The 57,671-nt window shown below is 59.6% G+C and carries 54 protein-coding genes, 1 tRNA gene and 1 pseudogene (2 of these 56 cut by a window edge); 27 read left to right on the top strand and 29 right to left on the bottom strand.

From position 1 onward, the window contains the following. The 8 genes from phnD to L901_RS17345 form a co-directional block, all read left to right on the top strand. Positions 1-454: the 3' portion of a phosphonate ABC transporter substrate-binding protein gene (gene phnD / locus L901_RS17380; RefSeq protein ID WP_035264407.1), read on the top strand. Its footprint begins 452 nt before the window's first position; 454 of the gene's 906 nt are visible here — the last part of the coding sequence; the start codon falls outside the window, past its left edge; its stop codon occupies positions 452-454. A 70-nt stretch (positions 455-524) separates the two neighbouring features. Then, complete coding sequence (gene phnE, locus L901_RS17375; RefSeq protein ID WP_059759104.1) at positions 525-1,511, top strand: phosphonate ABC transporter, permease protein PhnE; 987 nt, start codon at positions 525-527, stop codon at positions 1,509-1,511. Next, a complete protein-coding gene (phnE, locus tag L901_RS17370) occupies positions 1,511-2,860 on the top strand; it encodes a phosphonate ABC transporter, permease protein PhnE (protein ID WP_059759102.1) in 1,350 nt (449 codons plus the stop codon). The genes phnE (L901_RS17375) and phnE (L901_RS17370) overlap by 1 nt, the downstream gene beginning before the upstream one ends. 271 nt (positions 2,861-3,131) lie before the next feature. Further along, entirely contained in the window at positions 3,132-3,830 is a 699-nt protein-coding gene (locus L901_RS17365; protein ID WP_183044111.1) for a DUF1045 domain-containing protein, read from the top strand. After that, positions 3,827-4,963: an alpha-D-ribose 1-methylphosphonate 5-triphosphate diphosphatase gene (locus L901_RS17360; RefSeq protein WP_059759100.1), complete on the top strand. Its 1,137-nt coding sequence runs from the start codon at positions 3,827-3,829 to the stop codon at positions 4,961-4,963. Before L901_RS17365 ends, L901_RS17360 begins: the two co-directional genes overlap by 4 nt. After that, positions 4,960-5,559: a phosphonate metabolism protein/1,5-bisphosphokinase (PRPP-forming) PhnN gene (gene phnN, locus L901_RS17355; protein ID WP_059759099.1), complete on the top strand. Its 600-nt coding sequence runs from the start codon at positions 4,960-4,962 to the stop codon at positions 5,557-5,559. Before L901_RS17360 ends, phnN begins: the two co-directional genes overlap by 4 nt. A gap of 87 nt (positions 5,560-5,646) precedes the next feature. Then, positions 5,647-6,687: an AraC family transcriptional regulator gene (locus tag L901_RS17350; protein ID WP_059759038.1), complete on the top strand. Its 1,041-nt coding sequence runs from the start codon at positions 5,647-5,649 to the stop codon at positions 6,685-6,687. 463 nt (positions 6,688-7,150) lie between these two features. After that, on the top strand, positions 7,151-7,396 hold the full coding sequence (locus L901_RS17345) for a LuxR C-terminal-related transcriptional regulator (RefSeq protein ID WP_059759034.1): 246 nt from the start codon (positions 7,151-7,153) through the stop codon (positions 7,394-7,396). Between the two features lie 213 nt (positions 7,397-7,609). Here the strand turns inward: L901_RS17345 and L901_RS17340 are convergent, their stop codons facing one another. The 8 genes from L901_RS17340 to L901_RS17305 form a co-directional block, all read right to left on the bottom strand. Further along, positions 7,610-8,599 (bottom strand): Ldh family oxidoreductase, encoded by a 990-nt coding sequence (locus L901_RS17340; RefSeq protein ID WP_059759032.1) that lies wholly within the window; start codon positions 8,597-8,599, stop codon positions 7,610-7,612. A gap of 150 nt (positions 8,600-8,749) precedes the next feature. Then, on the bottom strand, positions 8,750-9,676 hold the full coding sequence (locus L901_RS17335) for an energy transducer TonB (protein ID WP_059759029.1): 927 nt from the start codon (positions 9,674-9,676) through the stop codon (positions 8,750-8,752). After that, a complete protein-coding gene (exbD, locus tag L901_RS17330) occupies positions 9,673-10,149 on the bottom strand; it encodes a TonB system transport protein ExbD (RefSeq protein ID WP_059759025.1) in 477 nt (158 codons plus the stop codon). Before exbD ends, L901_RS17335 begins: the two co-directional genes overlap by 4 nt. A 6-nt stretch (positions 10,150-10,155) precedes the next feature. After that, positions 10,156-11,352: a tonB-system energizer ExbB gene (exbB, locus tag L901_RS17325; RefSeq protein WP_059759022.1), complete on the bottom strand. Its 1,197-nt coding sequence runs from the start codon at positions 11,350-11,352 to the stop codon at positions 10,156-10,158. 193 nt (positions 11,353-11,545) lie between these two features. Further along, on the bottom strand, positions 11,546-12,283 hold the full coding sequence (gene hutC / locus L901_RS17320) for a histidine utilization repressor (protein WP_059759019.1): 738 nt from the start codon (positions 12,281-12,283) through the stop codon (positions 11,546-11,548). A gap of 34 nt (positions 12,284-12,317) precedes the next feature. Further along, positions 12,318-13,103, bottom strand: coding sequence for an ABC transporter ATP-binding protein (locus L901_RS17315; protein WP_059759016.1), 786 nt, complete (start codon positions 13,101-13,103; stop codon positions 12,318-12,320). Beyond that, positions 13,103-13,876, bottom strand: a complete 774-nt coding sequence (locus tag L901_RS17310) for an ABC transporter permease (RefSeq protein WP_059759013.1) — start codon at positions 13,874-13,876, stop codon at positions 13,103-13,105. Before L901_RS17310 ends, L901_RS17315 begins: the two co-directional genes overlap by 1 nt. A gap of 138 nt (positions 13,877-14,014) precedes the next feature. Next, positions 14,015-14,956: an ABC transporter substrate-binding protein gene (locus L901_RS17305; RefSeq protein WP_020809180.1), complete on the bottom strand. Its 942-nt coding sequence runs from the start codon at positions 14,954-14,956 to the stop codon at positions 14,015-14,017. Between the two features lie 206 nt (positions 14,957-15,162). On the opposite strand from L901_RS17305, the gene L901_RS17300 reads away from it, so the two are divergent. Next, entirely contained in the window at positions 15,163-15,873 is a 711-nt protein-coding gene (locus L901_RS17300) for a YoaK family protein (RefSeq protein ID WP_003524382.1), read from the top strand. A gap of 12 nt (positions 15,874-15,885) precedes the next feature. Here the strand turns inward: L901_RS17300 and L901_RS17295 are convergent, their stop codons facing one another. Continuing rightward, the gene (locus tag L901_RS17295) at positions 15,886-16,404 is read right to left on the bottom strand and encodes a hypothetical protein (RefSeq protein ID WP_003524381.1); all 519 of its coding nucleotides are present in this window, start codon (positions 16,402-16,404) and stop codon (positions 15,886-15,888) included. Positions 16,405-16,482: 78 nt separating this feature from the next. Between L901_RS17295 and L901_RS17290 the strand changes: the two are divergent. Continuing rightward, positions 16,483-17,120 (top strand): annotated as a pseudogene (locus tag L901_RS17290) (trimeric intracellular cation channel family protein). A 75-nt stretch (positions 17,121-17,195) separates the two neighbouring features. On the opposite strand, the gene irrA reads toward L901_RS17290, so the two are convergent. Further along, the gene (gene irrA / locus L901_RS17285) at positions 17,196-17,615 is read right to left on the bottom strand and encodes an iron response transcriptional regulator IrrA (RefSeq protein ID WP_003507276.1); all 420 of its coding nucleotides are present in this window, start codon (positions 17,613-17,615) and stop codon (positions 17,196-17,198) included. Positions 17,616-17,932: 317 nt separating this feature from the next. Here irrA and fabA point away from each other — a divergent pair, with 317 nt between their 5' ends. From fabA to L901_RS17260, 5 genes are all read left to right on the top strand, one after another. After that, a complete protein-coding gene (fabA, locus tag L901_RS17280; protein ID WP_059759009.1) occupies positions 17,933-18,448 on the top strand; it encodes a 3-hydroxyacyl-[acyl-carrier-protein] dehydratase FabA in 516 nt (171 codons plus the stop codon). Between the two features lie 75 nt (positions 18,449-18,523). Further along, a complete protein-coding gene (gene fabB / locus L901_RS17275; RefSeq protein WP_003524377.1) occupies positions 18,524-19,747 on the top strand; it encodes a beta-ketoacyl-ACP synthase I in 1,224 nt (407 codons plus the stop codon). Between the two features lie 6 nt (positions 19,748-19,753). Next, positions 19,754-20,560, top strand: coding sequence for an enoyl-ACP reductase FabI (fabI, locus tag L901_RS17270; RefSeq protein ID WP_020812529.1), 807 nt, complete (start codon positions 19,754-19,756; stop codon positions 20,558-20,560). Positions 20,561-20,750: 190 nt separating this feature from the next. Beyond that, entirely contained in the window at positions 20,751-21,347 is a 597-nt protein-coding gene (locus L901_RS17265) for a TadE/TadG family type IV pilus assembly protein (protein ID WP_003524373.1), read from the top strand. Beyond that, positions 21,344-21,937 (top strand): TadE/TadG family type IV pilus assembly protein, encoded by a 594-nt coding sequence (locus L901_RS17260; protein ID WP_059759006.1) that lies wholly within the window; start codon positions 21,344-21,346, stop codon positions 21,935-21,937. Before L901_RS17265 ends, L901_RS17260 begins: the two co-directional genes overlap by 4 nt. Before the next feature lie 39 nt (positions 21,938-21,976). Here the strand turns inward: L901_RS17260 and L901_RS17255 are convergent, their stop codons facing one another. The 3 genes from L901_RS17255 to L901_RS17245 form a co-directional block, all read right to left on the bottom strand. Then, positions 21,977-23,746: a sulfite reductase subunit alpha gene (locus tag L901_RS17255; protein WP_082710691.1), complete on the bottom strand. Its 1,770-nt coding sequence runs from the start codon at positions 23,744-23,746 to the stop codon at positions 21,977-21,979. Then, positions 23,743-29,244 carry a glutamate synthase-related protein gene (locus tag L901_RS17250; RefSeq protein ID WP_059759000.1) on the bottom strand — a complete coding sequence of 1,834 codons (5,502 nt, stop codon included), beginning with the start codon at positions 29,242-29,244 and terminating at the stop codon, positions 23,743-23,745. Before L901_RS17250 ends, L901_RS17255 begins: the two co-directional genes overlap by 4 nt. A gap of 406 nt (positions 29,245-29,650) precedes the next feature. Next, positions 29,651-30,979, bottom strand: coding sequence for an MFS transporter (locus L901_RS17245; protein ID WP_059758997.1), 1,329 nt, complete (start codon positions 30,977-30,979; stop codon positions 29,651-29,653). A 306-nt stretch (positions 30,980-31,285) separates the two neighbouring features. On the opposite strand from L901_RS17245, the gene cyoA reads away from it, so the two are divergent. From cyoA to L901_RS17200, 9 genes are all read left to right on the top strand, one after another. Then, a complete protein-coding gene (cyoA, locus tag L901_RS17240; RefSeq protein ID WP_031234366.1) occupies positions 31,286-32,359 on the top strand; it encodes a ubiquinol oxidase subunit II in 1,074 nt (357 codons plus the stop codon). A 76-nt stretch (positions 32,360-32,435) separates the two neighbouring features. After that, on the top strand, positions 32,436-34,439 hold the full coding sequence (gene cyoB / locus L901_RS17235) for a cytochrome o ubiquinol oxidase subunit I (protein ID WP_003524365.1): 2,004 nt from the start codon (positions 32,436-32,438) through the stop codon (positions 34,437-34,439). A 6-nt stretch (positions 34,440-34,445) separates the two neighbouring features. Continuing rightward, positions 34,446-35,072 (top strand): cytochrome o ubiquinol oxidase subunit III, encoded by a 627-nt coding sequence (gene cyoC, locus L901_RS17230; RefSeq protein WP_003524364.1) that lies wholly within the window; start codon positions 34,446-34,448, stop codon positions 35,070-35,072. After that, positions 35,072-35,467 (top strand): cytochrome o ubiquinol oxidase subunit IV, encoded by a 396-nt coding sequence (gene cyoD / locus L901_RS17225; protein WP_003514416.1) that lies wholly within the window; start codon positions 35,072-35,074, stop codon positions 35,465-35,467. The genes cyoC and cyoD overlap by 1 nt, the downstream gene beginning before the upstream one ends. 278 nt (positions 35,468-35,745) lie before the next feature. Beyond that, on the top strand, positions 35,746-36,507 hold the full coding sequence (locus L901_RS17220; RefSeq protein WP_059758994.1) for an SURF1 family protein: 762 nt from the start codon (positions 35,746-35,748) through the stop codon (positions 36,505-36,507). A gap of 113 nt (positions 36,508-36,620) precedes the next feature. Continuing rightward, complete coding sequence (locus tag L901_RS17215; RefSeq protein ID WP_059758991.1) at positions 36,621-37,841, top strand: phosphopentomutase; 1,221 nt, start codon at positions 36,621-36,623, stop codon at positions 37,839-37,841. Next, positions 37,838-38,815 carry an adenosine deaminase gene (locus L901_RS17210; protein ID WP_059758988.1) on the top strand — a complete coding sequence of 326 codons (978 nt, stop codon included), beginning with the start codon at positions 37,838-37,840 and terminating at the stop codon, positions 38,813-38,815. Before L901_RS17215 ends, L901_RS17210 begins: the two co-directional genes overlap by 4 nt. Positions 38,816-38,910: 95 nt before the next feature. Beyond that, the gene (gene upp, locus L901_RS17205; RefSeq protein WP_003524359.1) at positions 38,911-39,540 is read left to right on the top strand and encodes a uracil phosphoribosyltransferase; all 630 of its coding nucleotides are present in this window, start codon (positions 38,911-38,913) and stop codon (positions 39,538-39,540) included. A gap of 134 nt (positions 39,541-39,674) precedes the next feature. After that, the gene (locus L901_RS17200) at positions 39,675-40,196 is read left to right on the top strand and encodes a TIGR02281 family clan AA aspartic protease (RefSeq protein WP_059758985.1); all 522 of its coding nucleotides are present in this window, start codon (positions 39,675-39,677) and stop codon (positions 40,194-40,196) included. On the opposite strand, the gene deoA is transcribed toward L901_RS17200, so the two are convergent. The 10 genes from deoA to L901_RS17150 form a co-directional block, all read right to left on the bottom strand. Continuing rightward, positions 40,189-41,505 carry a thymidine phosphorylase gene (deoA, locus tag L901_RS17195; protein WP_082710689.1) on the bottom strand — a complete coding sequence of 439 codons (1,317 nt, stop codon included), beginning with the start codon at positions 41,503-41,505 and terminating at the stop codon, positions 40,189-40,191. The two genes, L901_RS17200 and deoA, sit on opposite strands and share 8 nt — an antisense overlap. Continuing rightward, positions 41,502-42,275 (bottom strand): deoxyribose-phosphate aldolase, encoded by a 774-nt coding sequence (deoC, locus tag L901_RS17190; protein WP_059758980.1) that lies wholly within the window; start codon positions 42,273-42,275, stop codon positions 41,502-41,504. The genes deoA and deoC overlap by 4 nt, the downstream gene beginning before the upstream one ends. A 2-nt stretch (positions 42,276-42,277) precedes the next feature. Further along, positions 42,278-43,078: a purine-nucleoside phosphorylase gene (locus L901_RS17185; RefSeq protein ID WP_003524354.1), complete on the bottom strand. Its 801-nt coding sequence runs from the start codon at positions 43,076-43,078 to the stop codon at positions 42,278-42,280. Next, on the bottom strand, positions 43,078-43,467 hold the full coding sequence (locus L901_RS17180; protein WP_003524353.1) for a cytidine deaminase: 390 nt from the start codon (positions 43,465-43,467) through the stop codon (positions 43,078-43,080). Before L901_RS17180 ends, L901_RS17185 begins: the two co-directional genes overlap by 1 nt. 19 nt (positions 43,468-43,486) lie before the next feature. Continuing rightward, entirely contained in the window at positions 43,487-44,458 is a 972-nt protein-coding gene (locus tag L901_RS17175) for an ABC transporter permease (RefSeq protein ID WP_059758977.1), read from the bottom strand. Between the two features lie 6 nt (positions 44,459-44,464). Next, positions 44,465-45,568 carry an ABC transporter permease gene (locus tag L901_RS17170; RefSeq protein WP_003524352.1) on the bottom strand — a complete coding sequence of 368 codons (1,104 nt, stop codon included), beginning with the start codon at positions 45,566-45,568 and terminating at the stop codon, positions 44,465-44,467. A 7-nt stretch (positions 45,569-45,575) separates the two neighbouring features. Next, positions 45,576-47,081, bottom strand: a complete 1,506-nt coding sequence (locus tag L901_RS17165) for an ABC transporter ATP-binding protein (RefSeq protein ID WP_082710688.1) — start codon at positions 47,079-47,081, stop codon at positions 45,576-45,578. 82 nt (positions 47,082-47,163) lie between these two features. Continuing rightward, positions 47,164-48,156, bottom strand: a complete 993-nt coding sequence (locus L901_RS17160; RefSeq protein ID WP_003524348.1) for a BMP family protein — start codon at positions 48,154-48,156, stop codon at positions 47,164-47,166. A 214-nt stretch (positions 48,157-48,370) separates the two neighbouring features. After that, the gene (gene msrA, locus L901_RS17155) at positions 48,371-49,021 is read right to left on the bottom strand and encodes a peptide-methionine (S)-S-oxide reductase MsrA (RefSeq protein WP_059758972.1); all 651 of its coding nucleotides are present in this window, start codon (positions 49,019-49,021) and stop codon (positions 48,371-48,373) included. A gap of 74 nt (positions 49,022-49,095) precedes the next feature. Continuing rightward, the gene (locus L901_RS17150) at positions 49,096-49,413 is read right to left on the bottom strand and encodes a hypothetical protein (RefSeq protein ID WP_059758969.1); all 318 of its coding nucleotides are present in this window, start codon (positions 49,411-49,413) and stop codon (positions 49,096-49,098) included. A 220-nt stretch (positions 49,414-49,633) separates the two neighbouring features. On the opposite strand from L901_RS17150, the gene L901_RS17145 reads away from it, so the two are divergent. From L901_RS17145 to dnaJ, 3 genes are all read left to right on the top strand, one after another. Next, positions 49,634-49,722 (top strand) — tRNA-Ser (locus tag L901_RS17145). 309 nt (positions 49,723-50,031) lie between these two features. Further along, the gene (dnaK, locus tag L901_RS17135) at positions 50,032-51,933 is read left to right on the top strand and encodes a molecular chaperone DnaK (RefSeq protein ID WP_003524342.1); all 1,902 of its coding nucleotides are present in this window, start codon (positions 50,032-50,034) and stop codon (positions 51,931-51,933) included. Between the two features lie 90 nt (positions 51,934-52,023). Continuing rightward, on the top strand, positions 52,024-53,160 hold the full coding sequence (dnaJ, locus tag L901_RS17130) for a molecular chaperone DnaJ (protein ID WP_004439156.1): 1,137 nt from the start codon (positions 52,024-52,026) through the stop codon (positions 53,158-53,160). Positions 53,161-53,227: 67 nt separating this feature from the next. On the opposite strand, the gene L901_RS17125 is transcribed toward dnaJ, so the two are convergent. From L901_RS17125 to L901_RS17100, 6 genes are all read right to left on the bottom strand, one after another. Beyond that, complete coding sequence (locus L901_RS17125) at positions 53,228-53,779, bottom strand: DUF924 family protein (protein ID WP_059758964.1); 552 nt, start codon at positions 53,777-53,779, stop codon at positions 53,228-53,230. Between the two features lie 13 nt (positions 53,780-53,792). Beyond that, positions 53,793-54,005, bottom strand: coding sequence for a SlyX family protein (locus L901_RS17120; RefSeq protein ID WP_059759493.1), 213 nt, complete (start codon positions 54,003-54,005; stop codon positions 53,793-53,795). Between the two features lie 148 nt (positions 54,006-54,153). Continuing rightward, positions 54,154-55,659 carry a tripartite tricarboxylate transporter permease gene (locus L901_RS17115; RefSeq protein ID WP_059758961.1) on the bottom strand — a complete coding sequence of 502 codons (1,506 nt, stop codon included), beginning with the start codon at positions 55,657-55,659 and terminating at the stop codon, positions 54,154-54,156. A 9-nt stretch (positions 55,660-55,668) separates the two neighbouring features. After that, positions 55,669-56,130 (bottom strand): tripartite tricarboxylate transporter TctB family protein, encoded by a 462-nt coding sequence (locus L901_RS17110; RefSeq protein ID WP_035240376.1) that lies wholly within the window; start codon positions 56,128-56,130, stop codon positions 55,669-55,671. A gap of 99 nt (positions 56,131-56,229) precedes the next feature. Continuing rightward, positions 56,230-57,213, bottom strand: a complete 984-nt coding sequence (locus tag L901_RS17105) for a tripartite tricarboxylate transporter substrate-binding protein (RefSeq protein WP_003524332.1) — start codon at positions 57,211-57,213, stop codon at positions 56,230-56,232. 197 nt (positions 57,214-57,410) lie between these two features. Continuing rightward, positions 57,411-57,671 carry the 3' end of a sigma-54 dependent transcriptional regulator gene (locus L901_RS17100; RefSeq protein WP_059758958.1) on the bottom strand. The gene runs 1,086 nt beyond the window's last position, so only the last 261 of its 1,347 coding nucleotides appear in the window; the start codon falls outside the window, past its right edge; its stop codon occupies positions 57,411-57,413.

The raw sequence follows: 57,671 nt of genomic DNA, 5'->3' as shown, positions 1-57,671 counted from the left end.
CGTTCCGAACGTGGCGATCCCGAAGGAAACCGGCACGCCGATCAAGGAATATTTCTCTGAAACCGGCTTCGGCGGCGGCCATGAGAACCTCGTTCTCGCCGTTCTCGACAAGAAGTTCGACGTTGGCACCACCTTCGGTTCGGGCGTCGGCAAGTGGGAAGAAGGCTACTCGGGCGGCAACCTTCACCAGATGGTCAAGAAGGGCAACCTCGATATGGACGATATCGTCGAAGTCTGGAAGTCGCCGCTGATCCCGAACGGCCCGCTGATGGTCACCAACAAGCTCGGCGACAGCATGAAGCAGAAGGTTGAAGACTACTTCATGGAACTGCCCAAGAAGGACCTCGCCTGCTTCCAGGCCTACACGCAGGGCAAGAACACCGCCTACATCAAGGTCGATCCGTCCTTCTACCAGACGATCATCGACGCCCGTAAGTCCGTTATCGGCGGCTGATCCTCAGATCATATCCGGAAGCGGCGGTGCCTTGCGGCACCGCCGCTTTTGCCAATAAAGGAAAAGCGGCATGGCGACCACACTGCACCATGGTACCCTCTCGCCCGAGGGATTGAGCGCATCGTCCCAGACGGTCATGCGTCACTATCAACAGCAGCTTGCGACACGGCGAATCTATACCGTCATTTCGCTCGTGATCTTTCTCGTCATCCTCGCCGCCTCGCTGAATTTCGCCAATGCGGCCAATTCGGGCAAGTTCTTCGAGCGTCTGCCCTACTTTTTCGACTTCATGAAAACCTTCGTGCCCGATAGTCCGCTGGAAATCTTCCGCGCGATGTTCGACCTGCCGTCGCCCTATGCGGATGGCTCGCTGAAATACAATTATGTCGCGGACCGCGTTTACATCACCGACGGTTTCTACATACCGCACTTCATCTATCAGCTGATTATCACGCTCAATATTGCGCTGGTCTCGACAATCATCGGCACGGGTTTTGCTTTCGTGCTCTGCTTCTTCGCCTCTACCAACCTTGTCGGCGCCGGCCTCGTGCGCTGGGTGGTGCGCCGGGTGATGGAAGTGCTGCGCGCTTTTCCGGAAATCGTCGTCGCCGGGTTGCTCACCGCCATCCTGTCGATCGGCCCGATCGCCGCGATCATCGCGATTTCGGTCCACACGATCGGCGCTCTGGGCAAGCTGTTCTTCGAAGTGGTGGAAAATGCCGATATGAAGCCCGATGAAGGCCTGCGCGCCGCCGGCGCCAACTGGCTGGAGCGGGTGCGTTTCGCCATCGTGCCGCAGGTTCTGCCCAATTTCGTGTCCTATGCGCTGCTGCGCGCCGAAATCAACGTGCGCGCCTCCACCATCATCGGTGCCGTGGGCGGCGGCGGCATCGGCGAGGTCTTCCGGCTTTCGATCGGTAACGACCACGCCTCCAAGACCTATGCTATCATCATCCTTCTGCTGATCACCATCATCGCCGTCGACCAGTTTTCCAGCTGGCTGCGTCGCAGGCTGATCGGCCATCAATCCTTCGAATTCGGACGGGGAGCGGCCTGATGTCGACCAGCTTCATTCTCAACACCGCCGACCGCGAGAGGCTGACGGCCGCGCATCCGCAAGTGTTCAATCGCAGTTTCATGCAGCGATATGGCCTGCTGGCCGGCATCCTCATCGTCTTCGCCTATCTCGTCGCCTGCTTTTTCTTCTTCAATGTCGGGCCGGCTTTCATGCAGGGCCGGTGGGATCGCGCCTCGAGCTATATTCAGGACTGGTATTCCTGGCGCGCCCAGCCGCGCCTGCGTTTCGAAGACGGAAAGGTGGAGCCGCAATGGTCCAGCCGCGGGCAATATCCGGTTGATGCAAAGATCGACTGGCTGCAGCCCCTGCCGGGTGGCGGCTACAGCGTCGTTTATGCGGGCATGGAAAACCGCCTCGACGTGACCCCGACCCGGGTGGATGTCTATGTCGACGGCAAGAATTATCCCGTCATCATCAATGGAGAACAGGCCCGGGTATCCGACGAGGTGCCGCAGGAAATCCAGCAGGACGGCAACAAGGTTCTCGTGCATTTTGGTTTTGCCGGTCAGGCGGAAATCCGCACCAGCCAGGTCTATGTCCAGCGTCGGTTCCTCGGATGGGCGAATTTCCTGTTCGACACCAAATCGGAATTCTGGGGCAAGGGTTATGGTGAACTCGCCGCTCTCGCGCTGTGGGGAGAAAGGCTCGATCCCGAGCGCTCCAATATCGGCCATATGGTGGATGATTTCCTCGACAACAGCGTCTGGCAGCATGCCGATATTCTTTCCAAGCTGATGCAGACGCTTGTCATGGCCTTTGTGGGCACGCTGTTCGGCACGCTCGTTGCCCTGCCGCTCGCCTTCATCGCCGCGCGCAACATCACCGCCAACAGGGCCGCAAATTGGGGCATGAAGCGGCTGTTCGACTTCCTGCGTTCCATCGACATGCTGATCTGGGCGCTGTTCTTCACCCGCAGCTTCGGCCCCGGACCGATCCCCGGCATTGCCGCGATCTTCTTCACCGACACCGGAGCGCTCGGCAAGGTCTATGCCGAGGCGCTGGAAAATGTCGATGACAAGCAGCGCGAAGGCGTCAAATCGGTCGGCGCTTCCCCGATTGCCGTCAACCGCTTCGGTGTGCTGCCGCAGGTCCTGCCGGTCTTCATTTCACAGTCACTCTATTTCTGGGAAAGCAACACCCGCTCCGCCACCATCATCGGCGCGGTGGGCGCGGGCGGCATCGGTCTGAAACTGCTGGAGGCGATGGGCACCAATGCCGACTGGGACAAGGTCGCCTATATGGTCCTGCTTATCCTCTTCGTCGTTTTCCTGTTCGACCACATCTCCAATTCGCTGCGTTCACGCCTGATCGGCAAAACACAACACTAGGTCTGAAGGGATGAAATGGCGAACGTCGTAATGATGTTCGTCATCTCCGCCGGACACTCGCGCAGTCCCGATTTATGCCGGCCGTATCCCGTCATCATCTCTGCCTGTGTCTTCAGCACATTCGGAAGCTTGCCGCATTTCCAATGCGCTTTTTTCCCTCGGCATCATCATTCTGTCACGGAAACCAATTACCTCGCACTCCTGACCTTGCGGGAAGCCGGCGAGTCACGCCAAATAGCTTCTCATCCTTGGTCTCCCATGACACTGAAGAGTGCTTGCCGTGCGCTATGCTATCTATTTTTCTCCGGCTAAAGATCACCCGCTGACTGAGGCGGCGTCACGCTGGCTGGGCCGCGACGCATTTTCCGGCACGCTGCATGACGACCACGACGACTATGCCGACATGACGGAGGAGCCACGCCGCTATGGTTTCCACGCGACCCTGAAGGCTCCTTTCGAGCTTGCCGAAAAATACAGCGAGGCGGAGCTGCTCACGGCCTTCGAAGATTTCGCGGCCAGCCAGTCCACCTTCGAAATTCCGCGTGTCGTCGTCGGTGCACTCGGGCCGTTTTTCGCACTGATCCCGGACCGCACTTATCAGCCGCTGCAGGATTTTGCCGCCGAGATCGTCGATCATTTCGACCGGTTTCGCGCGCCCCTGTCAGAGACCGATATTGCCCGTCGGCGGCCACAGATGCTGACGGAGAGCCAACGGCAAAATCTGTCTCTCTGGGGCTATCCGCATGTCATGGATGATTTCCGTTTTCACATGACGCTGACCGGCCGCATCGATGAGAGCGAGCAGCCCGCCATGCACGAGGTGCTTTCGGCGCGGTTTTCCGAATTCACCGATCGACCTCTCAGCATTTCCGGCCTCGCCTTGTTCATTGAAGAAACGCGCGGCGCGCCCTTTACCGTTCATAGCTGGCACCCCCTTGGCCAGCCACCAAAGAAAGATGCGACCCCATGACCGAGCACGCCCTTTCCAATGCCCGTATCGTTCTGGAAGACGATATTATTCTGGGCTCCGTCCTGATCCGTGACGGCAAGATCGCCGATATCAGCGAAGGTGCCTCCAAAACCGGCGAAGACCTCGAAGGTGATTATTTGATCCCGGGTCTGGTGGAACTGCATACCGACCATCTTGAGCAGCATTATTCGCCGCGCCCCGGCGTGATCTGGGACAAGATCGCCGCCGTTCAGGCCCATGACGCCCAGGTGGCCGCCTCCGGCATCACCACCGTATTCGACTGCCTGCGGCTCGGTTCGGATGAAGACGGTGGCTTCAAGAAGGGTGAAATGCGCGAAATGGCTGACGCCATCGAGGCCGCGGCGGATCAGAACCGCCTTCGTTCGGATCACCTGCTGCATCTGCGCTGTGAAGTCGCCTCCTCGGATGTGCTGGAACATTTCGAAGACTTCGAAACCGATCCGCGCGTGCGGCTGATTTCCCTGATGGACCACTCCCCGGGGCAGCGCCAGTTCCAGTCGATGGATCAGTATATCTTTTACTACCAGAAGAAGCGTGGGCTGAGCGACGAGGCTTTCGCCGAGTTCGTGCGGCGTCGGCAGGCGGCGTCGGCGGAATATTCCGCCAAGCACCGCGATTATCTGGCCGCCCGCTGCGCCGAGCGCGGCATTACGGTCGCGAGCCATGACGACGCCACCGAAGCGCATGTCGGCGAGGCTATCGGCCACGGCGTGAAACTGGCGGAATTCCCCACCAGCGTCGAAGCCGCAAAAGCCTCGCATAGCGCCGGCATGAGCGTGCTGATGGGCGCGCCGAACATCGTTCGCGGCAAGTCCCATTCCGGCAACATCGCCGCCCGCGACCTCGCGGAGATCGGCGTGCTGGATGTTCTTTCTTCCGATTACGTGCCCTTCAGCCTGCTCTTCGCGCCATTCCTGCTTGCCGATCAGGTAGAAGCCATCAGCCTGCCGGAGGCGCTGCGCATGGTCACCACCACGCCGGCGCGCACCGTCGGCCTTCTCGATCGCGGTCGTATCGCGACGGGATTACGGGCCGATCTGGTCCGGGTTCACCGCGAGGATGGTGTGCCGGTCGCCCGTTCCGTCTGGCGTCAGGGCAAGCGCGTGGCATGACCGATGATGGGCAGGATAGCCGGCGCGCGGCATCGCCCGGCACGATGATCGTGATTGTCGGCCCGAGCGGGGCCGGCAAGGACACGCTGATGGACTACGCCGCAGCGCGACTGTGCGGACGGCCGGGCTTTCACTTCACCCGCCGCGTCATTACCCGCAGCGGCGATGCGGGGGGTGAAAACCACGATGCCGTTTCGATGCACGAGTTCAACCGGCTGGAAGATGAGGGCGCCTTCGCGGTGTCCTGGCAGGCGCATGGGTTAAAATATGGCATCCCGGCCGCTGTCTATCGTCACCTCAATGCGGGAGATGTGGTCATCGCCAACGGTTCGCGTTCCGCCCTGCCGCATTTCGGCACCGCCTTTTCCCGTCTTAAGGTCGTGAACATCGTTGCGCGGCCGGATGTGCTGGCAAGGCGGCTGGAGCAGCGCGGGCGGGAAAGCCGGGACGATATTCTCCGGCGGCTGGAACGCAGCTCGTTGACGGTCGTTGGAGATTTCGACGTTACGACCGTCGATAATAGCGGCGCTATCGAAGATGCCGGCCACGCCATCATGCAGGTGCTGGAGCAAAGCGCAGACACCGACCGCACTTAAAATCCCGGAGCCGGGCTGCTCGACAAACGCCCTCTCAAGGCTTACCATCAGGCGACAATTTCCAAACATGGTACGCCAAGGCGAGGGATGCCCGAGAAGAGGGTCAGTGACGAGATAAGTGTGGTGGCCGGTCTGGCTGCCGGCGTCAGCAATTATGCCCGGTCACGGGGCATCGATATCGCACCGATCTGCAAGGCTCTGGACATTGATCCAGCCATATTCAGCAGCCTGACGGAACGCATCAGCCTCGATAGATTTTCACGCCTGCTCGAAACCTGCGCACTGATTTCCGGCGACGACGCCTTCGGTTTGCAATGCGCCTCCACCTTTCCAGCGGGTGCATCCGGCGCGTTCGGATATGGGCTGATCAGCGCACCGACGGTAAGGGCGTTCCTGCGTTTTCTTCAGGACCATGTCTATTACGCGACCAACAACAGCAATTTCACCATGGTAACGGATGCCACGCAGGTAACCCTGTCATGGTCCTTCGCGCCGGTTATCGCCAAACGCGATCAATATGTGGATTTGTCGCTCGCCGTCCTGGTACAACGTCTCCGTGATATTCTCGGAGATCGTATCAACCAGATCGAGATCGGTCTGGAGCGGCCGAAACCGAATAATATTCAGCTATTTAAAGAAAGAATGACCAGGCGCGTCAGTTTTTCCCAGCCCATCCATACCATGCGTCTGCCGATATCGCTTCTCGATGTGGTCAATCCGAATGCGGATGAGCGGCTGTTCGAGCTGATGAACCTGCAGTGCCGCATGTTGCGACCGGAAACATCGGCGGACGCGACCCATTTCATTGACCAGGTGAAGCGGTACATGCAGATGCGGCTCTCGGATGCCGAGCTTTCGCTCGGCGAGATCGCTCCCTATTTCAACCTGTCGGAGCGGAGTTTTCAACGGCGGCTCGCAGAGCTCGGCACCAATCTCAACGAGATAAAGGACGCCATTCGCAAAAATGCCGGTTTCAAACTCCTCGTGGAAAGCGATCTTCCGGTATCCGACATCAGTTACAGGCTTGGCTATTCGACACCCGGTGCGTTTTCGCGTTCCGTCTCCCGCTGGTTCGGGGCAACACCGACCGACATTCGCAAGAAACACGCGCATCATTCCGCCGGATGATACATGTTGACGGCATCAATATTTCGAAATGACGCATTAAATTTGAGAAATATGTCGGCGCTCATCGCGTTGTGTGCCGAAACATAACAATAAAACGAAAAACTTGGCGCGAGATGTTATTCTATCGGCGTGGCACATCGCCTATTAGAGCGCCGCATATCCTTCGGGTGTGACGAAAATATTCCAGAGCTTTGAAGCTGCATTTCGCGCCAGACCAATTGTGGTCCTTGGCGATATCGGTGTCGCAGTTCCTTTCAATGCCCAGAATAGTGCGTCCGCACCGGGATCGGCTGGCTGCGAAAGCAGCCCTTATTGCATAATTACCGATGCCCGATGAAACCTATTGGCGAAATTAGCGTTTCTGTTCGCGTATAGACAGAGCGGTAAATGAGCTGGTTTCGGGAAATGAATCATTGACTGATCGTGCCCCGGGAAGGCCAATCTCTTTTAAGGCTGAAAGAAAATGTCTTCAAATACGCCGCATGAACATCGCCAGACGCGTGAAATCATCCTTTCGGAGCGTGAGCGGCATTATCTGGGGCTGGTCGCGCGAGGCAAGCATCCGTCCCACATCGCCTTGATAACCGGCGCGGACGAAGCGGACGTGAAGGACACTCTTGAAAGGGTGCGCCACAGACTGGGTGCGGCCAATCTGCTGAATGCCGTCAGCATCGCCCTGCTGCGCGGCCTGATCGAACAGGACGCATAGTCGCCACCTGATCATCCAAGCTTACGCGAAACGTCCCCTCCCGTAAGCTGAAAACCGAATGAGCGGCTTTCTGCGTCAAAATCCTTCCATATCAATGGCGGGATGGCGGACCAAAAGCGGGCTGGACATGATGTCCGGCCCTATCGACGCAAAGCAGCCATTTACGGTTTGCCCGGCGGGTCATAGTCGACCCGCCGGGTTTTTATTATCAGGTCAGAGCGATTGAATTTCGGCCAGAATATCGCTTTCGATCACGATGCCGCTTTCCAGCGCCTGCTTGCGAATCCCCTGGCTGCGGCGGCCGGGCAGACGCACATTTTCCTGCTTTTCTATCTCGCCGGCGATGAGCCCCAGCCGCTCGGTAAAGGCCGCACCACCTGACGATACCGGGTCTATGGCGATGATCGTGTGGCCGAGAGAGGGCGGCGCTCCCTTGTCGTCGAGAAGGGAAGAAGCCTCGAATGCGAAGTTTCCGCCGGTAATCGCAGCGGCCATGATCTCTACCATCAATGCCAGCGCAGCGCCTTTGGCCTCGCCTGCGGGCACCATGGTTCCCTCTATGGCCTCTTCGGGATCGGTCGTCGGCCGGCCGTTTCGGTCGAGCGCCCAGTCGCCGGGGATGGTTTCACCCTTCTGGCGAGCCGCCATGATCTTTCCGCGCGCGACCTTGGAGAGCGCGAGATCGATGACCAGCGGATCGGCGCCGCTGACGGGGGTGGCGAAGGCGATTGGATTGGTTCCATAAAGCGGTTTGCTGCCGCCCCAGGGCGCCATGGATGCCGGGGCGTTGGCGAACATGAGCGCGACAAAACCCATTTCGGCGAGGCGTTCGACGGTCAGCGCCATGACACCCGCATGATGAGAGCGGTGGATTGCAGCAAGCGCAATGCCCTGCTGCCGGACCATGTCCGGCAATTCCTCAAGGGCGCAATCGATCGCCGGATAGGCATAGCCGTGATTGGCATCGACCGAGAGCACGCCCGGCTTCACGCGGGTCGCCACCGGACGCGCCTTGCCGTCGACCTTTCCAACCCGCGCCTGCCGGACATAAACGGGGATGCGGCGAAAACCGTGACCGCCTTGGCCGGCCGCCTCGGAGGCGACGAGCGCCTTTGCCACCGAACGGGCGTTTTGCGGCAGAACGCCGTTGCGCTCAAAGATAGAGGATACGAGATCCTCCGCCTCTGCGATTGAGAATTTCATGATTTTCGTGATTCCTGTTGGCTTGCATGCGATGGGACGGATTGGTCCTACTTTGCGGTATACGGCCGCTGCAAATCAACATGGAAAATAAACCGGGCATCCCATCCTCTCCAGAGTCGGGATGCCCTTATGCGGTCGGGCTGCCTCACCCTACTTGAAAAGAATCGGCAGGGTAAAACTCGTATTTGCGCCTGGCGGCGGCGGCGAGACGGACGCTCTTTGTATGACGGCCAGAAGCTTCTGATCCATCGCCGAGTCACCGGTGGATGAAATAATCCTCGCACCGCCGACGGAACCACCGCTGTCTATCTTGAATGAAACCGTAATGGTCATCCCCGATTTTCCAGCCGAACGCACCAGTCGCCGCTGCATCGCCGAGCGCACTTTCGCACCCCAATCGGCATTTGACATGGACGAGGACGAGAAGGAGCCGGCATTGCTGCGCGATGCCGCCGTCCGGTCGGACTGCTGAGCTTCAGCCTTCGCCGTTTCACGCAGTTCCGATGCCTGCTGCGGTTTGGGACGCTGGCGCTCGACCTTCTTTTTCTCTTCCGGCTCTTTCTTTTCCACCTTCTTTTCGACGGGCGGCGGCGGAGGACGCATGACGGGCAGAGGAACCTCGACATTTTCGAGTTCCGCCATCATCTGCTCCTGAACGGGGTCGACCGGCTCCACGGGTTCGGGAATTTCCTGCGGCTCGACGATCTCCTCGACCGGCGGTTCGGGCGGCTGCACCGGCTCTGGCGGCGGCGGCGTTTCCGCAACCGGCTCCGGTGGCGGCGGCTCTTCCGGGGCAGCTTCCTCCACCGGTTCGCTGCTGTCGCTCTTCACCTCTTCGGCGTCTTCGACATCCTGCTCGGGTGTCGTTTCTTCGGTCTTGACGGCCTCCGGTATCGCCGCCATTTCGATCATGATAGCGGCAGGCGGCGGCCCGCCGGCATCCAGCTCCTCGGGCTCCTGCATCAGATAATAGGCAAAACCGGCGTGAACGCCCAGCATGAGCAGCGCCGCGGCCGACCACAGCGTCACTTCCCCGATACGGGAATGCCGGGCCTGCGGGTAGCCGTTTTCAGTCATGGCGCGGTTCCCGGCGCTGCAGGTTGGCCAGCGGCAGCGGGCTGCGCTACGGCAGCCGCGTTTTCCAGCCCTACGAGGGCGATCTTCAGATAACCGGCATCTCTCAGCAGGTTCATGATTTCCATGAAGTGGCCGTAGTCGACGGCCTTGTCGGCGCGCAGGAAAATGCGCGTATCCTTCTTGCCGCCCGTCTGCCGGTCGATGGCAGCCGCCAGTGCTTCGCGGGCAACCGCATCATTGCCGAGATTGAGCGAGAGGTCGTCCTTGACCGTCAGATAAAGCGGCTCCTCCGGGCGTTCTGCCGGCTTTGCGGTGGATGCGGGCAGATCGACATTCACATCGACGGTGGCGAGCGGTGCCGCCACCATGAAGATGATGAGCAGAACCAGCATCACGTCGATGAAGGGCGTTACATTGATCTCGTGGTTTTCGGAGAGGTCGTCTCCGCTATTTTCGCGAATACCGCCAGCCATGGCCGATCACCGTCCAACCAGCGATACTGCCGGCTTGCTGGTGCTGCCCGGCGGAATACGGCGGAAATCGAGGTCGCGGCTGACGAGGCGTTCCACACCGGCTGCGGCATCCGCCAGCAGATGGCGGTAACCGGTGATGGAGCGGGCGAAGACGTTGTAGATCACCACAGCCGGAATAGCGGCGACAAGGCCGATGGCGGTGGCGAGCAGCGCCTCGGCAATGCCCGGCGCGACGACGGCAAGATTGGTCGTCTGTGATTCCGAAATGCTGATGAAGGAGTTCATGATGCCCCAGACGGTGCCGAACAGGCCGACGAAGGGAGCAGTGGAACCGATGGTCGCCAGAACACCCGTTCCGCGCGACATGCGGCGACCCGCATGGGTTTCGATACGCGACAGCGCCGAAGAGACACGCTCCTTGATACCGCCGCCATCCGTGTGTTCGACCACCGCATCGGAAAGCTGCATTTCGTGGGTTGCCATGCGCAACATCAGTGCTGCCGGCCCGCCCTTCTTTTCGACGGCCTCGGTGGCCTCGGTCAGGGTTTTTGCCCTGCGAATGACCTTGAGCGTCGAGCCGGCGCGCACCCGCGCACCTGCAAGCTCGATAGACTTCGCGACCCAGACCGTCCACGTGACCAGAGATGCGAAGGCAAGGCCGATCATGACACCCTTCACGACCCAGTCGGCCGCCATGAACATGCCCCAGGGAGAAAGGTTGTGCGGGATATCCGCACGATGTTCGGCGCTCGCGGGCTCGGTGCTGACAGGCTCTATCGGGGTCGCGGCTTCATTCGGCGCGGTCGTCTGGCCCGTCTGTGCGGGTTGCTCGGTCTGCGTCGGCTGCGGCGCCAGGCTTTCGGTGCCCGGTGCGGTATTCGTCGCGGGCTGAGCGGGTGCAGGCTGGACCGGTGCGGGCTGAGTTGACTGAGGCTGCGAGGGTGCGGTGGCAGCAGGCTGTTCCGGTGCAGTCGCGGAAGGCTGGACGGGCGCGGCGGCCGGAGCGCTCGGCGTTGCAGGAGTTGCCGGCTGAACCGCTTCCGTTTGCGGTGCGGGCTGTATCTGGGTTTCCGGTGCCGTCTGAGCGAAAACCGCGCCGGCACTCAAGCCGGCCAGCAAGGTGACAGTCATGGCAAGGGAGAGATGCCTTGTCGTGTTTGCCTTGTTGAAGGATGCGGAAGAAGTTGAGGTCTCAGCTGACATAATTTTTATCCCGGATTTCCGTCGATGAACTCATCCGCAGATTGACCGGTTCCTGAAAACCGGGGTCATGAACGGATACCGTCGTGAAAGCTTGACGTTCCGATAATAAACCTGAGTTCTTTTGACAACTATTATATTGTCAAAAGACGACCCGTAAACTCTTCTTTACAAAAAATTGACCGATCGAAGGCCTTCAGCTGTTCTGCGAGGGCGAAAACTGCGCAATGAGAGCATGACGGTCACCGGGATAGGTGACACGGACACGGGTAATATAATCCGCCCCATGCCAGGTCCGCCGATCAATGACCAGACAGGCAGCACCGGAATCAATACCGAGCGCCGCCGCATTTTTACGGTCGGCGGAAACGGCGCTGATACGATGTTCGGCCGCACTCCAGGGCACCATTTTCAGCAGCCATGTCCCCGGCCCGATCTGTGAAAAATCCGCGGCTTCCGCCTCCGGAACGGCGGTGACATTGATGATGCGTTCCTCAAGGCAAAAGGGAACGCCACCGGCGAAGTGCGTGCAGGTGAGTTCCAGGACCGGGGCCTCGGCGGCAAGCGCCATGGCCGCGCCGTCTTCTTCCCCCGCAGGGCGCAGCCGTCGTTTGTCGAGACGGTAACCGTAGACCAGACCCAGCGCCTGCACCTCCCGCTCGATATCGTGGATTTCCAGAACGGCGGATTGCGCATGGGGCTGGCGAACGAAGGTGCCGAGACGGCGGCGTCTTTCGATGAGTCCGCGCTGCACCAGCTCGCCGAGAGCCTTGTTCACCGTCATGCGCGAACAGGCATATTGCCGGGTCATCTCGTGTTCGAAGGGAATACGATAACCCGGCGGCCATTCGCCCGACATGATGTGGCGCTCGACATCATTGCGAATGCGCTCGTGCAGCGATTTTTCCTGAAGATCGGCGCCTGTGCTCCTCATCCCTATGCTTTTATCCTCCCCTTTGCCGGATCAACTATCCATGGGCAGCGGCGGCAATCGCCTCGCTGCGGATTTCCTCCGTAAGCTTGGCGCGCAGCTCAGAAAATTCCGGGCTGGCCTTGACGGTGTAGTGACGCGGATGCGGCAGGTCGACCGGCGTGATCGACTTGATGCGACCCGGCCTTGCAGACATGGTCACCACACGCGACGCCATGAAGACCGCCTCTTCGATATCGTGTGTGACGAAAATGACCGTCTTCTGCTCCCGCTCCCATATACCGAGCAGCAGTTCCTGCATCAGCCCGCGCGTCTGGTTATCGAGAGCGCCGAAAGGCTCATCGAGCAGCAGGATTTTCGGGCCGTTGGCCAGGGCGCGGGCAATGGCCGTTCTTTGCTGCATGCCGCCGGAGAGTTGTTTCGGCCAATGGTTCTCGAAACCGCGCAGGCCGACCTTGTCGATATAGCTGTCGACGATCTCCCATTTTTCCTTCTCGGCGACCCCGCGTTCACGCAGGCCGAAGGCGACGTTTTCGCGGATCGTCAGCCAGGGAAACAGCGTATAGGACTGGAACACCATGCCGCGATCCGCCCCCGGCCCCGTTACCGCCCTGCCGGACAGCAGCACTTCGCCCGTCGTTGGGCGGTCGAGACCGGCGATGATGCGCAGCAAGGTCGATTTTCCGCATCCCGATGGGCCGAGTATGGTGACGAAATCATTGCGGGGGATTTCCAGATCGGTGGGCTGGAGGGCCACCGTCGGCTGCCCGCCCTGCACACCCGGAAAGGTGCGACTGACGCCCTTGATAACGAGTTCGCTCATCAGGCAAGCCTCCAGGCGAAAAGCTTCCGGTTCAGTGACTTGAACGCGAAGTCCGAAATAAGACCGATAATGCCGATGACGATGATGCCGAAGATGATCTGCCCGGTCGCCATCAGCGCCTGGCTGTTGATGATCATATAGCCGATGCCCGAGGAGGCGCCGATCAGTTCAGCGACAATGACATAGGTCCAGGCCCAGCCGAGAACGAGACGGAGGATTTCCGCAATATCGGGCGCATTGGCGGGAATGAGAACACGCCGCACAACGCCCCGGTCCTTCGCACCAAGCGTATAGGCGGCCTCCACCAGATCACGCCGCGTGCCGGCGACAGCCACGGCCACCATCAGGATGATCTGGAACACCGCGCCGATGAAGATCACCAGCAGCTTCTGCATCTCGCCGATGCCGGCCCAGAGAATGAGGAGCGGCACGAAGGCGGAAGCCGGCAGATAGCGCGCGAAGGAGACGAAGGGCTCAAGCAGCGCCTCGATGGGCTTATAGGCCCCCATGGCGATGCCGACCGGCACGGCAATGAGCGATGCCAACACGAAACCGCCGACCACGCGCCAGATCGTCATGCCGATATCGCTGGCAAAACCCTGATCGGTGAGCAGGTAGATGCCATCCTTCAGCATGGTGATGGGGTCGGCCAGAAAGGTCGGCGATACGAAACCGCCCAGCGTGGCAAAGCCCCAGGCGGAAAAAAACAGCACGAAGAACAGGATGCCGAGAGCAATTCTCGTGCTGTTCCTTATGGGTTGAAGAGGTTGCATCTGTCGCCTGTCCGGAAAACCGGCGCGGCACCTTCGCCGCGCCATCAGAACGCCGTGCGCGTTTCGTGACGCACAATCGACGCACTCACTTGTCTTTGGCTGCAATATTCCCTGCAGGGAATGCGGCCGCCTTTTCTGTTACTTGATGAAGGACGTATCCGCGAGGGTCGAAAGATCGGGTTTCGACTTTATCACGCCGATTTCCAGCAGCAGGTCCGCCGATTTTTCCGAGAATGCCTTGAATTCACCCTCGAAAAACTTCTGGTTGGCGGCCTTATCCTGCCATTCGAGGAACTTTGCCGAAGCGGCAAAGGCCTCGCCGGTCTGCTTCACATCCGCCCCCATCGTCGCATAGGACTTTTCGGGATCGGCCTTGATGAGCTCGAGGGCCTGGAAATAGCTGTCCGCCAGGGCTTTCGCCGCCTGCGGATTGGCCTTCAGGAAATCCGGGGTGCAACCGAACGTATCCATGACGGCGGGATAATCCAGCGTCGTGGCGAGGATTTTGCCCTTGTCGGGGGCGGCGCGGACAGTGGACAGATAGGGCTCATAGGTCATGGCCGCATCATTTTGACCGGCAACGAATGCCTGCGCGGCCGGTCCCGGCTCAAGGTTGACGACCTTGACATCCTTCAGGGTGAGGCCGTTTTCCTTGAGGATCCAGGCAAGGAAGAAATAAGGGGAAGTGCCCGGCGCGGAAGCGGCAACCGTCTTGCCTTTCAGGTCCGCGACCTTGGCAACATCACTGCGCACCGCAATGCCATCCGCGCCATGCGACTTGTCCATCTGGAAAATCTGGGTGGATTTCACGCCATTGGCATTCCACGCGATCCATGTTTCCACCGTGGTGGCGGCGCACTGAATGTCACCGGAAGCAAGGGCCAGATGGCGGCTCGCCTGCGGGATTTTCTTGATATCGACTTTCAGACCGTTCTTTTCGAAAATGCCGGCCTGTTTGGCGAGCGTCAGCGGCGCAAAACCGGTCCAGCCGGACATGCCAATCGTCACCGACGTCTCGGCATAGGCGGAAGCGGATGAAAAGAGCGCGGCGACTGTGGCGAGAACCCATGTTTTCTTCATGATCTGAACCCCTTTTGATTTATTTTTGTGCGATGCAGTTTATCGCTTTATTTGAGGCATGGTAGGCAGGGATTTTATATTTGTCTAGACAAAATAGAAGCTTCCGAAGGCCTCCAGAAAGATTGCAAATACACCATCCGGCATTCTAGACATAGGATAACACGGCCCCGCGCACAGGCCCGCCGTTTTTCCATATCGAGCTTTCCATGACCAGACAAAGACGTCGCAGTATCATCAGGGCAAGGCGAACCGGAACCGGAATTGCGCTGGTTGCCGCCATTTCCTTCATCGCGGGCATGACGGATGCGGTGGGCCTGCATATTTCAGGTGACTTCGTGTCCTTCATGACCGGCAACACCACGCGCGCCGCAGTCTCGATGGAGGCTGGCCTCTATTCCCATGCCGCGAAACTGCTTTTCGCAATCGTTGCCTTCGTGGCGGGCAATGCCGGCGGCATCGTGGTGGCGCATAAGTTCGACCGGCGCATCTTCGCCGTTCTGATGGCGGTGGGATTGCTGGTAACAATTGCCGCGCTGCTCGGCGGCGAGACTTCCGCTCTTGCGCAATTTTATCTCGTCGTTTTCGCCATGGGCATGGTCAACGCCGCCGTTGAGCACATTGAGGGACTGCCAATCGGGCTTACCTATGTGACCGGCGCGCTTTCCCGCTTCGGCCGCGGCATCGGCCGTTTTCTTCTCGGCGAACGAAGCCTCGACTGGGGCATTCAGATCGTACCATGGCTTGGCATGATATGCGGCGCGATCTGCGGCGCCGTTCTCGCCGCCACCTTGCAATCGAATGCCCTTTGGGTGGTTGCGGCCACGGTTTTCGCCGTCGCCATCGCCACCTTCATCATCCCGCGCTCGCTTCGCCAGCGCTACAATCAAAGGGTCAAAATCCGGCGGATTACACCCTGAAAATCGTCGCCGTCACTTTCGCGAGATGGTGACGAATTTCGTGCCGCGCACCCGCACCGTCATCAGGCAGGGTTCCTTGTCTGTACGCTCGCAATAACGCGGATGCATCTTCAGCACAAAAACCATGTTGCCGAAGCGCTTGATGAAATCATAGTCGTAAATCCGGGCCGTCGCGATCATCAGATAACCGCCCTCTTTCACCTGGACATAGAAATTATAGGGGCATCCCTCGTCGTCGCAGCTGCGGCCCTTTTCGCCATCACAATCGAGAACGCCGTGATTGACGACGGCGTCCATCAGCCCGTCATTGTTGATATCCAGCCGCGTGACGAAATCGTCGCCGAAGGCCGCCACCTTGCACTCGTTGCGGAAATGGTCCTTCTCGTAGATCTCGGGATCGTTCACCAGTTGCTGCTGCGCCGAGAGCGCCACCGGAAACATCAAGAGAACCAGCGCCTGAAGAGCGGCAACGAGAGCGATTCGCACGGCATTTTCCTTTGCATCCGTTTCGGTTATGGATGTTGCGATCATCCGGGCGGCCAGCCTAGAGTTTAGTGCTTGCGCGACACTGACGTGTTCGCAGCCTGTGTTTCCGGGGGGAACCTTTTCATGACGCTTCTGGGTTTTCTCGACTATGCCGGCGTCGCCATCTTTGCCGCAACCGGCGCGCTCGCCGCCTCGCGCAAGCAGCTCGACCTGATCGGCTTCCTGTTTTTCGCCGCCGCAACCGGCATCGGCGGCGGCACGGTGCGCGATCTGGTGCTTGGCAGGACGCCGGTATTCTGGGTGGTGAACCCGACCTATATCCTCGTCTGCGTCTCGGTCGCGGTGCTGCTGTTCTTCACCGCGCATCTGTTCGAATCCCGTTACCGCGTACTGATCTGGCTCGATGCACTCGGCCTCTCCGCTTATTGCGTCATGGGAGCAGCCAAGGGGCTTGCCGCCAGCGGCTCCGCAACCGTCGCCATCGTCACCGGCGTTCTGACGGCCACGTTCGGTGGTGTGTTGCGCGATATTCTTGCCGGCGAACGTCCGTGCTGTTGCGGCCGGAAATCTACATCACCTGCGCTCTCCTGGGCTCCTCCACCTTCATTGTCGTCTATTTCCTCGGCGCACCGCTTTATGCCGCATCAGCCGCAGGCGTCCTTACGGCCTTCGCCGTCCGATCCGGCGCTCTGGTCTTCGGCTGGACTTTTCCGCCCTATAAGGCAAAGCCCGGCAGGCGGCCGGAAGATGTCATGAAGTGACATATAGAAATGACCGCCGAAAACAGAAATGGCGCCCGTGAGCGCCATTTTCATGTCTGTTGTCGGACTGAAGCCTCATCCGCGCTTGCGGCGAAGGCGGATGACCACGTCCACATGGGCGATTTCCATGCCCTCGGGCGCTTCCGGCAAATTGTCGATCTGGAGGTTATTGACGGGAATATCGAGAACCTCGTTCTCGCCCTCCACGAAGAAGTGGTGGTGATCCGAGACGTTGGTGTCGAAATAGGTGCGGGCGCCTTCCACGGCGAGAACACGGATGAGGCCGGCTTCGGTGAACTGGTGCAGCGTATTGTAGACCGTGGCGAGAGAAACGGGCACGCCGGCGGTGACCGCCTCATCGTGCAGTTCCTCGACCGTCAGATGGCGATCGCCCTTTGCGAAAAGCAGATCGCCCAAAGCCACACGCTGCCGCGTGGGGCGCAGCCCCGAGCGCCGCAACCTCGTTCCGATATCCAATGTGGCGTCAAATGCCATGCAATCCCATTCCAAACAGAGGTATGAAACTTACCAATTGCATTAGCATATATCTTTTGCGGCGAGTGCTTTCAATAGTTTCGGCGTGGCTTAGGCGCGGCAAATGGCGGCAAACCGGCCATTCCTGCAAATTTCCTCTGGTTCCAGCCGTACGGTTCCTGTATGCGGACGGCATATTGAGGTAATGACTTCTGCGAAGAAGGTTCGAAGACAAAGAATGTGGGCAGAGCGGCCTCTGCCCTTGCAGCGCTTCATTTTGAACCTAACTTGCTCTAGTGAAGTCGATCAACACCAGTAATTGGGGAAGTGAAAGCGGTATGGCAACGAGGCAATCAAGTTACAATTACGAGGAGATCCTGTCCTGCGGTCGCGGCGAATTGTTCGGCCCGGGAAATGCGCAGCTCCCATTGCCCCCCATGCTCATGGTCCATCGCGTTACCGAAATTTCCGAAACCGGCGGCGCCTTCGACAAGGGTTTCATCCGCGCCGAATACGATGTCAGCCCCGACGACTGGTATTTCCCCTGCCACTTCCAGGGCAACCCGATCATGCCGGGGTGCCTCGGCCTTGACGGCATGTGGCAGCTGACCGGCTTCTTCCTCGGCTGGCTGGGCGAAGAAGGCCGCGGCATGGCGCTTTCCACCGGCGAAGTGAAGTTCAAGGGCATGGTTCGCCCTCACACCAAGCTCCTTCAATATGGTATTGATTTCAAGCGCGTGATGCGCGGCCGTCTGGTGCTCGGAACCGCCGACGGCTGGCTCAAGGCGGATGGCGAAACCATTTATCAGGCGACGGACCTGCGCGTAGGCCTGTCGAAGGAAAAGGCTGCCTGAGGCAGACGGAATAGTCCTGACAAACGCCGGGCGGCTTCGGTCGTCCAGCCGAAATCTTAAGAAAAGGTCCCTTTCATGAGACGAGTTGTTGTCACCGGCCTCGGTATTGTTTCTTCCATCGGCGGTGATGCCGCTGAAGTCACCGCATCGCTGCGCAATGCCAAATCCGGCATTTCATTTTCGCCGGATTTTGCCGAACACGGTTTCAAATGCCAGGTCTGGGGTAAGCCGTCTCTCGACCCGACCGATCTGGTCGACCGCCGCGCCATGCGCTTCCTGTCGCAGGGCGGCGCGTGGAACCATGTCGCGATGAAGCAGGCAATCGCAGATTCCGGTCTCGAAGAGAGCGACATCAGCGGCAATGAGCGCACCGGCATCATCATGGGTTCGGGCGGTCCTTCCACCCGCACCATCGTCGAGGCAGCCGATATTACGCTGAAGAACAACAGCCCGAAGCGCATCGGCCCCTTTGCCGTGCCGAAGGCCATGTCCTCCACCGCCTCCGCGACGCTTGCCACCTGGTTCAAGATCCATGGCGTCAACTATTCCATCTCGTCGGCCTGCTCCACCTCGGCGCACTGCATCGGCAACGCCGCCGAAATGATCCAGTGGGGCAAGCAGGACGTGATGTTTGCGGGCGGCCATGAGGATCTCGACTGGTCCATGTCCAACCTCTTCGACGCCATGGGCGCCATGTCGTCCAAATACAACGAGACGCCGAGCGTCGCCTCGCGCGCCTATGACGTCAACCGCGACGGTTTCGTGATTGCCGGCGGTGCGGGCGTGCTGGTTCTCGAAGAGCTGGAACATGCAAAGGCGCGCGGCGCCAAGATTTACGCCGAGATCGTCGGTTACGGCGCGACCTCGGACGGTTACGACATGGTGGCTCCTTCCGGTGAGGGCGCAATCCGCTGCATGCGTCAGGCCCTTTCCACCGTGAAGGGCGACATCGACTACATCAATACCCACGGCACCTCGACGCCGGTTGGCGACAGCAAGGAAATCGGCGCGATCCGGGAAGTCTTTGGCGACAAAATCCCGCATATCCAGTCGACCAAGTCGCTCACCGGCCATTCGCTGGGTGCGGCCGGCGTGCAGGAATCGATCTACGGCCTGTTGATGATGCAGGAACGCTTCATCGGCGAAAGCGCGCATATTTCCGAACTCGATCCCGAATTTGCGGGCGTTCCGATCGTTCGCAGCCGCATCGACAACGCCAAGATCGACACTATCCTTTCCAACTCCTTCGGCTTCGGCGGCACCAACGCCACGCTCGTCTTCCAGCGTCATAACGGATAATTGCCCATGAACGGCATCATGCAGGGTAAACGCGGCCTCATCATGGGCGTCGCAAACAATCATTCCATCGCCTGGGGTATCTCCAAGGCGCTTGCGGCACAGGGCGCGGAACTGGCCTTCACCTATCAGGGTGAAGCGCTCGGCAAGCGTGTGAAACCGCTCGCCGCCGAACTCGGATCCGATTTCATCGTGCCTTGCGATGTCGAGGATATCGCGTCGGTCGACGCCTTGTTCGCGACGATCCGCGAAAAATGGGGCTCGCTGGATTTCATCGTCCACGCTATCGGCTTTTCCGACAAGAACGAGCTGAAGGGCCTCTACGCGGATACGACGCGCGAGAATTTCAGCCGCACCATGGTCATTTCCTGTTTCTCCTTCACGGAAATCGCCAAGCGCGCCGCCGAACTGATGACCAATGGCGGCTCCATGCTGACGCTGACCTATAATGGTTCGCAGCGCGTCATTCCGAACTACAACGTCATGGGCGTCGCCAAGGCGGCTCTTGAAGCGTCTGTGCGCTATCTCGCCGCCGATTACGGCCCGCGCGATATTCGCGTCAACGCCATTTCGGCCGGCCCGGTCCGCACGCTGGCAGGCGCCGGCATCTCGGATGCGCGGGCGATCTACGCATGGAACCAGAAAAACGCACCGCTTCGGCGGACGGCGGATATCGACGATATCGGCGGATCGGCGCTTTACCTGCTGTCCAATCTGTCGCGCGGCGTAACCGGCGAATGCCATTATGTGGACTGTGGTTATAACATCACCTCCACACCCACGCTGGAGGTTCTCTCCAAGGCGGATGCGGAATAAGCGCCCCGTTTTCAACTTCGACAAAAGCCCGGCCATGTGCCGGGCTTTTTATATTGTGGGTCGTATCAATTTCGGAAATCACTAAAGTATAATTTATTGGAGTAACTGAATTTAAACATCGGGTGGTTATGGTCCGCAACAAATTCAACGGTTGCGCTTGCCGCATATTCTTAGAGATCGATATCGCCTCATGCGACTGGCCAGACTGAAGCCATTGCTGGAAAAATTCGGAGTCTCGCGCGACGGGACAGCGGCTATAGAATTCGCGATACTCGCGATCCCCTATTTCCTCGTCGTCTTTGCGATCATCGAGACCTTCATCGCCCTGATGGCGGAACAGGTCGTCGCCAATGCCACCGAGAATATGGCGCGGCGTCTGCGCACCGGGCAGATCAGCAGCTCGATTTCGAAAGAGGATTTCCGCAAGAGCTTCTGCAATGAAGTTTCGGTGATGATCACCTGCTCAGCGGATGAAATCCAGAAAGAACAGAAGCTCTATATCGACCTTCGCTCCTTTACCGCCTTCAAGGATATTCCGACCACGATACCGCTGAAGGCCTACGGCGAATATTACGATCTCGACACCGCCCAATTCGGCTTCAAGCCGGGCGGGCCGGAAACCATCAACATGTTGCGTGTTTATTATCGCTGGCGTGTGGTTGCCGATATCATCCGGCCATACCTGACAAAAATACGTCCGGCCGATGGATCGATGCCCTCACATTTCCTCATCGTCGCGACAAATGCGTTCATGAACGAGAAATACATCACAGGCGGGGGCTCATGATGGCAGGGCTGGTGTCCGTTGCGGCAAACGGCAAACGACGCCTGATGGCGCTCGTTTCACGCTTTGCCAAAGATCGCCGAGGCGTGGGCGCGGTGGAGTTCGCGATCCTCTTTCCGATATTGCTTGCGCTTTATCTGACCTCTTTCGAATTGACGATCGGATACAACACCTACAAGCGGGCAAGCAGCGCCGCAGCCTCCATCAACGATCTGATATCGAAAACAGGGTCCGTCGATAAAACCTATCTCGCGGGCATGCAGGACGTCGCAGCCGCCGTGTTTGCGCCCTACAGCACCAAGGGTCTGCAGCTGAAGATCAGCGGCATCAAGATCGACGCGCAAAAACAGGCGAAAATCACCTGGTCCTGGGATGAGAAAAATCTGAGACCCTATGCGGTGGGTTCACCGGTCGCCGTTCCGACACGCCTGCTCGTGGAAAACAGCTTTCTCATCCACGTCGAACTTTCCATCCCGCATGAATTGCTGATGTTCATGCCTGACGTTGCCTCGTCCGGGGTGAAGTCGATCACGATCGGCCGGGAGTATTTCTTCAAACAGCGCGACGCCGAGACCGTCTGCACCAATTGCTGAACCAATCGGTGCATCAGGACGGTCTCGTCATGGCAATCGTTAGTAGACGTCGCGCAGATAACGTTTTTCGCGCTTCAGCCGGTTCACGTACTCGCTTGCCGCCTCGGCGGAGATGCCGGCCTCATCGCTGATGATGTTGTGCAGGGCATCATCGACATCCTTCGCCATACGGGTCGCGTCGCCGCAGACGTAAAAGTAACCGCCCTCTTCAAGCCATTGATAGAGCGCCTTGCCGTTCTGCCGCATGCGGGTCTGGACATAGATCTTCTCCGCCTGATCCCGCGAGAAAGCGAGGTCGAGGCGCGTCAACACGCCATCGCGGCTCATGTCGCCAAGCTCGTTTTCATAGATGAAATCCGACTGCCGGTGCTGGTCGCCGAAAAACAGCCAGTTTTTGCCGTTTGCGCCTCGGGCTTGCCGTTCCTGCAAAAAAGCCCGGAAGGGCGCGATGCCCGTGCCCGGTCCCACCATGATCATAGGCGCGTCATTGTCCTGCGGTACACGAAACGCCTTGTTCGGCGAGACGAAAATCCCGGCACTCTGCCCGGCCTCCACGCGGTCGGCGAGATAGGTGGAGCATACGCCGCCACGCTCACGGCCCTCGGCGCGATAACGCACGCTGGCGATGGTCAGATGCACGCTGTTTTTTGCAACCAGCGGGCTGGAGGAGATGGAATAGGCGCGATGTTGCAGCGGCTTCAGGAATGTCACGAATTCAGCAACATCGAATAGCGGCTTTCCGCCGAGATTGATGAGGTCGAGAATATCCTTGCTCCAGAGAAAGGCGGCCAGCTGCTCCCTGTCTCCGTTTGCGAGAATGTGGCTGAGTTCGTCATGCCCCGCCCGCTTGCCGATTTCGGCGACGAGTTCGCGCGAGGGCGTCGATATCTCGAACATGTTGTAAAGCGCATCGCCGACCGGCCGGTCCAGCCCGGCGATTTGACTGTCCGCAGCCGCTCCGAAGTGTTCCAGCAGCGCGCCGGCCAGTTTCGGATCGTTCAGGGGCACGACGCCAAGAGCGTCACCCGCCTCATAGTCCAGGCCGCTTTCGCCGAGATCGAATTCGTAGTGACGAATTTCCTTGGACGAGCCGGGGCCGGACAGGCGACGATTGACGCTTACCTCAGCCGAATAGGGATTTTTGCGGCTCCATCCCTGTTTTGCCCGCACGGGTGGCTCGGCGATGTCGGGCATGGTGACAGATGCCGTGCTGCCGCCATCGACAGCAAGCGCGAGCGGCAGAGCCTCGCCGATCCATGCGGCGGCGGCATCTTCGAAGTCGATATCGCAATCGATACGCGTCTTCATGCGCTTGCCGCCGAGTTGTTCGAACCGCGTATCGATAAGCTTGCCCGCCTGGCAGAAGCCGTCATAGCCGGTATCGCCGAGCGCGAGCACGGCAAAATTCACCTCGTCCAGACGCGGCGCGCTGTCAGCAGCGAGTGCTTCCCAGAAAAGCTGGGCATTATCAGGCATTTCACCTTCGCCATAGGTCGAGGTGACGACGATGACCCGTTTCATGGCGCCGAGACTGTCCATCGAGACATCATCGAGTGCCGTCACCACCGGCTGCATGCCCTGCGAGCGGGCGGCGGCGGCAATATCCATCGCCAGCGCCTCCGCATTGCCGGTCTGGGTGCCGAAGAGAATATTCAGCACACTGGCCGCCGCCCTGGGAGCAGCGGCGGCAACCGATGTCTCCAGGCCGATGGCGGCACGGGAATGGAGCCCCGCCAGAAAACCGGAAAGCCATGCGCGCTGATCACCGTTAAAGGGCGCGTCTTCGGGAATATAAGGTATCTTCATCATGCTGCCCTGTGGCTGGATGCGGTGGCGAGGTCAGGGATGGCGCGGGCTGCGAAAAGCTCCTCAAAGCCCGGCAGACGGCCGATCTTCTCGATGTTTTTCCGGTTCTGCTGAATGATCCAGCCATAGGTGCCGGGGCTGTCCACCGACCAGATGTTCCTGCGCGCCAGCGCCTGCTTGTAATCGTCGAGACGCTTGGCGGCGATCATCACCGCAAGCTGTTCATCGCTATGGTCTGAAAGCGCCTCGCGCGCATATTTCAGCAGCCGCTGCATCAGCGCATAATCTTCCGTGAGGATGAGATTGCGCACGGCTTTTTCAATGGCCGGGTCGGAAGGACCTGACGCCATCGGCACCCGCTGCATGGCGATGGCCTGCGCCATGCTCAACACGGTATAATTGTTGAGCAGCGCATACATTTCCTCGGTATCCGTCTCGCCATAACCCGGCACCGTTCCGTTCAGGACGGCCTTGCGGTCGCGATAGGCGAGCTTGAACTTGCGCAGTTGATGAGCGGCAAGCGCGGATGCCAGTTCCTCCAGCAATTCCTTGCGGGGCTTCGCCTTCAAAATCTCATCGCTATCCTGATAAAGCAGCAGGGCGCGTGGCATACCATAGACGAAATTATGCTGTTCGCTTTCCCAGTTTTCCAGAAGCCATGCCGCCTTGGCCGAACCGGTCTCCGCGACATGCCAGGTCAGAAGCTGGTGGATGGCCTGATTATGAATTGTAGCCTGTTCATCCTCACCGGTGATCGCCCCGAGTAGGATGGAATCATGGCTGACCTTCTTCGGCAGATCGCCATAGGGATCGTACTGATAAACGAAACCGCCACTCATGCCGTTGCCGAAACCCTTGCCGAAGCTGCCGAGATTCAGCACCGCGCCGTTGGTCATGTATTCGCAGGCGAAATCACCCACGCCTTCGACGACGGCAGTAGCGCCGGAATTACGCACCGCGAAACGGTCACCCGCCTGCCCCTCCACGAAGGTCCGACCGCCGGTGGCGCCGAACAGCGCGAAATTGCCGACCAGCACATTGCCGCCCGCCTCTTCCGATCCACCGCCGGGGGAGCGCAAGACGATGGTGCCGCCGCAGGCGCTTTTGCCGACGCCGTCATTGCAGGTGCCGGTATGGACCATGACCATGCCGTCATTGCAGAAGGCGCCGAAAGACTGCCCGGCGGAACCGGACGTATCGATGCGCACCGAACCCGCCTCCAGGAACCGACGACCACGGCTGTCCCGCTTCACGGCCGGCAGCGCATCCGCCTCTTCGTCGGAAAGCTCATGGTTCAGCATACGCTCGATATCGACGGCAAGCTGGCCACCGACGCTCTTGTTGCAATTGTTGAGAAAACGATTGCCGCCAAGCTCGATGTTCTCGCGCCTGCTGTCGACCAGGGCCGAGCGCACGAGTTCGATGAAGGCATCGTCCAGTGCAAAGTCCTTTTCCATATAGACGGGGCTGTCGATCTTCACCTCTTCGACCACGGCAAGCATTGCCCGGAGGTCAAGCTGGCCGACGCTCGCCGGATGATCGAGGAGATGAAGAAGATCGGAACGGCCGCGTGCCTCCCGCAGCGAGGCAACCCCAAGCCCGGCCAAAATCTCGCGCGTTTCATGGGCAATGTTCATGAGATATTGTGCCAGCGCCCGCGGATCGCCGTTGAAGGCTTCCTGATTGGTGGTGAGACCGGCCGGGCACTTGATGTTGCAGTTCTTGGCCATGACACATTTCAGCATCATCAGCGCCGTCGTGCCGAATTCGAAACTGTCGCCGCCGAGGAGTGCTGACTTCACCACGTCGCTTGCCGTCTGGTGCGCGCCGGAGCAACGCAGCAGCACCTTGGCGCGCAGGCCGGTGGCGCAAAGCGCCTGATGCACCTCGGCAATGCCGATCTCCGCCGCGCGGCCGGTATATTTGAGGCTGGTGACGGCCGCCGCGCCCGTGCCGCCGGTATTGCCGGCGACATTGATGACATCTGCACCCGCCTTGGCGACGCCGACCGCAATCGTGCCGATGCCTTCCGACGAGACCAGCTTGACGATGACCCGCACGCGCGCTGCCTTGGCGTCATGGATGAGCTGGGCCAGATCTTCGATGGAATAGGTATCGTGATGCGGCGGCGGCGAGACGAGTTCGACACCCGGCGTGCCGCCACGCGCGGCGGCGATTTCCACCGTCACCTTGGGAGACGGCAACTGCCCGCCCTCACCCGGCTTTGCGCCCTGGCCGATCTTGATCTCGATTTCCTCCAGCATCGGATCGGCAAGATAACCGGCCCAGACGCCGAAACGGCCGGAGGCGAACTGCTTGATGCGCGAGGCGCGGATGGTGCCGTAACGGGAAATATGCTCGCCACCCTCGCCCGAATTCGACATGCCGCCGACCATGTTGGTGCCATGGGCGACCGCCTCATGGGCGGCGGCGACGAGCGCGCCGTGGCTCATGGCGCCCGATGCGAGGGTTTTGGTGATCTCGCTCGCCTTCTGAACGGCATCGAGAGGAATGCTTTCCGGTGCAGTGCGGATAAGCGAGAGATAGGCGGATGCTTCACCCTTTGCCTGAACCATGAGCGCGCCGCCTTCCAGCCAATGGCCTGGAATATCCGCGCCGAAACGGTCAAGCAGCGACTGGCCGAGCGCGGCAAGCCGGGCAAGCTCATGACCGTGCGGGCCGGTCAGCTGCAGCCGGAATGCGCCTTCGCCCGCTTCCTCGCAGCGCAATCCGCGCACCATGAAGCTGTTATTGCCCTGCCGGGAAAAACGGCCCATTTCCCGACGGAATTCTTCCGCGGAACCGGCGAATGTCACATCGGCCGGCAATTCCAGAACATCGCGCAGGGCGGCGGGGCGGCGCGCCCTTTCTTCCGTCATCATGCGGGCGAAAGCGCGATAACCGGGCGTTACCTCGAATTTGTCGATGGCGTCAGGTGTCAGACGGTCGAAGCTGTTGTGATAATAGACGGCATCGTTGAGACCGAACGCATCTTCGAGCCGGTTGAGCGGCAGGAGACGCAGCGCCTCCTCGTTTTCGGTTCCCTTGTCGAAACCGATCTTTTCCTCCGTCATATCCACGAAACCGCGTACCGCCGTCGTGCCATAGGAATGGCCGGCGCCTTCCGCGCGCTCCTTGAAGAGACCGAGCAGCGGAATGTCGTTTTCGCTCTTCACGGACAGCGCCTTGCGGTGCCAGTCCGCCACGGCCTGCGCGATGACGGCGAAGTTGACGCCGCCAACCGGGGTCTTCACATTGGGGAAATAGCGCTTGAGCACCGCATCGTCGGTGTCGAGGAAATTCGGTTCGAAGAACTCGCCGCCGATATAGCTTTCCGCCGTACACAGGCCCACCTTGCCCATGGTCTTCATCAGCGACTTTTCCGCCGCCTTGGCAAAACGCTTGAAGGCCTTGTCGGCATCGGCACCGAATTTCTCCTCGGCGCGGAACTGCACGCCAAGCGGATAGACGGCAGAAGCGCCGAAGCCGAGGCCGGCTGCTATGTGATGCGAGGAAGAAAACTGGCCACTTTCCACGATCAGGGAAATGCGCAGCCGCAGACCTTCCTCGATCAGCCGCTGATTGATGGCGGAAACGACCATGATCATCGGCAGAGCGGCGCGGCCTGCCGAGACATGCCGGTCGGTGATGACAGCGATGCCGCCTTCCTCTGCCGCGAAAGCCACAACCTCATCACAGAGGCCATCAATTGCCTGCCGCAGGGCCGTTTCATTGGCCTCCGCAACATCGAAGACCGGCGAATAGAGCATTTCGAAACGACGAAGGGGCGTCTCCGACTGTTCGCGAATACGCAGCATATCGAGATGGGTCAGGATCGGAGAGCGCACGACGATCTGGCGGGCCTTCTTCGCGCCGCTGTTCGGCTTCGCACCGAGGGCCACACGCAACGTCATGCCATCGGCCTCACGAATACTGTCGAGCGGCGGATTGGTGACCTGCGCGAAACGCTGTGAAAAATACTTCGCGACGCCGCCTTCCTGATCGGAAAGCGCGTTGATGGCATTGCCGTAACCCATCGCCGAAATCTTTTCCGCGCCGGAGGCAAGCATCGGGTCCATCAGGAACTTGAAGCTTTCCTGATTATGCGAATAGGCGACATAGCGCTGGTGCCGTTCCAGATCGCCGTTGTAACGAAGCGGCGAGCCCTGCTTCTCCGCCGGCACTTCCGGCAGATCCTCCAGCATGACACGGGCTTCACGCAGCAGGGATGAATAATCGCGGCGCGAGGCGAGCAGTTCCAGCGCCTCGACGGTGGAAAAGGCGCGGCGTTCTGCATGGTCGTAATAAAGCATGCCGCCCGCCTCGATGCGGCCGCGACGGATGACGCTTTCCGCCGGAAAGGCGATCTGCCCGGCTTCCGACATGACGCAGAGATAATCTTGCGTCTCGACGGTGCGCAGCGGGCGCAGGCCGAGGCGATCGAGCCGCGCGCCGATGATGGTGCCGTCGCCGAAGATCAGCGCGGCCGGGCCGTCATTCTTCTCCTCATAAAGCGAGAAATATTCCAGCATCGCCTTGACGCCCGGTGACAGGGTATCGTCATTTTCCCAGGCTGGCGGCATCATCGAGACCACGGCGGTGACGAGGTCGAGACCGTCTTCCATCACCCGCGCCTGCAGGGTCTGGTCCAGACGGCAGCTGTCCGACTGGCCCTTCGGGCGGATGATGCTGGCATTCTTCGCCAGCGCCACGGCCGCTTCCGACAGTCGGTTCTTCTTGTCGGTATTGAGTTCGCCATTATGCGCCATCAGGCGGAAGGGCTGCGCCATGGAGGGATGCGGATCGGTATTGGTGGAGAACCGCGTGTGGAAATACATCGTATGCACTTCATGGCGCGGATCGGTGAGGTCGCAGAAATAGGGCATGACCTCATGGGAGTTCAGACGCCCTTTCAGAACCTGCGTGCGGGCGCTGAGCGACAGCGGATAAAAGCCGGCGAGTTCCGGCACCGTATAGGCAAGCGCCTCGATGGCGAGCAGCGCCTTGTGGATGCGCCAATCAAATTCGGCGAAGGTTGCGCATTCGGCCGGAGCCGAAAAGACCCATTGGCGGATCGGCAACTGGTAAGGGATGGCGGCGGGACGGATGGCCGCATCATTCACCGGCACATCGCGAACGAGCAGGATTAAAAAGCCCTGCTCTTTGAGGGCGTTTGCGATGATACCGACCGCGTCGCCGTGGAAAGCCGGATTTTGCGGCAGAAAAAAATTGCCGACGCCGAACCGGCCGGCCTGCAAGCCGGCCTCACCGGTCAGTTCCCGAAAGAAGGAAAGCGACAAATCCAGCGACACGCCGGCACCATCGCCGACACCTTCCGCCGACATGCCGCCGCGATGCGGCACGGCACAGAGAGCCTCATGGCCGCGCTTCAGCACATCATGCGTCTGCACGCCGTCCTTGCGGGTGATGAAACCGACGCCACAGCTGCTTTTTTCAAAAGCCGCATCGTAAAGGCCGAATTTTTGCTCCGTCACACTCAAGGCACTCTCCTCTCGTTGCGCATTTCGCGCGGCATCGCCCTCTTTCCCGAAACCCGGCGCGTCAGCCGGCACTCTGCGGGCGGAGCCGCAGGCGACCTGGCTGCTCCTCATTCTTCTGCTTATCGGCGTTTAATGGCGCGAACGGTCGTTTTGCGGCCGTCAAACGGCTTGGCGGCAATGGCCGCTTTTTCGCAAATAATGATCGTCGTCGTTCGCATCGCGTTCCCTGATGGCCGGCTTTCCGGCGGTGAGATACACTGAATTACGTCAGTATTCCTTACATAATATTTCATGATCGACCGAGTCAAGATTAAAATCGACCCGGCGCAATAAAAAAACAAAAACGCCGCGAAATCCGACAGGATTCCGCGGCGCGATGGCTGCAGAGATTTTTAAATTGCCCGGATCACTCTGAAGGCATGTCCAGCGTGCGGCTGAACCAAAGGGCAATCAACGTGCAGAGCGCACCCGACATCAGGTAAATGCCGACTGCGAAAAGGCCGAATTTGGACGAAAATCCGAGCGCGACGAGCGGCGCGAAACCGGCGCCGATCAGCCAGGAAATATCCGAGGTGAGCGATGCGCCGGTATAGCGGTACTCACGGCTGAAGCGGGAAGCAAGCGCGCCGCCCGCCTGCCCGAAGGACAGGCCAAGCAGAGAAAAGCCGATAAGCACAAAGAGATAACGGCCAATATCGCCGGAACCAAGAAGAACCGGCGCAGCCAGACTGAAAAGGCCGATCAGCACCGCTGCGATGGCCAGAAGCTTCCGCCGGCCGATCCTGTCGGCCAGAATACCGGAGACCACGATCATTCCGCCGGCGATGATGGCGCTGACGAATTGCACGAACAGGAAGTCCGAGACACGCTGGCTGGTGTTGAGCGAAACCCAGCTCAGTGGGAAGACCGTGACAAGATGAAAGAGCGCGAAGCTTGCCAGCGGCACGAATGCCCCCGTCACCACGACCGGAAACTGCGAGCGCAGCATCTTGAACATGGGGCGCGGTTCCAGCTCGTGCTGTTCGAGCATGGCCTGGAATTCCGGCGTCACGATCATGCGCAGGCGGGCGAAGAGCGCGAGAACATTCAGCGCCAGCGCCACGAAGAACGGGAAACGCCAGCCCCAGGCGAGGAATTCCGCATTGGAAAGCTGTGTCACGAAGACAATGAAAAAGGCGCTGGCGAGACCGAAGCCCATGGCCGCACCGATCTGCGGCATCATGGCGTACCAGCCGCGCTGTTTCTGCGGTGCATTCATGGCGAGCAGCGAAACCAGACCGTCCCATGCGCCGCCAAGCCCAAGGCCCTGGCCGATGCGGAATACCGCCAGAAGACAGGGGGCAAGTATGCCCGCTTCCGCATAGGACGGAAGAAAGCTGATCGCCATGGTGGAACCACAGAGCGTGAAGAGGGCGGCCATCAGCTTCACGGCGCGCCCGAATTTGCGGTCGATCTGGAGGAAGATCAGCGAGCCGATCGGCCTTGCGATAAAGGCCAGTGAGAAAACCGCGAAGGAATAAAGCGTCGCCGTCAGCGGATCGACGAAAGAAAAGAAGACGTGGGGGAAGACGAGAGCGGAGGCGATGGCATAGATGAAAAAGTCAAAGAATTCCGTCATTCTCGCAAGAATGACCGCAATCGTGATGCGATCCGGATCGACCTTGACGGGACCGGCCCCATTTCCGTTCGCCTCCGGCGCCTGCCCAAAGGATGGAGCAGCATTCGTATAACTCATAATATCCCTCCTGCGTCATGGACGAACCATTTCCTGTAACGCGCCGGCTCCTCTTCCGTTGCGTTACGATGCGACGGATTGTCACACGCACCCTACGTAACGTCAATTGAAGTTTGGCAATAAAGGGTTGCCCAGTCAGCCGACCATGCGATAATGCACGCGCTCCGTCCTTAAACGCAGCTCTGCCCGAGACATGGTGCATCGCGAAGGTTTCGCTGCACCGCGACAATATACCTCATTTGAAAAATGATGTTCGGCAATTATTCGCGGCATAATCCAAACTGTACGAGTTCAAAGAACGTGCGCATGATCAAAAAACTCCCGTCCGCCCTTCTGGCAATCCCGGCTCTGCTGCTGCTCAGCGGCTGTAACCTCGTGGTGATGAACCCTTCGGGCGACGTCGCCATCCAGCAGCGCGATCTTATCATCACGTCCACGGTCTTGATGCTGCTGATCATCGTCCCCGTCATCGTCCTGACGCTTTTCTTCGCATGGAAGTATCGGGAATCGGCAAAGGCCGAGGATTACGATCCCGAGTGGCACCACTCCACGCGCCTTGAAATGGTGATCTGGTCGGCTCCGGTCGCCATCATCCTGATGCTCGGCACGGTCACCTGGATTTCCACGCACCGTCTCGACCCCTATCGCCCGCTGGAGCGTATCGACGAGAACCGCCAGGTGACCGCCGATGTCAAACCGATCACGGTGGAAGTGGTGGCCATGGACTGGAAGTGGCTGTTCTTCTATCCCGAACTCGGCATTGGCAGCGTCAATGAATTCGCCGCTCCGGTCGATGTTCCGATCAATTTCAAGATCACCGGCACGACGGCGATGAACTCCTTCTTCGTTCCCGCGCTCGCCGGCCAGATCTACGCCATGGGCGGCATGCAGACCAAGCTGCACGCCGTCATCAACAAGGAAGGCGTCTATGACGGCTTCTCGGCCAACTTCTCCGGCCCCGGCTTCTCCCACATGCGCTTCAAGTTCCACGGCCTCAGCCAGCAGGGCTTCGACCAGTGGGTGGCGAAGGCGAAAGAAAGCGGCAAGGGCTTCGGCCGTCAGGAATATCTGGAATTCGCCAAGCCTTCCGAACGCGAACCGGTACAATATTTCGCTTCGGTCGATCCCGAACTCTACAGCGCCATCCTCAACCGCTGCGTCGAGCCCAACAAGCTCTGCATGCGTGACATGATGCATATCGACGCCAATGGCGGCGGCGGCAAGGAAGGCATCGATATCGCCAAGGCGCTGAACTCCGTCGTCTGCACGCCGCTTGCGCCCTTTGGCGTCGCCAGCGGTCCCCAATCCACTCCGGCTGCGCTCGAAGGACAGACTTTCGAGCCTGCGGCGCTGCCGGAAACGAAACAAGTCGCTGGCTGACGGATACGTCCCGGCATTATGCGGCGCGGCCAATGGCTGCGCCGATCTTATGTCTTAGAATCGCAAGAGGCTAAAAATGATCGTCAATTCCGATCAAACGTCGTTCCTGTTCGGGAAGCTGACATGGGAGTCCATCCCGCTTCACGAGCCCATTCTTGTCGCGACCTTCGCGGCCGTGGCTCTGGGCGGTATCGCCGTCGTCGGCGCCCTCACCTATTTCCGCCTCTGGGGCTATCTCTGGAATGAATGGTTCACGAGCATCGATCACAAGAAGATCGGTATCATGTACATCATTCTGGCGCTGGTCATGCTTTTGCGCGGTTTCGCCGATGCCATCATGATGCGCGTCCAGCAGGCGATCGCGTCTGGCGGATCGGAAGGTTACCTTCCGCCGCACCATTACGACCAGATCTTCACGGCCCACGGCGTCATCATGATCTTCTTCATGGCCATGCCGATGATCACGGGTCTGATGAACTTCGTCGTGCCGCTGCAGATCGGCGCCCGCGACGTTTCGTTCCCCTTCCTCAACAACTTCTCCTTCTGGATGACCACGGCCGGCGCCGTCATCACCATGATCTCGCTGTTCATCGGTGAATATGCGCAGACCGGCTGGCTGGCCTATCCGCCGCTCTCCGGCATCGATGGAAGCCCGGGTGTCGGGGTCGATTATTATATCTGGGGTCTGCAGATCGCCGGTGTGGGAACGACGCTTTCGGGCATCAACCTGATCGTGACGATCATCAAGATGCGCGCGCCTGGCATGACCATGATGCGCCTGCCGATCTTCGTCTGGACGTCGCTGTGTTCGAACATCCTGATCGTGGCTTCCTTCCCGATCCTGACCGGCACGCTCGCGCTTCTCACCCTCGACCGTTACGTTGGCACCAACTTCTTCACCAACGATCTCGGCGGCAATCCGATGATGTATGTCAACCTCATCTGGATCTGGGGCCATCCCGAAGTCTACATCCTGGTGCTGCCGGCCTTCGGCGTCTTCTCGGAAATCGTCTCGACCTTCTCCAACAAGCGCCTTTTCGGTTATGCCTCGATGGTCTACGCCACCGGCGTCATCACCATCCTCGCCTATATCGTGTGGCTGCACCACTTCTTCACCATGGGTTCCGGCGCAAGCGTGAATGCCTTCTTCGGCATCACCACGATGATCATCTCGATCCCGACGGGCGCGAAGATCTTCAACTGGCTCTTCACCATGTATAAGGGCCGCATCAAGTTCGACGTTCCGATGCTCTGGACGATCGGCTTCATGATCACCTTCGTCATCGGCGGCATGACCGGCGTTCTCCTCGCCGTTCCGCCGGCGGACTTCGTGCTGCACAACTCGCTGTTCCTGATCGCCCACTTCCACAACACCATCATCGGTGGCGTCGTGTTCGGTGTGCTTGCGGGTATTGTCTACTGGTTCCCGAAGGCATTCGGATACCGGCTCGATCCGTTCTGGGGCAAGCTGTCCTTCTGGTTCTGGTTCATCGGCTTCTATTTCGCCTTCATGCCGCTTTATATTCTCGGCCTGATGGGCATCACCCGCCGTATCAGCCAGTTCGAGGATAATTCCCTGCAGATCTGGTTCGTGATCGCCGCCTTCGGCGCCTTCCTGATCGCGCTCGGCATCGCCTCCTTCGTCATCCAGCTCATCGTCAGCTTCCTGAAGCGCGACAAGCTGCGTGACGTGACCGGCGACCCCTATAATGGCCGTACGCTGGAATGGTCGACGTCTTCGCCGCCGCCCGCCTACAACTTCGCCTTCACGCCCGTCATCCACGATGTCGACGCTTGGGCGGATATGAAGAAGCGCGGTTACAACCGTCCCAAGGAAGGCTTCATTCCGATCCATATGCCGAAGAACACCGGCGCGGGCGTGATCATCAGCGCCATCAGCGTGGTTCTCGGCTTCGCCCTGGTATGGCACATCTGGTGGCTTGCGGCTCTGTCGATGCTCGCCATCATCGCGGTCTCCATCGCCCATACCTTCAACTACAATCGCGATTATTACATTCCGGCTTCCGACGTTTCCACGGTCGAAGCGGAACGTACCAAGCTGCTCGCGGAACAGGCGTAACGGAACATGTCTCATACACCTGCACAAAGCGTCGACGGCGCTGAACCACCGGTCTTCTACCTGAAGGAAGACCATCACCCGGAGAACGGCACCTCGCTGGGCTTCTGGCTCTACCTGATGAGCGACTGCCTCATCTTCGCGACGCTGTTTGCCACCTATGCCGTTGTCGGCCGCAACTACGCGGCCGGCCCTTCCGGCGCCGACCTGTTCGACCTGAAGCTGGTGGCGATCAATACCGGCTTCCTGCTTTTCTCCTCCATCACCTATGGCTTCGCCATGCTGGAAATGGAAAAGCAGAAGGTAAAGGCCACGCTGGTCTGGCTGGGTGTGACCGGCCTTTTCGGCCTCGCCTTCCTCGCCGTGGAACTTTATGAGTTCCATCACCTGATCGCGGAAGGCGCGGGTCCGCAGCGTTCGGCGTTCCTGTCGGCCTTCTTCGCGCTGGTCGGCACGCACGGTCTGCATGTCACCTTCGGCATTATCTGGCTCGTCACGCTGATGTTCCAGGTCGCCAAGCACGGCCTTATCGCGGCAAACAAGCGCCGCCTGATGTGCCTGTCGATGTTCTGGCACTTCCTTGACGTCATCTGGATCGGCGTCTTCTCCTTCGTTTACCTCATGGGAGTTCTTTGATGAGTTCCGAAGCACACGCACATCACGACGCGCATGGCGACGACCATCATCACCATGATGGTGCGAGCCACGGCACGTTCAAGAGCTACATGATCGGCTTCGTCCTGTCGGTCATCCTGACGGCGATCCCCTTCTGGCTGGTCATGGGCGACGTTCTTGAAAACAAGACTCTGCTGGTCATCGCCATCATGGGTCTCGGCGTCATCCAGATCTTCGTGCACATGATCTACTTCCTGCACATGGACACCAAGTCCGAAGGCGGCTGGACCTTCATGGCGCTGATCTTCACCGTCGTGGTGCTCCTGATCACGCTCTCCGGCTCGCTCTGGGTCATGTACAACATGAACAAGAACATGATGCCGCTACACATCGAAGATGTGAAAAACCTGCCCTGAGCAGCAGAGACCTACGGCCTGCCGGGTTTCCGGCGGGCCGCCTTCGCGCCAACACATAACCCCATGAATCCTGGTGCGATTTATGGGGTTATTTGCTGGAAGAAGCGCATGCGGGTGCTAGAGTTTTTTCGCTTTTCTTCGAATCGCGAAAACACTCTAACTCTTTGTTTTGGCGCATTTCCGGACGGAAAACCGGGTTCCACTTTTCCTGGAAATACTCTAGGAAACCCGCCAAAGCAGACTGGTCTCTGCCGGGCGCGCTTCGCAAGGACCGTGACATGAGCGAAACCACACCCCATAATCGGCGCATCCGCCCTGCGGCCATCGTCGTCCTGTTCCTGACCGTTGTTCTGACGGGTCTGCTGCTCGCGCTCGGTACTTGGCAGGTCAAACGCCTTTCCTGGAAACTCGATCTCATCGAGCGGGTCGAAGCCCGCGCCCATGCCGATCCCGTCGACGCCCCTGCCGTCAAAGAATGGCCGGCGCTCGGCGATCCGGCGGAATACGAATATCGCCGTGTGAAACTGTCCGGCACCTTCCTCAATGACAGGGAGGTTCAGGTCTATACGGTCACGGACCTCGGCCCCGGTTACTGGGTGATGACGCCGCTCAAGCGGGACGATGGCTCCAGCATCATCGTCAATCGCGGCTTCGTGCCGTCCGACAGGCGCGACCCGTCCTCCCGCCAGGAAGGCGAACCGACCGGAAACGTCGAGATCGTCGGGCTGATGCGCGCGCCCGAGACCGGTGGGCTTTTCCTGCGCACCAACGATCCGGCAAACGGCCGCTGGTATTCCCGCAACATTCCGCAAATCTCGCAGGCATCGGGCCTTTCCGATGTCGCGCCGTTCTATGTCGACGCCGATGCGACACCCAATCCGGGCGGCCTGCCGGTCGGCGGCAAGACCATGCTCACCTTCCCCAACAACCACCTCTCCTATGCCGTTACGTGGTATATTCTGGCGGCGATGGTGGTGGCTGCGGGGTGGTATGTCCTGCGCAACCTCAACGCCCCCAAACCGAAACGGGACGAGGACTAAGCAGCCGGTTTTACCGGATGGTTCATAAAAGCACTTCCTTCTTCATGTTTTGCTGATCTATAACGACAGTTCGGCCTGACATTGCCCGTCGGCGCATTTTGTTTCGGTGAGTTATGGCAAGAGCATTTCTTCTCGTTCTGGATTCCTTCGGCGTCGGCGGCGCACCCGACGCGGAGCGCTATGGCGATCTTGGCGCAAACACGCTCGGCCATATCGCGGAATTCTGTGCAGCGGGCGCTGCCGACAAAGCGGGGCTTCGCTCCGGTCCGCTGAAACTGCCGAACATGTGTTCGCTCGGCCTGCTGGAGATTGCACGGCAGGCAAGCGGCGACATTCCCGCCGGCATGGAACCGCCGGAGCGCATTTTCGGCCTGCACGGTTCCGCCAGCGAAATCTCCAAGGGCAAGGACACGCCGTCCGGTCACTGGGAGATCGCCGGTACGCCCGTCACCTTCGACTGGGGATATTTCCCCACGGAAGGCGACGCCTTTTCTCCGGAACTGGTGGAGGCGATCTGCAAGGAGGCTAATATTCCCGGCATCCTCGGCAATTGCCATGCTTCCGGCACCGAGATCATCGCACAGTTTGGCGAAGAGCATATCAGGAGCGGCAAACCGATCTGCTACACCTCATCCGATTCCGTTTTCCAGATCGCCGCGCATGAAACGCATTTCGGTATGGAGCGGCTCATCGCGCTCTGCGAGACGGTACGCAAGCTGCTCGATCCGCTGAATATCGGCCGCGTCATCGCCCGCCCCTTCATCGGCGAAACGGTGGCGACCTTCGAACGCACCGGCAACCGCCGCGATTTCTCCGTTCTGCCACCGGAGCCGACCCTGCTCGACAGGCTTGTGGAGGCCGGCCGAAAAGTGCACGCCATCGGCAAGATCGGCGATATCTACGCCCATCAGGGCGTCTCCCGCATCATCAAGGCAAATGGCAACAGCGCCCTGATGGATGCGACGTTGCAGGCTATCGATGAGGCCGAAAACGGCGATCTCGTCTTCACCAATTTCGTCGATTTCGACATGCTTTACGGCCATCGTCGCGACGTTGCCGGTTACGCCGCCGCCCTTGAGGCCTTCGATGCGCGAATCCCCGAAATCCATCGCAAGATGGCGCCGGGCGATATCGCCCTTCTGACCGCCGATCACGGCTGCGACCCCACCTGGCGGGGCACCGACCATACGCGGGAAAGGGTGCCGATCATGGCATTCGGGCCGGGAATTCGCTCGCGCGATGTCGGCATCCGTTCAAGCTACGCCGATATCGGCGAAAGCATCGCCCACCATCTTGGCATCGAGGCCGGTTCTCACGGCAGGAGCTTCATTTGACATCGCATTTGCTGAAAGCGGAAATTCACTGCCACATCGAAGGTGCGGCCCCGCCCGCCCTCGTCGCTAAACAGGCTGAGAAATACGGTATCGACACCAGAGGTTTTCTGCGGGACGGCCAATATGTCTGGTCGGATTTCGCCGAATTCATCCGTTGTTACGATGCGGTGGCGCAGGTGTTCAAGACGGATGAGGACTATGCCATCCTGACTGAGACCTACCTGACCGAACTCGCCGAAGCCAATACGATCTATAGCGAACTGATCATTTCGCCCGATCACGGCGACCGCATCGGGCTCGGTGCCGACGCCTATCTAGCCGGCATTGCCGAAGGCATCCGCATCGCAAGGGAAAAGACGGGGATCGAAACCCGCATCATCGTCACCGGTGAGCGCCACTTCGGCCCGGAGCGGGTGATCGCCGCGGCCGAATATGCGGCACGCGCCCAACATCCGCTGGTGACGGGCTTCAACATGGCCGGCGAAGAGCGCATGGGCCGCGTCGCCGATTATGCACGCGCCTTCGACATCGCCCGCGATGCCGACCTTGGACTGACCATTCATGCCGGCGAGGTTTGCGGACCGGAAAGCGTTGCCGATGCGCTCGACCTCGTCAAACCGTCCCGCATCGGGCATGGCGTGCGCGCCATCGAAGATGCCGGTCTTATCGCCCGGCTGGCCGAGGCGGGAACGGTTCTGGAAGTCTGCCCCGGCTCAAATATCGCACTCAACGTCTATCCCGATTTTGCCAGCCACCCGCTGAAAGCTCTCAGCGACGCCGGGGTGCGAGTGTGCATCAGTTCCGACGATCCGCCATTCTTCTTCACGTCGCTTGCACGGGAATATGCGCTGGCTGCGGATGAGTTCGGCTTCAGCGATGCCGAGATCAACCGCATGACGCGGACCGCACTGGAATGCGCCTTCGTGGACGAGGCAACACGCGCACGACTGCTTGCGAAACTCGATGGCGCCTGAGCCCGTTGTTGACAGGGTAAAACCGCGAAGAAGGCTTGCGAAAAGCGCGCTTTCGGTGAATTACAGGGGCATAAGATAAAAGGAAGGCCAGTTTCATGGACGGCGTCACAGTCATTGAACATCCGCTGGTGCGGCACAAACTTACCATCATGCGTAAGAAGGAAACCTCGACGGCCGGCTTCCGCCGCCTGCTCAGGGAAATTTCGACGCTGCTCTGCTATGAAGTGACGCGTGACCTTGAGATGACGATGGAAACCATCGATACGCCGCTTGAAACCATCGAGGCCCCCGTGCTCGAAGGCAAGAAGCTGGTTTTCGCCTCCATCCTGCGCGCCGGCAACGGCCTCCTGGAAGGCATGCTCGAGCTCGTGCCTTCGGCGCGTGTTTCCCATATCGGTGTTTATCGCGATCATGACACGCTGGAAGCTGTCGAATATTACTTCAAGGCTCCGGAAAGCCTCGATGCGCGCCTTATCATCGTTGTCGATCCGATGCTGGCAACCGGCAATTCCTCCATCGCCGCCGTTGAGAAGCTGAAGGAGCGCGGTGCGAAGAACATCCGCTTCCTGTGTCTGCTGGCAGCGCCCGAGGGCATCAAGAATTTCCGCGAAGCGCATCCCGATGTGCATATCTACACCGCCGCCATCGACAGCCATCTGAACGAGAAGGGTTATATCGTTCCCGGTCTCGGCGATGCCGGCGACCGCATGTACGGCACCAAATAACGCCGTTCATCATCGCTTAACCGTTTGAGCCATTCGCCGCCTCCACCAGCGGCGAATGGCTTTTTATTTTAAGATTTCAGCATGTTTTGCGTCTATTCTGGGCAAGAACAACCTGCCCCTGGAGGAGCAAAGACTTGCTGACGCGCGCGATTTTCCTGCTTGTTGGTCTTTCGGTCGGTGCCACGCAAATTCCGGCGCTGGTGGAAAAGTTTCAGCCGCGCCCGGAAGCAAGCATCGAGAAAGCGGAAGTCAGACCCGAAGCAGCCAAACCGGAGCCCGTTTCGCTGGGCGGCGTCAATCTGAAAGCGGATGCCCGCGGCCACTTCAACGCTACCTTCCGCATCAATGGCAAGTCCTTCGACGGGCTTGTCGATACCGGCGCTTCCATGGTCGCCATCAACGAGACGATTGCGCGCCGGCTGGGTTACGGCGTCAACAGCCTCGATTATAAATATGCGATTTCAACGGCCAATGGCCAGACAATGGCCGCCTATGTGAAACTCGACCGGGTGGAGATCGGCGCTATCCGGGTTCAGAACGTCAACGCCATGGTGCTGAAGGACAATGCGCTCGGCAACATGCTGATCGGCATGAGCTTCCTGAAACAACTATCGTCCTTCAAGGTATCGGGCGGCGAGATGCGGCTGGTCAAGTGATCCGCTCAAGAACGGGCGCACCAATCTCCGGCACGCTGTCAGCAATTCCGTAGCAGGCCGCTACCCTTTTCACCGCACGTTCCGCATCGTCCCTGCAAGCGGCATGGACAATGGCGATCGGCTCGCCCTTTTCCACTTTCGCACCGAGCGGCAGAATATCCGAGATACCAACAGAAGGATCGATCGTGTCTGATGGCTTTCTTCTGCCGCCGCCAAGTTCGACGACAACCATGCCAAGATCGCGCGTGGTGCAGGAGGCAAGCAAACCGCTGTGCTCCGCCAGAACCGGAAGAATGACAGGCGCCGACGGCAGATAACGGGACGGATGCTCAACGAAATCCGATGGACCGCCCAGTGCCGAAGCCATCCGTGCAAAGATTTCCAGCGCCCGGCCGGAGGACAGCGCAGCTGACGCCAGCGCCTCTCCTTCCGTCAGCGTGGCTGCCTTTTGCGCCTGCACCAGCATTTCCGCCGCAAAGGACAGGACCACCTTTTCAAGACGGGTGCCGGCCTTGCGACCGGCCAGAAAATCCAGACAATTGATGATTTCGACCGCATTGCCGGCAGCATCGCCAAGCGGCTGGTTCATGTCGGTTATCAGGGCGGTTGTCGGCAGGCCTGCGCCATTCGCCACATCGACCAGAGCGCGGGCCAGATTGCGGGCATCCTCAACGCTCTGCATGAAAGCACCGCTGCCGACCTTCACATCCAGAACCAGCGTCTGCAGCCCGGCTGCAAGCTTCTTCGACAGGATGGAGGCCGTGATCAGCGGTATGGAATCGACCGTCGCGGTCACATCGCGAATGGCATAAAGCCGTTTGTCGGCGGGAGCGAGATCGCCCGTCTGGCCGATGATGGCGCAGCCGACCGTCTTTACCGTCCGGCGAAACAACGCCTCGTCCGGCATGACGTTGTAACCGGGGATCGCTTCCAGCTTGTCCAGCGTGCCGCCGGTATGGCCAAGGCCCCTGCCGGAAATCATCGGCACGGCGAGACCGCAGGCGGCAACGATGGGGGCGAGCATCAGGGAGACATTATCGCCGACGCCGCCGGTGGAGTGCTTGTCCGCCACCGGCCTGCCGAGATCGCTCCAGGACAGAACCTCACCGCTGTCGCGCATGGCGAGTGTCAGCGCCACCATCTCATCCCGGTTCATGCCGCGAAAGAACACCGCCATGGCAAAGGCAGCCGCCTGCCCTTCCGAGATGCCGTCTTTCGAAAGCGCTTCTATGAAAGCGGCAATCTCCCGAGGCTCAAGTGACAGGCCATCGCGTTTGCGCCGGATGATTTCCTGCGGGATCAAGCTCAATACCCGCTGGCGGCCTTGGCAGGCTCGCCGCCGGCCAGCACGTTCAGCACATCATCGAGAACACCGGAAGCCCCGAAACGGAAGGTGGACGGCATGGCCCAGTTGGGCGCCATGATGGTTTCCGCAAGCCTGAGGTAAAGCGTGGCGTCCTCCACCGTGCCGATACCGCCAGCGGGCTTGAAGCCCACCTTCTGCCGGCTGTCGCGGATCGCCTGCAACATGATGTCGGCTGCCTCCAGCGTGGCATTGATGGCAACCTTGCCGGTCGAGGTCTTGATGAAATCGGCCCCTTCGGCAATGGCGAGTTCGGATGCGCGACGGATCAGCGCCTTGTCCTTTAACTCGCCGGTTTCAAGAATGACCTTGAGCAACACGGGTGCAACGCAGGCCTTGCGCACGGCGGCCACCATGGTGGACACAGCCGTTTCATCGCCTGCTATGAATTTGCGATAGGGAATGACCAGATCGATTTCGTCAGCGCCGTCGCGAATTGCCGCCTCGGTTTCCGCAATCACGGCCGCGATGTCGAGATCGCCCGAAGGAAAATTGACGACCGTGGCGATGCGGATAGCATGGTCTTTTCCGAACGCCGCACGCGCCTGCGCCACGAAGCGCGGCCAGATGCAGATCGCGGCCGTATTGCCATATTCCGTATGCGCCCGCTGGCACAGAGCGGCGATCTGCTCGGGCGTGCAGTCTTCCTTGAGATTGGTCAGGTCCAGCAAGGACAGGGTGAGGGCAGCCGCTTCGCGCGGACGCTGGAGTTCCATGGTCACGCTCCTCCTGCGATCATTTCCTTCAGAATGGCGGCAAGCCTCTTGCCACCCACGGGAGCCATATCCTTGGTTTCTTCATGGCTCAGTTCCGCGCCGGTCATGCCGGCACCGTAATTGGTAATAACCGATGCGGCGGCGACGCGCATCCCGAAAAAGCGCGCAAGGATGACTTCCGGCACGGTAGACATGCCAACTGCATCTGCTCCCAGCAGCCGCGCCATGCGGATTTCCGCCGGCGTTTCGAAGCTCGGGCCGGAAAACCACATATAGACGCCGCCGAACAAAGGCACTGTGGCGCGGATGGCCGCGTTGCGCATGGCAAGCATCAGATCGGGATCGTAAGCGGTGGTCATGCCGACGAAGCGGCGGTCGCTTTCCTCGCCGATCAGCGGGTTCATGCCGGAATAGTTGATGTGATCGGTGATCTGCATGACCGAGCCGGGCGGCATATCCTGCCTGACCGAACCTGCCGAATTGGTGAGGATGAGCGACTGCACGCCAAGACCGGCCAGCGCTCCGATGATCGCGCGCATGGCGGACGGATCGCCCTTTTCGTAATAATGCACCCGGCCGGAGAGCATCATGACCGGCTCACCACCAAGATAGCCCGCCACCAGCTCGCCCGCATGGCCGGAAACGCCGCTTGCGGGAAAACCGGGAAGTTCGGCATAGGGCACCCGGATCGGGTCGCTAACGTCTTCCACCAGCGAACCGAGACCCGAGCCGAGGACGATGGCGACGCGCGGCATCAGGCCGTTCAGGCGCTCCACCAGAATATCGATCAGCATATCCGGCATCAGGGCAGCTCTGTCTTGAAGCTGAAGGGCAAAAGCTCTTCCATGGTCATGACCTTCTGCACGCCGGTTTCGTCGCAGAGATAGACTTTCGTGTCCGGCGTGGCAAATTCGGCGATCTTCTGCCGGCAGCCGCCGCAGGGTGGGCAGAGAGCAAGTTTTTCGGCGATAACGGCGATTTCGCTGATCTTCTTCGCCCCACCCATGATCATGGCGCTGATGGCGGAAGGTTCAGCGCACCAGCCCTGCGGGAAGGAAAGATTCTCGATATTGGCGCCCTTGTAAATCTTGCCGTCTTCGGCGCGGATCGCCGCACCGACCGGAAATTTCGAATAGGGCGCATGGGCAAAGGCCATGGCCTCCACAGCTGCCTCGAACAGGGCATGGGACATCGGGTCTCGGGACATGGATTTAACGCTCCTTCGCATAGGCAACGCCACCGGCCTTGGGGGGCTTGGCGACGCCGATGAAACCGGCAAGCAGGATGCAGGTCAGAATATAGGGCATGGCCTGGAATATCTGCACCGGCACCTCGCCGATACCGGGCACGGATTTACCCTGCATGAAGTTGGCGAAGGCATCCAGAAAACCGAAGAGCAGGCAGGCGAACATGACCGGCACCGGCTTCCATTTCGCGAAGATCAGTGCTGCTAGCGCGATATAGCCCTTGCCGGCCGACATGTTGGCGATGAAGGCCGCCGACTGCGCAACGGCGAGATAGGCGCCCGAAAAACCGCACAGGAAACCGGCAACGATGACGGCGCGGAAACGCATCCATGTCACCGAAATGCCGGCCGTATCCACCGCGCCCGGGTTTTCACCCACGGCACGCAAACGCAGGCCGAAACGGGTGCGGTAAAGCACCCACCAGGACAGCGGCACCGCCAGAAAGGCGAGATAAGTGAGGATATTGTTGCCGGAAATGACATTGGTATAGAGCGGGCCGATGAAGGGCACCTCGCGCATCGCATCCGCACCCGGCAGGATGATCGGCGCAAAACGGCCCTCTGCCGGCAATTGCGGCGTGCGGCCGCCCTGCCCGAACCACGCCTGCCCCAGAACCACCGTCAGGCCGGCGGCGATGAAGTTCAGCGCCACCCCGGATACGATCTGGTTGCCGCGGTTGGTGATGACGGCAAAACCATGCGTGAGTGAGAAGAGGATCGAGACAGCAATGCCCGCAAGCAGACCAGCCCATGGATTTGCCGTGAGATAGGCGACACAGGCGGAAGCGAAGGCCGCCGCCAGCATCTTGCCTTCAAGGCCGATATCGAACACGCCGGCGCGTTCGGAAAAAAGCCCGGCAAGTGCGGTGAAGAGAAGCGGGATGGTGAGACGAACGGTCGAGCCGAGGATGCTGACCAGCATATCGAAGAAATCCATATCAGCTCACCCCTTTGCCAAACGCTGGTAGATGCGGACGACCGCCGGCCGGTACATATATTCCAGCGCGCCGGCGAAGAGGATCACCAGACCCTGAATGACCACGATCATCTCGCGGGTAATGTTCGGCATCTCGAAAGAAAGATCCGCACCGCCCTGATAAAGAATGCCGAACAGCAATGCCGCGAAAATGATGCCGAGCGGATGGCTTCGCCCCATCAGCGACACGGCAATGCCGACGAAGCCAGCACCGCCGACGAATTCCACCTGCAGGCGGGCGGAAGCGCCCATGACCGGATTCAGCGCCATCATGCCCGCAAGACCGCCGGAAATCAGCATGGCGATGATGACCGTTCGCGCATAGGGAATACCGGCATAGATGGCGGCCGACGGGCTGATGCCGAGCGTGCGCATCTCATAACCGAGCTTGGTACGCCAGATCAGCACCCAGACAAGGAAACACATGACCAGTGCGATGATGAAGGAGACGTTGAACGGCGCCGGCCCGAGCTTAAGGCCGAACAGCGCCATCAACCAGTCCAGCTTCGGCAATTGCCCACCCGGCAGAAAGGTGCGCGTTTCCGGCGCCATCTTGCCCGGCACGATCAGCACATTCACCAGCAGATAGACCATCAGCGCAGCCGCGATGAAGTTGAACATGATGGTGGTGATGACGACATGGCTGCCGCGTTTTGCCTGCAGCCAGGCCGGAATGAAAGCCCAGGCCGCGCCAAAAAGCGCGGCACCGATGACGGCGAAAGGCATCGTCACATACCACGGCACGTAACGGTCGAGCGCCAGCGCCACCAGCGCGGCACCCAGACCGCCAATATAGGCCTGACCTTCCGAGCCGATGTTGAACAGGCCGGCATGGAAGGCCACGGCGACGGAAAGGCCGGTGAAGATGAAGCTCGTCGTGTAGAAGAGCGTGAAGCCGATGGCGTCGCCACGGCCGAGCGCACCTTCGATGAGCAGGCGGAGCGCCGCCAGCGGGCTTTCCCCGATCGACCAGACAACGAGGCCGGAAATCAGAAAGGCGGTAACGACGTTCAACAACGGCAGCAGGCCGTAGCTGATCCAGTTTGGTAGGGGTACGGAAGCGGTGCTCATTCATGCCTCATGCGGCGATGCCGGCCATCATCAGGCCCAGCGTCTGTTCTTCGGCTTCCGCCGTTTTTTCTCCAACGACACGGCCGGCGAACATGACCATGATCCGGTCCGAAAGGGAACGGATTTCATCGAGTTCGACCGAAACCAGCAAAATCGCCTTTCCGGCATCGCGCATTTCGATGATGCGGCGATGGATGAATTCGATGGCGCCGATATCCACGCCGCGGGTCGGCTGGCCGATGATCAGCATCTTGGGGTCACGCTCGATTTCGCGCGCGACGACGATCTTCTGCTGATTGCCGCCGGAAAAATTGGCGGTCTTCAGCTGCGGGTTCGGCGGGCGGATATCGTATTTCTCGATCTTTTCGACCGCATCTCTGCGGATGGCCTCGGGGTTGAGGAAGGGTCCTTTGCCGTATCGCTCATCATGGTGATAACCGAGGATGGAGTTTTCATATTCCTCGAACTTCAGCACCAGCCCCATATGGTGGCGGTCTTCCGGGATATGCGCGAGGCCGAGCCTGCGCAGAATGGCCGGATCGGGGCGGTCCACCTTCTGGCCATCCACCCATATCTCGCCCGAATGGGGCTTGCGGATGCCGGCGATGGCTTCGAGCAGCTCCGACTGGCCATTGCCCGCCACGCCGGCAATGCCGACGATTTCACCGGCGCGGACATCGAGCGAGACATCATCCACCATGGTGACGCCGCGACTGTCCTTGACAGTCAGATTGCGGATGGAGAGCAGAACATCGCCCGGTGTCGTCTCGCCCTTTTCCACCCTGAGCAGCACGCGGCGGCCAACCATCAGTTCGGCCAGTTCCTCGACGCTGGTTTCGGAGGTCTTGCGGGTCGCGACCATTTCACCGCGGCGCATGACGGAGACGGAATCCGTGATCGCCATGATCTCGCGCAGCTTGTGGGTGATGAGGATGACGGTCTTGCCCTGCTCGCGCAGGACGCCGAGGATCTTGAAAAGGTGATCGGCCTCGGCCGGTGTCAGAACGCCGGTCGGCTCATCGAGGATCAGGATTTCGGCGCCACGATACATGGCTTTGAGGATTTCGACGCGCTGCTGCAGACCGACCGGCAGTTCTTCGATGACCGCATCCGGATCGACTTCCAGACCGTAATCGTCCTCTAGGCGCTGCAACTCCTTGCGGGCCGCCGCCCGGCCCTTGGCGAGCGATGCGCCGCCTTCCGCGCCGAGCATGACGTTTTCCAGCACGGTGAAATTTTCCACCAGCATGAAGTGCTGATGCACCATGCCGATACCGGCATTGATGGCCGTCTGGCTATCACGGATCGCGACGGGCGTGCCATTCACCCGGATTTCACCGGCATCCGCCTGATAAAAGCCGTAGAGGATCGACATCAGGGTCGACTTCCCGGCACCGTTTTCCCCGATGATGCCGTGGATCGTGCCCTTGGCGACGGTCAGATTGATATTCTTGTTGGCGTGAACGGCACCGAATTTCTTGTCGATGCCCACGAGTTCGATTGCAGGGTCCATACTCAAACCGAAACCTCTCCGAAGGCTGGATATGAAAAGGGCGCAAGATGAAAAACATCATGCGCCCCCATTACATATCATATCATTTCGGGCAGGAATTATCCGCCATATAGTCATGAACCTTGACGGCGCCGGAGATGATATCGGCCTTCGCCTTGTCCACGGCGGCGGTCATTTCCGGCGTGATCAGGGCCTTGTTATTGTCGTCGACCGCGTAGGCGACGCCATCTTCCTTAACGCCGAGCGCAACGATGCCGGGGGTGAACTTGTCGTCCTTGGCATCCTTGTAGGCATTGTAGACGGCCAGATCGACGCGCTTGACCATGGAGGTCAGAACCGAACCCGGATGCAGATGGTTCTGGTTGGAATCGACGCCGATCGAGAACTTCTTGTTGTCGGCGGCAGTCTGCAGCACACCGATACCGGTCGCACCGGCTGCCGCGTAAATCACGTCCGCACCCTGGTCGATCTGGTTCTTGGTGAGTTCGCCGCCGCGCACCGGATCGTTCCAGGCTGCACCCGTGGTGCCGGTCATGTTCTGGAAGACTTCGATCTTGTCGTTGGCAGCCTTTGCGCCCTGCGCATAACCACAGGCGAACTTACGGATCAGCGGAATATCCATGCCGCCGATGAAGCCGACCTTGCCGGTCTTGGAGGCCATGCCGGCCAGCAGACCGACGAGATAGGAGCCTTCGTGCTCCTTATAGACGACCGAGCGGACATTCGGCAGTTCGACGACGGAATCGACGATGACGAACTTGGTGTCGGGGAATTCTGCTGCGACCTTTTCCATGGCCGAGGTCCAGGCGAAGGAAACGGCAACGACCGGGTTGAAGCCCTTGCTCGCAAAGTTGCGAATGGCCTGTTCGCCCTGCGTGTCGCTGGTCGGTTCGAAATCGCGGAACTCGATGCCCGTTTCTGCCTTGAACTTTTCAGCGCCGGCCGCAGCGGCTTCGTTGAACGATTTGTCGAACTTGCCGCCCGTGCCATAGACCAGCGCCGGCTTGATATCGGCGGCGAGCGCGGAAGCCGACATTGCGGCGAGCGCAAAAAGCGTCAGAAGGGATTTTTTCATTGTGCAGCCCTGTTGTTGCAATTGATATTTTAAGGGTCCTCCCGCAATCCCGTTGACCGGGAATGTCTGCGGAACCGCCAGCCGTTTTCCCGGCTGTGCTTGCCTCATATCCTTGCATGGCTCAATGAAAAATTCATCCGGTTTTTTTGACCCGGTGGAAAAACTTTATTCTGGCGCTTTTTTGGTCTTTCCACCGGGGCGACCTGCAAAAAATCTAGCCGATATTGCAGCTTACGCCGGTTCCCCTCAGGCCGCAGTAGCCGCCCGGGTTCTTGGCAAGATATTGCTGATGGTAGTCTTCAGCGTAATAAAACTTTTCAAGCGGCCCGATCTCGGTGGTGATGGCGCTGCCATGGCCGGCCTCGTCCAAAGCCTGTTGAAAAGCATCGCTCGCCTTCTGCGCCTGCTGCAACTGCCCTTCCGTCGTCGCGTAAATGGCGGAACGGTAGGTCGTGCCGACATCGTTGCCCTGCCGCATCCCCTGTGTCGGATCATGCTCCTCGAAGAATATCTTCAGCAGACCCGAGAGCGAGATCACGGCCGGATCGTAGACAACCTTGACCACTTCGGCGTGGCCCGTCTGGCCCGTCGTCGTCTCCTGATAGGTGGGGTTGCGGGTGAAGCCGCCGGCATAACCCACCGCCGTCACCCACACGCCCGGCGTTTTCCAGAACAACCGTTCCGCGCCCCAGAAGCAGCCCATGCCGAGATAGATGGTTTCAAGTCCGTCAGGATAAGGCCCCTTCAAGGGCCGGCCATTGACGAAATGGGCTTCCGGCACCGCAAGCGCCTCTTCACGGCCGGGCAAGGCGGTTTCTTCGGTCGGCATCGTCGTTTTTTTTGAAAGCGTATCGAACAGGAACATTCGGTCCTCCATGCGGCCAGTTCCGCCGCTTCTCATGGTTCACGTCTGCGGGCGCCCAATTCGACAGACACAAATCAGGCCGATAAACGCCTCATCGCCTTGTGTTTCCTGTAACCCGCCATCCAGCAGAGCAGGGAAAGCGCCAGGGAAACGGCAAATGCGGGCACCGCCGACAGGGCATTTTCAATGAAGCGCCACGCTTCAGGGTGAATATAGTGAGCCATGGCCGCTTCCACCATGGTGCGGGAAGCAGGAAGAAGATAGTTCCAGACGGACAGGATGCCGGTGATATTGACCGAGGATGTGGAAACCGAGCGGATCGAATCGAGCACGCCCAGAAAAACCGCCGCAACGAGGAAAAGAAAGCTCAAAAACCGCAAAAAAGCTTTCATCAGGGACACCTCGTTTACGATCTGCCGGTCAGACAGCCATATTTTGAAATCTATAATGCATCGATAAAGGCGGGAAAACCGGTTTGCAATCGCATCGGAACACAGGAAATTGCCGACATTTCAAAAAACTGTCAGATTCGTGTTGATCCCTGCGAATTCATCGGTATATATCGCGCCGTTCCAGTGATTTGCATTCTTCAAAACATGCAGATTTGAAAAAGGACAGGTGGCCGAGTGGTTTAAGGCGCAGCCTGGAACGCGTGTGTGCGTGAAAGCGTACCGTGGGTTCGAATCCCACCCTGTCCGCCATTTCACCCCACCCCGATGCCGTTAAAAGCAAGCCTCACCGGTTCGCCCACCGCGATGCCGACCGACGGCGCCGTGCAGCACACAAGTCGCGTTTTCCCGCTTCCGCAAGCCGTGATGGCTATGCTTCTGCACAGACAGGGGTTTCTTGCGCTTTTTTGCTGCGCTTCCCCCTCTCTTGCGCCTTGCAGCAGGAAAAATCGCTCCTTATATACGCCGCAGAACTGCAGCAAATACTGCAAATCCAAGTCAAGGAGCTGCCACAAGAATGCCTCACGGGGTTCCGACAGCTCGCTTCAAGGAGAGAAGAGCATGGCAAAAGTAATCGGTATCGACCTTGGCACGACCAATTCCTGCGTTGCAGTGATGGACGGCAAGGACACGAAAGTAATTGAAAACGCGGAAGGCGCGCGCACCACGCCGTCCATGGTGGCGTTTTCCGACGATGGCGAACGCCTTGTCGGCCAGCCGGCCAAGCGCCAGGCGGTCACCAACCCGACCAACACCCTGTTTGCGGTCAAGCGCCTCATCGGCCGCCGTTATGAAGACCCGACCGTCGAAAAGGACAAGGCTCTGGTCCCCTTTGAAATCGTCAAGGGTGACAATGGCGACGCATGGGTGAAGGCGCAGGACAAGCCCTATTCCCCTTCGCAGATTTCCGCGATGATCCTTCAGAAGATGAAAGAAACGGCTGAATCCTATCTCGGCGAAAAGGTCGAGAAGGCCGTCATCACGGTTCCTGCCTACTTCAACGACGCCCAGCGTCAGGCAACCAAGGATGCCGGCCGCATTGCCGGTCTGGATGTTCTGCGCATCATCAACGAGCCGACTGCGGCAGCACTCGCCTATGGCCTCGACAAGAAGGACGGCAAGACGATCGCCGTTTACGACCTTGGCGGCGGCACCTTCGATATTTCCGTTCTGGAAATCGGCGACGGCGTCTTCGAAGTGAAGTCGACCAATGGCGATACCTTCCTTGGTGGTGAAGACTTCGACATGCGTCTGGTCGAGTATCTGGCCGGCGAGTTCAAGAAGGATCAGGGCATCGACCTGAAGAACGACAAGCTCGCCCTGCAGCGCCTCAAGGAAGCTGCCGAAAAGGCGAAGATCGAACTTTCGTCCTCGCAGCAGACCGAAATCAACCTGCCGTTCATCACGGCCGATGCTTCCGGTCCGAAGCACCTGACGCTGAAGCTGACCCGCGCCAAGTTCGAAAGCCTGGTGGACGATCTGGTGCAGCGTACCGTCGCACCGTGCAAGGCAGCGCTGAAGGATGCCGGCGTTTCCGCTTCCGAGATCGATGAAGTCGTTCTCGTCGGTGGCATGAGCCGCATGCCGAAGGTGCAGGAAGTCGTCAAGCAGCTGTTCGGCAAGGAGCCGCACAAGGGCGTGAACCCGGATGAAGTGGTTGCCATGGGCGCCGCCATCCAGGCCGGCGTTCTGCAGGGCGACGTCAAGGACGTTCTGCTGCTCGACGTGACCCCGCTGTCGCTCGGCATCGAAACGCTGGGTGGCGTCTTCACCCGTCTGATCGATCGCAACACGACGATCCCGACCAAGAAGAGCCAGACCTTCTCGACCGCCGAAGACAACCAGTCGGCCGTGACCATCCGCGTCTCGCAGGGTGAGCGCGAAATGGCGCAGGACAACAAGCTGCTCGGCCAGTTCGACCTCGTCGGCCTGCCGCCGGCACCGCGTGGCGTTCCGCAGATCGAAGTCACCTTCGATATCGACGCCAACGGCATCGTGCAGGTTTCGGCGAAAGACAAGGGCACCGGCAAGGAACAGCAGATCCGCATCCAGGCTTCCGGCGGTCTCTCCGATGCCGACATCGAGAAGATGGTGAAGGACGCCGAAGCCAATGCCGAAGCCGACAAGAAGCGCCGTGCGGGTGTGGAAGCCAAGAACCAGGCCGAAAGCCTCATCCACTCCACCGAGAAGTCGGTGAAGGAATATGGCGACAAGGTTTCCGAGACCGACCGCAAGGCTATCGAAGACGCCATTGCCAGCCTGAAGACCGCCGTCGAAGCCGCTGAGCCGGATGCCGACGACATTCAGGCCAAGACCCAGACCCTCATGGAAGTCTCCATGAAGCTCGGTCAGGCCATCTACGAAGCACAGCAGGCCGAGGCCGGCGATGCTTCCGCAGAAGGCAAGGACGACGTCGTCGACGCCGACTATGAGGAAATCAAGGACGACAAGAAGTCCGCTTAATCGCGTGACCTCCCGTCTCCTGAAAACATATGCAAGACATCCGGCTGCCGACGTGCAGCCGGAAATCCATTTGCGGGGCTTGTTAACTTAATGGCGAAAGCAGACTTTTACGAAACACTTGGCGTCAGCAAGACCGCGGACGAAAAAGAGCTGAAAAGCGCCTTCCGCAAACTCGCGATGAAATACCATCCGGACAAGAACCCGGACGATGCCGATTCCGAACGGAAATTCAAGGAAATCAACGAAGCCTATGAAACGCTGAAGGACCCGCAGAAGCGCGCGGCCTATGACCGTTTCGGCCACGCCGCATTTGAAAATGGCGGCATGGGCGGCGGTGGCGGCTTTGGCGGCGGCGGTTTCGCCAATGGCGGCTTCTCGGATATTTTCGAAGACATCTTCGGCGAGATGATGGGCGGCGGCCGTGCGCGCCGCTCTTCCGGCGGACGCGAGCGCGGCGCCGACCTTCGCTACAATATGGAAATCACGCTGGAAGAGGCCTTCACCGGCAAGACGGCGCAGATCAGGGTTCCGACCTCGATCACCTGCGATGTCTGTTCCGGCTCGGGTGCAAAGCCCGGCACGCAGCCCAAGACCTGCGCCACCTGTCAGGGTTCCGGCCGCGTGCGTGCAGCTCAGGGCTTCTTCTCGGTGGAGCGCACTTGCCCCACCTGCCATGGTCGCGGGCAGACGATCTCCGACCCCTGCGGCAAGTGCCACGGTCAGGGCCGTGTAACCGAAGAGCGTTCGCTTTCCGTCAACATTCCCTCGGGCATCGAGGACGGCACCCGCATTCGCCTGCAGGGCGAAGGCGAGGCTGGCATGCGTGGCGGTCCGGCGGGCGATCTCTATATCTTCCTGTCCGTGCGTCCGCATGAATTCTTCCAGCGCGACGGCGCCGACCTTTATTGCACCGTGCCGATCTCCATGACGACGGCGGCACTTGGCGGCACTTTCGATGTCACGACGCTCGACGGCACCAAATCGCGCGTTACGGTTCCGGAAGGCACCCAGCCGGGCAAGCAGTTCCGTCTGAAGGGTAAGGGCATGCCGGTTCTGCGTTCGGCGCAGACGGGCGACCTCTATATCCAGATCCAGATCGAAACGCCGCAGAAACTCAGTAAGCGTCAGCGCGAGCTGTTGCAGGAGTTCGAGCAGCTCTCCTCCAAGGAGAACAATCCGGAATCAACGGGCTTCTTCGCCCGGATGAAGGAATTCTTCGACGGCTGATTGTCGCCGCTCCCATGCTTTAAGAACGCCGCCACCCTTCGGGACTGGCGGCGTTTTCGTTTCTGGCTCAGCCGGAAAAGCCGCCTTCATCCAGATATTGCCGTTCCGCCGGCGTCGTTTCCCGCAGCAATATGTGGTTGCGATGCGGAAAGCGGCCGAAACGCTCGATGATATCGCGATGTTCTTCGGCATGGTGAAGATAGAGCCCGCCAAGCGGCTGGTTCAGAACGCAGGCACGCTGCTGGGCCTTGATATCTTCGGCATGGGAAAAGGGCAGATAGAAGAAAACGCGCAAATCCTCGCCCATCGCCTGATCGTGGCCACGGCGAATGGCCTCGTCGGCAAAGAGCCGCGCCAGCGGGTCGGTTGCATACATGTGAGCGGTGCCGCGAAAGCAGTTGCGCGGAAACTGATCCAGCAGAAGCATTAGCGCGAGACTGCTTTCCGCGCCCTCCAGCCAGTCGTCCAGCTCACGCCGTGCTGCTGCAAAATGGGCATCGCGGAAACGGTCGTGAAAGTGGTTGTCGAAGGCGGCATCCTTGTCGAACCACTTGTCCGGTCCGGCCTTCTTCCAGAAATCGACGATATCGGCGGCCAGCGCGGCGGTGTCGTTTTTCATTGGCTCTTCCCTGTCAATAATGCGGCGGTCGAGTAATCGCGGGCGCGTCCAGCGATTGCTCCTCCAGGCTCAGGAACCTCTCCGTCAGGCGGTCGAGCTTGGCGCGGGTCTGCTCCACTACCTTCCACTGTTCCGCCAGCTGATCGGACAGCTCCTCTATCACCTTGGCCTGATGCGCGGCCGTCTCCTCGAGCGCAATGATCCGTTTTTCGGTTTCCGACGTCATATCGACCTCTCTTTCCAGCCCTTCCTTGGGCCTAAAAGCGCCTGAGTCAACCATATGTCGCTTTGGTGAAGCGAATTCGTCATGGCGATCCAGAAACGGAAAAAGCCGGCGATGTTTCCATCGCCGGCATCCGAGTCTTTGGCATTCCTCAGTCTTCTTCTACGAAAACCTCTTCGCGCTTCTTCTTCACGCTGGGCAGGAAGACGACGATCAGCACGGCCAGAGCAATGAAAAGCAGGGTGGCGCTGATCGGCCGGGTGACGAAGGTGGTCGGATCGCCGCGCGACAGGATCATGGCACGGCGCAGGTTCTCCTCCAGCAGCGGCCCAAGCACGAAGCCCAGGAGCAGCGGCGCCGGCTCGCAGCGCAGTTTCACCAGCACGTAACCGATGAAGCCGAAGAAGGCGACGGCATAGAGATCGAAGACATTGGAATTGACGCTGTAGACCCCGATGGCGCAGAAGGCCATGATGATCGGGAACAGCACGTAATAGGGCACCGTCAGAAGCTTCACCCACAGCCCGATCAGCGGCAGGTTCAGGATGACGAGCATCAGGTTGCCGATCCACATGGAGGCGATGATGCCCCAGAACAGCGCCGGCTGTTCGGTTGCGACGTTAGGACCCGGCACGATACCCTGAATGATCATCGCGCCGATCATCAGCGCCATCACCGGATTGGCGGGAATGCCGAGCGTGAGCAGCGGGATGAAGGAGGTCTGGGCACCGGCATTGTTGGCGGATTCCGGACCGGCTACGCCGGCAACCGCACCATGCCCGAATTCTTCCGGGTTCTTCGAGACGCGTTTTTCCACCGTATAGGAAGCAAAGGCCGCGAGGATCGCGCCGCCGCCCGGAAGAATGCCGAGAGCGGAACCAATGACCGTGCCGCGCAGCACCGGCGCGATCATTTTCCTGAAATCCTCCCGTGTCGGCATCAGCCCGCTGACCTTGGCGATCAGCACCGAACGGGTGCGCTCATTTTCGAGATTGCGCAGAATTTCGGCGATACCGAAGACGCCGACGGCCACGGCCACAAAGTTCAGACCGTCGGCATATTCGCGGATGCCGAGGGTGAAACGCGGCGTACCGCTATAGATATCGGTGCCCACCAAACCCAGCAGCAGGCCCAGCACGACCATGGCCAGCGCCTTGACGATGGACCCATGGGCAAGCGCAATGGACGAAACGAGGCCGACGACCATCAGCGAGAAATATTCCGCCGCACCGAATTCCAGCGCAATCGCCGTCAGAGGCGGAGCGAAGATTGCCACGAGGAAAGTGGAGACCGTGCCGGCAAAGAACGAGCCGATGGCGGCGATGGCGAGTGCGGCGCCCGCCTTGCCCTTGCGCGCCATCTGATACCCATCGATGGCAGTGACGGCGGAGGAGGATTCCCCCGGCATGTTGATCAGAATAGCCGTGGTCGAGCCGCCATATTGCGCGCCGTAATAAATGCCGGCGAGCATGATTAGCGACGAGACGGGCTCGAGCTGGAAGGTAATCGGCAGCAGCATGGCGATGGTCGCCGTCGCGCCGATGCCGGGCAGCACACCGATCAGGGTGCCGAGCAGCACGCCGATCAGGCAGAAGAACAGGTTTGCCAGCGACGAGGCGGTGACGAAACCGAGAGCGAGATTATCGAGCAAATCCATCACGGCACCTCAAAATTTAAGCCAGGGGCCGAAGCGCTGGAACGGCAGGCCGAGACCGTAGTTGAAAACAGCGACGGAAAAGACCGTGATGGCAGCGGAAAGAATGACCGCCATGAGCGGGCTCATCTTGTGCGAGGCGAAGGCTGCGATAAGGGCGCTGAAAAAAAGCGCCGGCACGAAACCGAGACCCCGGACAGTGAAACCGAAGAAGATTGGCGCGGGCAGGATGAAGAATATGCCCCGCCAGGCGATTGCTCCGATACCTTCTCCGGCCGGCCGGGCTGAGCGCAGAAATATGACGCCACCGAGCAGGATCAGGATGATTGCCAACACGAGCGGGAAATAGCCCGGCCCCATGCGAAAAGCGGTTCCGATCTCCAGCCCATAAGACTGCAAGGCGAAAAAGACGCCAAGTCCCATGAAAATTGCCCCGCAGACTGCCTCGGCAGGGTCATTAAATAACGACTTCATGAAAGATGCCTCTCCACCGCGGCCGGCATCACACCGGTCCGTCTGTTAAAATGATCACGGTCGACCGGCGGCGAGACACCGCCGGTCATTCCGCGTTCATCAGTCGGCATATTGGCCGGCAGCCTCGATCACCGGCTTCCAGCGGGCGATTTCGCTCTCAAGCTTGGCCTTCAGCGCCGCAGGCGTCGCATCGCTTTCCGAGGAGGGCGTGGTGCCGAGTTCGGCAAAACGAGCCGCGACATTCTTGTCCTTCAGCGCGACCTGCAGCGACTTGGAGAGCTTTTCGTTGATTTCCGCAGGCGTGCCCTTCGGCGTATAGATGCCGTGCCAGATACCCACTTCAAGCTTCGGCAGGCCAGCTTCAACAACCGTCGGCACATCCGGCAGCACGTCCAGCCGCTTGGCCGTGGTCACGGCATAGGCTTTCACGGTTCCGCCCTGAATCTGCTTGGTGGTGTTGGTGGTCTGGTCGCACATGATGTCGACCTGGCCGCCGAGCAGATCGGTCATGGCCGGACCGGTGCCCTTATAGGGAACGGTGACGAGCGGGGTTTCGATGGCGCTCATGAACAGCATGCCGCACAGATGCGAGGCAGCGCCGATGCCGGCATTGGCGACGGTGACCTTGTCCTTGTTCGCCTTGGCGTATTCGATCAGACCTTTCAGATCCGTCGTCTCTAGGTTCTTGCGCGACAGGATGGTCATCGGCACTTCGGTGACCAGGCCGACATATTCGAAGGCGTTCAGCGTGTCATAGGCAAGCTTACGGTAGAGCGTGGCGCTGGTGGCCATGCCGATATGGTGGAGAAGAACGGTGTAGCCGTCCGGATCGGACGATGCCACACGACCAGCACCTAGCGTGCCGCCTGCGCCGCCGACATTTTCGACGATGATCTGCTGGCCAAGGTCCTTCGACATGGATTCAGCGACAAGGCGCGCAACCGTATCCGTCGGGCCGCCAGCCGCAAAGGGCACGACCATGGTGATGTTGCGCTCCGGATAGTTCTGAGCAGATGCGGACAGCGCAAAAAGGGAAACGGCAGCGGCGGCAGCAAGGCCGGTGACTGTCTTCAGTATTTTCATCGATTCCTCCCGGATGAAAATGTTCGCCACTTCAGCCGCGCATGCTCCTCCATGGCGACCGGGGTGAGATATTTGCGATCCGGGATCACCGTTCAGCAATGGCGGTCTTGTCGTGAGGTGCGCTTTTATTGCTATCCTGAACGGCGATGGGTGGATTTCTACCCATAGGGGCTCATCCATGGGTGGAAATCCACCCATCAGACCTCGGTCATGTGCCGGTGCAGCCCGTATTTCTGCATTTTTTCGTAGAGCGTTTTGCGCGAAATGCCGAGATTTTCATAAACGGATTTCAGGTTTCCGCCGTGCGCGGCGATTGCATGTGCGATCAGGCTTTTTTCATAAGCCGCGACCCGTGCGGAAAGGGCCGCTTTTCCGTCATCCTGAAACGGCAGCGAAGCTTCGGAAACATCGCTTTCCAGACCGAGAACGAAGCGGTCTGCGGCATTGCGCAATTCACG

It is taken from the genome of Agrobacterium sp. D14 (assembly GCF_001526505.1).
In the GTDB taxonomy this organism is placed as follows: Bacteria; Pseudomonadota; Alphaproteobacteria; order Rhizobiales; family Rhizobiaceae; genus Agrobacterium; species Agrobacterium leguminum.
The sequence above is the reverse complement of the archived record's forward strand: the minus strand, read 5'-3'. Positions and strand labels throughout refer to the sequence as shown.

Coding starts and splice junctions, on each gene's coding strand:
- phnE (WP_059759104.1), top strand. CDS start 525: ATGGCGACCACACTGCACCATGGTACCCTCTCGCCCGAGGGATTGAGC.
- phnE (WP_059759102.1), top strand. CDS start 1,511: ATGTCGACCAGCTTCATTCTCAACACCGCCGACCGCGAGAGGCTGACG.
- L901_RS17360 (WP_059759100.1), top strand. CDS start 3,827: ATGACCGAGCACGCCCTTTCCAATGCCCGTATCGTTCTGGAAGACGAT.
- phnN (WP_059759099.1), top strand. CDS start 4,960: ATGACCGATGATGGGCAGGATAGCCGGCGCGCGGCATCGCCCGGCACG.
- L901_RS17350 (WP_059759038.1), top strand. CDS start 5,647: ATGCCCGAGAAGAGGGTCAGTGACGAGATAAGTGTGGTGGCCGGTCTG.
- L901_RS17345 (WP_059759034.1), top strand. CDS start 7,151: ATGTCTTCAAATACGCCGCATGAACATCGCCAGACGCGTGAAATCATC.
- L901_RS17340 (WP_059759032.1), bottom strand. CDS start 8,599: ATGAAATTCTCAATCGCAGAGGCGGAGGATCTCGTATCCTCTATCTTT.
- L901_RS17335 (WP_059759029.1), bottom strand. CDS start 9,676: ATGACTGAAAACGGCTACCCGCAGGCCCGGCATTCCCGTATCGGGGAA.
- exbD (WP_059759025.1), bottom strand. CDS start 10,149: ATGGCTGGCGGTATTCGCGAAAATAGCGGAGACGACCTCTCCGAAAAC.
- exbB (WP_059759022.1), bottom strand. CDS start 11,352: ATGTCAGCTGAGACCTCAACTTCTTCCGCATCCTTCAACAAGGCAAAC.
- hutC (WP_059759019.1), bottom strand. CDS start 12,283: ATGAGGAGCACAGGCGCCGATCTTCAGGAAAAATCGCTGCACGAGCGC.
- L901_RS17315 (WP_059759016.1), bottom strand. CDS start 13,103: ATGAGCGAACTCGTTATCAAGGGCGTCAGTCGCACCTTTCCGGGTGTG.
- L901_RS17310 (WP_059759013.1), bottom strand. CDS start 13,876: ATGCAACCTCTTCAACCCATAAGGAACAGCACGAGAATTGCTCTCGGC.
- L901_RS17305 (WP_020809180.1), bottom strand. CDS start 14,956: ATGAAGAAAACATGGGTTCTCGCCACAGTCGCCGCGCTCTTTTCATCC.
- L901_RS17300 (WP_003524382.1), top strand. CDS start 15,163: ATGACCAGACAAAGACGTCGCAGTATCATCAGGGCAAGGCGAACCGGA.
- L901_RS17295 (WP_003524381.1), bottom strand. CDS start 16,404: ATGATCGCAACATCCATAACCGAAACGGATGCAAAGGAAAATGCCGTG.
- irrA (WP_003507276.1), bottom strand. CDS start 17,615: ATGGCATTTGACGCCACATTGGATATCGGAACGAGGTTGCGGCGCTCG.
- fabA (WP_059759009.1), top strand. CDS start 17,933: ATGGCAACGAGGCAATCAAGTTACAATTACGAGGAGATCCTGTCCTGC.
- fabB (WP_003524377.1), top strand. CDS start 18,524: ATGAGACGAGTTGTTGTCACCGGCCTCGGTATTGTTTCTTCCATCGGC.
- fabI (WP_020812529.1), top strand. CDS start 19,754: ATGAACGGCATCATGCAGGGTAAACGCGGCCTCATCATGGGCGTCGCA.
- L901_RS17265 (WP_003524373.1), top strand. CDS start 20,751: ATGCGACTGGCCAGACTGAAGCCATTGCTGGAAAAATTCGGAGTCTCG.
- L901_RS17260 (WP_059759006.1), top strand. CDS start 21,344: ATGATGGCAGGGCTGGTGTCCGTTGCGGCAAACGGCAAACGACGCCTG.
- L901_RS17255 (WP_082710691.1), bottom strand. CDS start 23,746: ATGATGAAGATACCTTATATTCCCGAAGACGCGCCCTTTAACGGTGAT.
- L901_RS17245 (WP_059758997.1), bottom strand. CDS start 30,979: ATGAGTTATACGAATGCTGCTCCATCCTTTGGGCAGGCGCCGGAGGCG.
- cyoA (WP_031234366.1), top strand. CDS start 31,286: ATGATCAAAAAACTCCCGTCCGCCCTTCTGGCAATCCCGGCTCTGCTG.
- cyoB (WP_003524365.1), top strand. CDS start 32,436: ATGATCGTCAATTCCGATCAAACGTCGTTCCTGTTCGGGAAGCTGACA.
- cyoC (WP_003524364.1), top strand. CDS start 34,446: ATGTCTCATACACCTGCACAAAGCGTCGACGGCGCTGAACCACCGGTC.
- cyoD (WP_003514416.1), top strand. CDS start 35,072: ATGAGTTCCGAAGCACACGCACATCACGACGCGCATGGCGACGACCAT.
- L901_RS17220 (WP_059758994.1), top strand. CDS start 35,746: ATGAGCGAAACCACACCCCATAATCGGCGCATCCGCCCTGCGGCCATC.
- L901_RS17215 (WP_059758991.1), top strand. CDS start 36,621: ATGGCAAGAGCATTTCTTCTCGTTCTGGATTCCTTCGGCGTCGGCGGC.
- upp (WP_003524359.1), top strand. CDS start 38,911: ATGGACGGCGTCACAGTCATTGAACATCCGCTGGTGCGGCACAAACTT.
- deoC (WP_059758980.1), bottom strand. CDS start 42,275: ATGGAACTCCAGCGTCCGCGCGAAGCGGCTGCCCTCACCCTGTCCTTG.
- L901_RS17185 (WP_003524354.1), bottom strand. CDS start 43,078: ATGCCGGATATGCTGATCGATATTCTGGTGGAGCGCCTGAACGGCCTG.
- L901_RS17180 (WP_003524353.1), bottom strand. CDS start 43,467: ATGTCCCATGCCCTGTTCGAGGCAGCTGTGGAGGCCATGGCCTTTGCC.
- L901_RS17175 (WP_059758977.1), bottom strand. CDS start 44,458: ATGGATTTCTTCGATATGCTGGTCAGCATCCTCGGCTCGACCGTTCGT.
- L901_RS17170 (WP_003524352.1), bottom strand. CDS start 45,568: ATGAGCACCGCTTCCGTACCCCTACCAAACTGGATCAGCTACGGCCTG.
- L901_RS17165 (WP_082710688.1), bottom strand. CDS start 47,081: ATGGACCCTGCAATCGAACTCGTGGGCATCGACAAGAAATTCGGTGCC.
- L901_RS17160 (WP_003524348.1), bottom strand. CDS start 48,156: ATGAAAAAATCCCTTCTGACGCTTTTTGCGCTCGCCGCAATGTCGGCT.
- msrA (WP_059758972.1), bottom strand. CDS start 49,021: ATGTTCCTGTTCGATACGCTTTCAAAAAAAACGACGATGCCGACCGAA.
- L901_RS17150 (WP_059758969.1), bottom strand. CDS start 49,413: ATGAAAGCTTTTTTGCGGTTTTTGAGCTTTCTTTTCCTCGTTGCGGCG.
- dnaK (WP_003524342.1), top strand. CDS start 50,032: ATGGCAAAAGTAATCGGTATCGACCTTGGCACGACCAATTCCTGCGTT.
- dnaJ (WP_004439156.1), top strand. CDS start 52,024: ATGGCGAAAGCAGACTTTTACGAAACACTTGGCGTCAGCAAGACCGCG.
- L901_RS17125 (WP_059758964.1), bottom strand. CDS start 53,779: ATGAAAAACGACACCGCCGCGCTGGCCGCCGATATCGTCGATTTCTGG.
- L901_RS17120 (WP_059759493.1), bottom strand. CDS start 54,005: ATGACGTCGGAAACCGAAAAACGGATCATTGCGCTCGAGGAGACGGCC.
- L901_RS17115 (WP_059758961.1), bottom strand. CDS start 55,659: ATGGATTTGCTCGATAATCTCGCTCTCGGTTTCGTCACCGCCTCGTCG.
- L901_RS17110 (WP_035240376.1), bottom strand. CDS start 56,130: ATGAAGTCGTTATTTAATGACCCTGCCGAGGCAGTCTGCGGGGCAATT.
- L901_RS17105 (WP_003524332.1), bottom strand. CDS start 57,213: ATGAAAATACTGAAGACAGTCACCGGCCTTGCTGCCGCCGCTGCCGTT.